Below are 50,660 nucleotides of genomic sequence, written 5' to 3'. Positions count from 1 at the left end.
ACTTGTAGAGGAAGGAAACCGCATAGACGGCCAGCGCCGCGACGAGGCCGAGGTAGAAGACCACGAGAATCCAGCGGCTGGACAGGATGATGCGTTCGACCAGAAGTTCGAGGGATTTCATCGGGCAGGCTCCATCGGGAATCGTCAGACTATCGACCGCTGATTAGCCAAAGGGCCGCGGACCCGCAAGGCGCCCACGAAAAAGGCGGCGTCCGCAGACGCCGCCTTTTCCAGGATCACTCTGTCCTCATGCCCTGCGGAAGAAGCCTGCGACCAGCGACAGGACCAGAAGGGCCAGGAAGACGAAGAACAGGATCTGCGCGATGCCGGCAGACGCGCCGGCAATGCCGCCGAAGCCGAGCAGGCCGGCGACGAGGGCGATCACGAGAAAGACCACAGCATAATAGAGCATTTTCGAACTCCTTCTTTCCATCGCTGGGACAACGGGGGCGGACGGAAAAGGTTCCCGTGGTTGCGGCCGGCGAAATGCGGCAACCGCCAGCGCGCGCCGGGAACAAATTCACCCCTGCCACGTTGTCGGCTCGCCACGCGACAGCACGACCGCCGCCGCGCGGACCATCTCAAGCAGGAAACGGGCCTTGCGGCCCGCTTCGCGATTATCCAGGTCTGGAGAAGAATGCGCTCAGGAACCGCTCTCGGCCCTTCGCTCGGCTTCGTCGAGCTTTTCGAGAAGATCGAGCAGGCGATCGGGCACCGGTTCGGTCTCGACGGCGTCGTAGAAAGACTTGAGCTTGCGGCCGATCGCGCCGTTGGGGTCGAAAGCGGCCGTGGCGGAGGTTATTCCACCGGCGCGTCTCTTGTCGTTGCTGGGCTCGGTCATGGTCCTGTTTCCATTGCGTGCCGCCCGCTATCTTCCTTTTGCCCAAAAATCCCAATAGCAAGTCAGACTTAGCATGCTACCAATAGGTTTCCGCATGATGAACTCTATCGGAAACGGTTCCGATACGGAACAGATCCAGGGAGAACGAAATGTCACTTTCCACCCGTATCGCACCGCATCTCGCCTATCTGAGGCGGTTTTCCCGGGCCGTAACGGGTTCCCAGACCTCCGGTGACGCCTATGTCGCCGCCACGCTGGAAGCGCTGGTCGCCGATATCTCGCTTTATCCGGAGGGCCGCAGCGACCGAATCGCCCTTTACCGGCTCTATTGCACGCTCTTCGACAGGCTCAACGTGACGCTGCCGGACAATGCCTCGCCTTTCAGCTGGGAGCGACAGGCGGCCGCCAACCTTGCCAACCTGCCGCCGGACGAACGCAAGGCCTTCCTGCTCGTCGCCGTCGAAGGCTTCGACATCGCCGAGGGTGCGGATATCCTGGACGTTTCGCCGGAGCGTTTCGCCGGATTGCTCGACGAAGCCTCGCGCGACATCTCGCAACAGGTCGCGACCGACATCATGATCATCGAGGACGAGCCGCTGATCGCCATGGACATCGAGGACATGGTGAAGGGTCTCGGCCACAACGTGACGGGCATCGCGCGTACCCATTCGGAAGCGGTCGAACTCTATCACCGCACCTCGCCGCGCATGGTGCTGGCCGATATCCAGCTTGCCGACGGCAGCTCGGGCATCGATGCCGTGAACGACATCCTGAAGAACAGCACGATCCCGGTGATCTTCATCACCGCCTTCCCGGAGCGGCTGCTGACGGGCGAAAAGCCGGAGCCGGCCTTCCTCGTCACCAAGCCGTTCAACCCGGACATGGTGAAGGCGCTGATCAGCCAGGCGCTGTTCTTCGACGAACAGGCGCGGCTCGCAAAATCCGCATAAACAGAAAGGCCCGCGCAAGCGGGCCTTTTTTCAGCGGCTCAGCCCGTCGAGGGCGGACGCGACGATGGCATCTATCGAGGCATCGATATCGACGGTCACGACGCCCGCCTCGCAGGACGGATCCTCCAGCGTCGCAAGCTGGCTGTCGAGCAGGCTGACGGGCATGAAGTGCCCTTCCCGCGCGGCCATGCGGGACATCAGCAATTCGCGGCTTCCCTTTAGGAAGACGAATGCGAGCTTGCCGCCGGCGGACGAGCGCAGGCGGTCACGGTAGGCTTTCTTCAAGGCGGAGCAGGAGACGACGACGCTGCCGTTGCCGGCAAGCACGTCCGCCATCGCCCGGCCGACCGTGTCGAGCCAGGGCCAGCGGTCCTCGTCGGTCAAGGCGATACCGTGGGACATCTTGTCCACATTGACGGCGGGATGCAGGCTGTCGCCTTCGATGAAGGCGGCGCCGAGGCTTGCGGCAAGCCCCTCGGCGACCGAGGTCTTGCCGCAACCGGAAACGCCCATGACGACGACCGCGCAGGCGTTGTTCATGGCGTCGGCGCCATCAGGCGACGCGCTGGCGCTTTTCGATGCGGGCGCGGATGGCGTCCACGTCGACGCGGGGCGTCGCGGCGAAGAGCGTCTTGGTATAGCTGTGCTGCGGGTCGTCGAAGACCTGGTCGCGGCTGCCATATTCCACCGCCTCGCCGAAATACATCACCATCACATCGTCGGCGATGTGGCGCACGACCGAAAGGTCGTGGCTGATGAAGACATAGGTCAGGCGGAACTCGTCCTGCAGGTCGGCGAGCAGGTTGAGCACCTGGGCCTGGACCGAAAGGTCGAGCGCCGAGACCGGCTCGTCGAGGACCAGCAGACGCGGGTTCAGCATCAGCGCGCGGGCGATGGCCACGCGCTGGCGCTGGCCGCCGGAGAACATGTGCGGGTAGCGCCCGTAATGCTTCTCCTCCAGCCCCACCTTCTTCAGCATGGCCATGGCGCGGTCGCGCCGTTCGCCGGCCGGGATCTTCGTGTTGATGACCAGCGGTTCCGTGAGGATATCGCCGATCTTCTTGCGCGGATTGAGCGAACCGTAGGGATTCTGGAAGACGATCTGCACCTTGCTGCGCATTTCGGCGGTCAGCGGCTCGCTGGCGATATCGACCTTGCGGCCGTCGATCAGCATTTCGCCCTCGGTGATCGGATCGATCATCGTGACCATGCGGGCAAGGGTGGACTTGCCGCAGCCGCTTTCGCCGACGATGGCAAGCGTCTTGCCTTCCTCGACCTTGAAGCTCACGCCCTTGACGGCGCGAACGGTCTTGGCCGGCTTCATGAGGCTGCCGGGGATGTGGTAGTCGCGCTTGAGGTTTTTTGCTTCGAGAACAGGGGTCATCGCATGGCTCCCGCAAAGATCTCGGCGTCGGTCAGCTTTTCCGTGATCGTCGGCAGACGGCCGCCCGTGGCGTTCTCCGGCAGGGCCGAGAGAAGAGCCTTGGTATAGACACTCTTGGGGGCGGTGAAGAGCGAGAGCACGTCGGCTTCCTCGATCTGGCGGCCCTTGTACTGCACGATGACGCGGTCGGCGGTTTCGGCGACGACGCCCATGTCGTGGGTGATGATGATGAGGCCCATGCCGTGTTCGGCCTGGAGCTTCATCAGGAGGTCGAGGATCTGCTTCTGGATCGTCACGTCGAGCGCGGTGGTCGGCTCGTCTGCGATGAGGAGCTTCGGATTGCAGGCGAGCGCCGTGGCGATCATCACGCGCTGGCACTGGCCGCCCGACATCTGGTGCGGATAGTGGCCGAGGCGCTCTTCCGGGTTCGGGATGCCGACCAACTGGAACAGTTCGATCGCCCGGTCGCGGCGCGCCTTGCGGCCGAGATCCGTGTGGATGCGCAGCACTTCCTCGATCTGGTAGCCGACCGTGAAGCACGGATTGAGGCTGGCGATCGGTTCCTGGAAGATCATGGCGATATCCTTGCCGATGATCCTGCGCCGCTCGCTGTCCGACATCGACCGCATGTCGCGGCCGTTGAAGGTGAGAACGTCGGCCGTCACCTTAGCCGTCCAGGGCAGGAGGCCCATGGCGGCGAGCATGGAAACGGACTTGCCCGAACCGGATTCGCCGACGATGGCGAGGACATCGCCCTCGTCGACCTTGAGGGAAACCCCGTCCACGGCGCGGAAGGGACCGGATGCCGTCTGGAATTCGACGGTGAGGTTTTTGATTTCGAGAAGCGACATCACGACCTCTTCAGCTTGGGATCGAGGGCGTCGCGCAGGCCGTCACCCATGAGGTTGATGGCAAGCACGGTGACGAGGATGGCAAGGCCGGGGAAGGTGACGACCCACCAGGCGCGCTGGATGAATTCGCGCGCTTCGGCAAGCATCGTGCCCCATTCCGGCGTCGGCGGCTGGGCGCCCATGCCGAGGAACCCGAGAGCCGCCGCGTCGAGGATCGCCGCCGAGAAGGCGAGCGTGGCCTGGACGATGAGCGGCGCAAGGCAGTTCGGCAGGATCGTCAGGAACATCAGGCGTAGCGTGCCGGCGCCGGCGACCTGCGAGCCGATGACGTAATCCTTGGACTTTTCCGTCATCACCGCCGCACGCGTCAGGCGCACGAAATGCGGCTGGTTGACGAGCGAGATGGCGATCATGGCGTTGAGCAGCCCCGGCCCCAGCACGGCCACCAGCACGAGGGCGAGCAGCAGCGAGGGGAACGCCAGGATGATATCCATGATGCGCATGATGAAGGTGTCGACCTTGCCGCGGAAATAGCCAGCGACGAGACCGATCAGCACGCCCGAGACCACCGACAGCGTCACGACGACGAGACCGATGAAGAGCGAGAAGCGCGCGCCGTAGATGAGGCGAGAGAGGATGTCGCGGCCGACGGCGTCGGTTCCGAGAAGATAGCTCCAGTTGCCGCCCGCGGAGAAGGCCGGCGGCAGGAGAAGGACCTCGCGGTTCTGGATGCTCGGGTCATGCGGCGCGACGAAGGGTGCGAAGACCGCCAGGACCAGGATCACCAGGAAGACGGCAAGGCCGATGACGGCGCCCTTGTTGCGCGAGAAATAGAACCAGAACTCGGAAAAGCCCGAGGGCGGCGTGGTGTTTTGAACAGCCGTGCTCATGGATCGCCTCCTAGTGCCGGATACGCGGATTGACCCAGCCGTAGAGCAGGTCGACCACGAGGTTGACGATCATGATGACGGCGGCGATCAGCATCAGGCCACCCTGCACCACGGCATAGTCACGCTTGAAGACGCTGTCGACCATCCACTTGCCGATGCCCGGCCAGGAGAAGATCGTCTCGGTGAGGATGGCGCCCGCGAGCAGCACGCCGACCTGAAGGCCGATCGTGGTGATGACGGGGATCATCGCGTTGCGCAGCGCATGGATGCCGACGACGCGGAAGGGCGAGAGGCCCTTGGCGCGGGCGGTGCGGACATAGTCCTCGCCCAGCACTTCCAGCATGGCCGAGCGGGTCTGGCGCGCGATGACGGCGAGCGGGATCGTCGCAAGGACCACCGTCGGCAGAATCAGATAGGTCAGGGCCGACTTGAAGGCCCCGACCTGCCCGGAGATCAGGCTGTCGATCAGCATGAAGCCGGTCACCTGCGGGAAGAAGTACATCAGCGAGATGCGCCCCGAGACCGGCGTCCAGCCGAGGTAGCCGGAGAAGAAGATGATGAGCAGCAGGCCCCACCAGAAGATCGGCATCGAGTAGCCGACGAGCGCGACGCCCATGATCGACTGGTCGAGCCAGGTGCCGCGCTTGACCGCGGCCAGCACGCCGGCCGGAATGCCGAGCAGGACGGCGACGATGATGGCGCAGAGCGAAAGCTCGAGCGTGGCCGGGAAGAGGTTCACGAAGTCATCGAGAACCGGCCGCTTGGTGACGATCGACGAGCCGAAATCGCCCTGGAGCAGGCCGGTCAGATAGTCGAAATACTGGATATACATCGGACGGTCGAGGCCGAGCTGGTGCATGAGCTCGGTGTGCCGTTCCGGCGACATGACGCGCTCGCCCGACATCAGCATGACCGGGTCGCCCGGTAGAAGTCGAATGAAGGAGAACGCGATGATCGATACCCCGATGAACGTGGGTATCAGGACGGTGAGCCGTCCGAAGATGAAGCGCAACATGGGAGCCAATCCCTTCTTTTTGAAAAACCGGCGGCCCGAATGCCTTCGGACCGCCGGCCAATGCACGCTCTTTGCGGCGTGCCTTTCTTGTGCCCGATATTACTCGGCGATGTCTACACCGTCAAAGCGGTGAATGCCCAGCGGGTCCATCTTGAAGCCCGAAACCTTCTTGCTCATCGGAACGACGACGAGCGAGTGGTCGAGGGTGTTCCACGGCGCTTCGCGCTTGAAGATCACCTGGGCCTCTTCATAGAGCTTCGTGCGCTCCGCGATGTCGGCGGTTTCCTTCGCCTTGGTCATCAGGTCGTCGAACTCCTTGTTGCACCACTGCGCGCGGTTGTTGCCGCCGACGGCATCGCAGCCGAGCAGGGTATCAAGGAAGTTGTCCGGGTCGCCGTTGTCGCCCGTCCAGCCGAGGATGGCCGCGCCGTCGCGGTCCTTGGCGGAGGAGAGCTTCAGGTACTCGGCCCATTCGTAGGAGACGATCTCGGCTTCGACGCCGATCTTGGCGAGGTCGGCCTGCATGAGTTCGGCCGCACGGCGGGCGTTCAGCATGTAGGGACGGGCGACCGGCATGGCCCAGATCTTCATCTTGAGACCGGCGGCGCCGGCTTCCTCGAGCATCTTCTTGGCCGCTTCCGGATCGTACTTGTCGTCTTCGACGGCGTTGTTGTACGACCACATGGTCGGCGGGATCGGGTTCTTGGCGACCGTTGCCGCGCCCTGGAAGACGGCGTCGACGATGGCCTGGCGGTTGACCGCCATGTTGAGCGCCTTGCGGACCTCGACCTTGTCGAACGGCGGAACCAGCGTGTTATAGGCGAGGTAGGCGACGTTCAGGCCTTCCTGCTCCAGAACCGTCAGGTTCTCGTCCTTCTTCAGCTCGGCAACGTCGGCGGCGTTCGGATAGGCCATGATGTGGCATTCGCCGGCCTTCAGCTTCTGCGCGCGGACGGCGGCATCCGTGGTGATGGCGAACACGAGGTCGTCGATCGGCTGCTTGCCGGCCCAGTAGTCCGGGTTCGCCTTGTAGCGGATCGCGGCATCCGTCTGGTAGGCGACGAAGGTGAAGGGACCCGTGCCCAGCGGCTGCTGGTTCAGGAGTTCCATCTTGCCGTCAGCCTGCAGCTTGTCGGCATATTCCTTGGAGATGATCGAGGCGAAGTCCATGCCGAGATTGGCGATGAACGGCGCTTCCGGGCGCTTCAGCACGAACTTGACCGTCAGGTCGTCGACCTTCTCGATCTTCTCGATAAGGTCAGGGAAGCCCATGCCCGCGAAATATTCCCAGGACGCGCCGGCGACATACTTGTTCCACGGATTGTCAGTCTTGTACTGGCGCTCGAACGAGAAGATGACGTCGTCGGCGTTCAGATCGCGGGTCGGGGTGAAGAAGTCCGTCGTCTGGAACTTCACGCCCTTGCGCAGCTTGAAGGTGTATTCCTTGCCGTCGGCAGAAACTTCCCAGCTCTCGGCCAGGCCCGGCTCGACTTCCGTGCCGCCGTGCTTGAACTCGACGAGGCGGTTGTAGACGGTGCGCGACGTGGCGTCGAAGGTCTGGCCGCCCGTGTAGAGGCCGGGGTCGAACCCTTCCGGCGAGGCTTCAGAGCAATAGACCAGCGTCTTCGACCAGGCGGCCGTTGCCATCATCGAGGCAAGCGCCGTCGCTGCGAGGAGAGTAGTCAGCTTTTTCATCGTGTGAGCTTCCCAGGTTTGCTTTTTTCTCTTGCTTGCGGTCACGGGCGCGTGTCCAGCCCCGTCCGTGCGCGGATGGAACGACATTTGCCGCAGGATTGCAATAAGTGCGCGAACAAATTTGTCCAAACGGAAAAATCCACGCAACACTATTCTCCACAGCATTGGGAATGCCGGTAAAATTGCTTCAAACCGGCGCGCCAGACAGCCGCGTCCCTTGGGCCGGGACAGTGGAAAAACGATAACCGCGTTTAACATTCCCTTTTCTTATCAGTATGTTACAGATACGCCCATCGAAAGACACCCATACCCTTGCGAAATTGCCCCGTAAAACCCTTTGCCTCCTTGGATTGCGGCGCTAGATTGTATTGCGTGGAATCTAGGGGGTAGGCGCCACGTGACTACACTGAACGGACATTTCCGAAGATACGGTTTCGAAGGCGATCTTGAGAAAGCCCTCAATCGCGTCGATTTCTTCCGTATCTTCCACACGATGGCGCTACGCTACGGCTTCGAGCATTTCGGCGTGCTTCAACTGGCGAACGAGCACGAGCCGAGCACGCTTGCCGGCCGCCTGATGCTGCACGACCTGCCGGCGGGCCTCGCCGAAACCTACGACAAGCGCCATCGCCTCAACGACAGCGCCCTCTTCAAGAGCTTCTACCGATCGACGATCTCCACCGTCTGGCGCACCGGCGACCGCCTGCAGAACGGCGCGGCGCAAGGCGCCGACTTTCTCGAGCAGGTCGGCTTCGACATGGCGCTCGCCGTTCCGGTGCACGCGGTCAACGGCACGCGCTATATCGTGCTCTTCCTCGGCGACGGCACGGATATCGGTAGCACCGAGCATTTCAAGGTCTGCTACGAGGCCAATTGCGCCTTCGACTATTTCCACCGCCAGGTCCCCGCCAACAAGGCGGGCATGGGGCTGACGCCGCGCGAAACGGAAATCCTGCGCTGGATCTCCTACGGCAAGACGGCGAGCGAGATCGCGCTCATCGTTTCCGTATCCGAGCATACCGTGAACTCGCATACGGCGACGATCCTCAAGAAACTCGACGTGGTCAACCGCACGCAGATGGTCGCCAAGGCCATACGCGAGCAGATCATCCAGTAACGCGCAAAACAGGTCCGTGCGTTGCGGATAGGTAGAGTTAGGGACTTGTTAACAGGCGCGGGCTGGATGACAGTAAGCGCGGCTTTCGAGGCTGACGCCTCTCCGATACAGCAGGTTTACCGGCTACCATGACAGCAACAGTGCATATCCTGCTCGTCGACGACGACCCCACCGAAAACATCATCCTCGGCGCACTGATGCGCAAGGTCGCAAGCTATGCGATCACGCTTCATTATGTGGAGACCGTGGACGACGCGCTCGGCTTCATCCGCGCGTCCGGCCCGCCGCTCGACATGATCCTGATGGATAACCGGCTCCAGCCGCAGGCGGATTTCCGGGAAACCGTGCCGGAGCTGCGCCGTGCCGGCTATATCGGGCCGATCGGCGTGATCTCCTCGTCGATCAGCGACGCCTATTTCCAGAAGATCGACGATTACGGCGTCGACTTCCGCATCGACAAGGCGGAACTGGACCCGACGGCCATCGAATTCATCCTGCGGGAATATGTCGGGCGCGACGTCGGCGCCGGCATCTGAGGCAGCCGGCGTCATTCCAGGAAAAAGCTGGCGTCAAGCCGCCATCACCAAGGGAAAAGCCGGCGTCAAGCCGCCGGCTGGCGGGCCACGGCGTTTTCCAGGCCAAGCAGCATGCCGATCTGCGGACGCGCCTTGACGAGATCGTCGATCGTATATTGCTGCAACACCTCGAAGAAGGCGTTCAGCGCCTTGCGCAGCGCGGCGTTCAAACCACAGCTATCGACGAGCGGGCATTCAATCTCGCCCGCCTCGAAACATTCCGCCATCGCGAAGGAATCTTCCGTCACCCGCACCACGTCGAACAGCGTGATCTCCGTCGCCGACCTGGGCAGGCGCACGCCGCCGTTGCGGCCGCGTACGGTCTCGATGATCCCGGCCCTGGTGAGCGGCTGGAGAATCTTGAACAGGAACAGTTCCGAAACGCCGTAGGCCCGCGCGATTTCCGGAATGCGGCTGAGCTTCTCCCCGTTCGCCGCGCAGTACATCAACATGCGCACGGCATAGTTGGTTTGCTTCGTCAGACGCATGGGAAACTCCGAATCCGGTTTTGAAGTGACATCACATATAGGGCAGATCGCGGTTTAGAACAATTCCAAAAAGCGGAAAATCACATTCATGTTATGCGAGTGGTCGCATGATTGACTGCGGGGGGCAAGGCGCTAAAGAAGACTTTAGCAGTAAAGAATAAATTCCCCCCAGGAGGACCCGATGCGACTGCTCCAGACTTCCCTCGCCGCCCTTGCCCTTTCGACCGCCGGCCTTGCCCTGGCCGCCCCCGCGCATGCGGACGGCGAAGTCAACATCTACTCCTATCGCCAGCCGGACCTGATCAAGCCGCTGCTCGATGAATTCACCAAGGAAACCGGCATCACCACCAATGTGCTCTTCCTCGACAAGGGCCTCGTCGAGCGCATCCAGGCGGAAGGCGCGAACTCGCCGGCCGACGTCATCCTGACGGTCGACATCGCCCGCCTGACGGAAGCCAAGGAAGGCGGCGTCACGCAGCAGGTCAAGAGCGACGTCATCAACAAGGACATCCCGGCCGCCTACCGCGATCCCGATGGCGACTGGTTCGGCCTCACCACCCGCTCGCGCGTCGTCTATGCCTCGAAAGACCGCGTCGCGCAGAACGAGATCACCTATGAGGAGCTTGCTGACCCGAAGTGGAAGGGCAAGATCTGCACCCGTGACGGCCAGCACTCCTACAATATTGGCCTGATCGCCTCGATGATCGCCCACCACGGCGAAGCCGAGGCCGAGAAGTGGCTGACGGGCCTGAAGAACAACCTCGCCCGCAAGCCCGACGGCGGCGACCGCGACCAGGCCAAGGCGATCCTCGCCGGCGAATGCGACCTGGCGCTCGGCAATTCCTACTATGTCGGTCTCATGATGACCAACGAGAAGGAGCCCGAGCAGAAGGAATGGGCGGCGGCCATCAAGGTGCTCTTCCCGAACACCAACGACCGCGGCTCGCATGTCAACGTTTCCGGCATGGCGCTCGCCAAAAACGCCCCGAACAAGGAAAACGCGCTGAAGCTGATGGAATTCCTGTCGGAAGGCACCGCGCAGAAGATCTATGCCGAGCAGGTCTACGAGTACCCGGTCCTGCCTGGCGCCGAGCCGTCCGAAGTCGTGAAGTCCTTCGGCACGCTGAAGCCGGATCCGCTGCCGCTGGTCGATATCGCCGCCAACCGCAAGAAGGCTTCCGAGCTGGTCGACAAGGTCGGCTACAACGACGGCCCCGCGCAGTAAGCCCCGGCTTTTCGGGACGAGACAGGAAACGGCGGCCCTCGGCCGCCGTTTTCGTTTCTATTGCAGCTCCGGGTCCGACTGGCCGGAGACGATCCGGGCGTAGTCGACGATATCCTTCTTGCGCTGCGGGGTGCCGGGGTGGGTGGAGAGGATATCGGCATCCGAGGTGTCGCCGAGCTTTTCCTCGATGAGCGTGAAGAACCGGGCGATGGCGGCAGGATCGTAGCCGGCCCTGGCCATCAGCTCGACCGAGCGCCGGTCCGCCTCCGTCTCCGCCTCGCGCGAATAGGACAGCGCCAGAAGGCCGCCGCCCTGCACCAGCACGTCCTCGACTGCCGAGCCGACGTCACCGGCGATCAGCATGATGAGGCCGGTCATGCCGGCGGCCCGGTAGAATTGCCGCAGGCTATGATCCAGTTCGACATGGCCGATCTCGTGCGCCAGCACGCCGATGATCATCTCCGTATCGCCGCCCGCCATCTCGACGAGCTGGTCGGTGACGACGAGCGAGCCGTCCGGCAAGGCGAAGGCATTGGGACCGATGATGCCGCCATCGCGGAAATTGAGGGTGTAGGCCGCGGCTCCGCGCGGCGACAAGGCGGCGATCCGCGCAAAGCCGTCGGCGATCTCCTTGCGGCGGGCATCGGGCAACGTGCTCGGCGAGAAGGCCGTCTTGTCGAGCGCCTGCAGCGTGCCCTCCCCCATCAGCTCCGGCACGATCGGCGGCGTCGTCCAGACGGCGACCTCCACCAGCGCCGGAACGCCCCAGCGATAGACCGCGCCGCCGAGCGCAAAGGCGACAAGCACGATGACGACGAGGCGCAGGCGGAACTGCTCCAGCCAGTGCACGAGGCCGGCGCCGCCCCTGCCCCGCGCCGCAAGGTAGCGATCGATGCCGTCATTGTCCCAGGTCTCGAAGATCGAGCCGTCCGGGAAGGTCACCCGGCGGGGGATGGATCCGACGCGGCCCGAAACCTCCACCCAGGAAAGCCCCGCCCCGGCCAGCGGCTTGTCGCCCCCGGCCGGCACCGCGGCGATTTCTCCGCCCCGCTCCACGAGCCGGGCTTCCACCGAGCGGCTGGAGCCGGGAGGATGCCATTCCCCGCCGGCGATGGCGGCATTGTCAGAAGCCAAAGTCGAACCCTTCGAAGTCCATGAATTCCGCGCCGACCGCCGAGCCTTGCTCCTCAATCCTGCTGAACAGCTCGCCGACGTCGCCGGCAAAGGTAACGCCTGTATGCTGCCACGTATAGCGGGCCATGCGCACCGCAGCCCAGGGCCGCATGAGGCCGAAGGTGAAGATCGTCACCAGTACGTTGGAAATGGCGATCCAGGTGTAGCGGCTGCGCGAGACGTCGCTCAGCAGCCGGTGCCGGCCGTCAAAGAGCGTCGTGGACCAGGTGGCGTTGCGTACGCCCGCCCGGTAGAACAGGCCGGCAATGCCGAAGGTCGCGAAGATAACGATGTAGCCGATGACCATGCTGGCGATCAGCGGGATCTGCTCCTCGGGCGTCAGCGAACCGGGCGTCTCGATCATCGGCACGATGCGCGAGAAGTTGGCCATGACGAGAAGCGCGATGACGCCGAGGCCGACGAGCGCGATGAGGAAGGAAACGAGCCAGGATTTATAGAGCGCCCCGAGCCTGGGATCGGTCTCGAATGTCCTGCCGCCATAGCGCAGGTTCTGACCGAGATAGCGCGCCGCCCAGCGGCTGGCGAGCGGCGTCAGGATGCCGAGCGTGACGACGGAAAGCAGGCCGCCGAGGATGAAGGCCTTGAAGGCACCGCCCGGGCCGCCGACGAAATCGAAGCGCACATTGCGATAGCTCGTCACGCGGGCGCTGAAGCGCAGGCCCTTTGCCACCAGCCACGGCAGGGCGATGAGGATGGCGATGGTCGGCAGCAGCGCCAGCACCGGCACGACCGCCGCGACGACGTTGAGCACGACGAAAGCGACGAGAACGATGAGGCGGCCGATGAGGATCTGCAATCCTCGCGCATGATACTCGAAGGACCGGCCGAGCAGCACGGTATTGCCGTAGAAATACCGGTTGCGGCGCACCTTCGCCCAGGCCGAATAGATGCCGAGCGTGACGATCGTCAGCAGCACGTTGACGATCCAGATGCCGAAATATTCCGATGCCTTGCCGGTAAACTCGATACGGTGGAAGCCACCCGCCTGTCCTGCGGGTTGCGGCGATCCTTCCAATGACATGTCTGCCCCCTTCAAAACTTGAACACGGGGGTAACGGGCCGCGCCTGCGACCTATTCTTCGCACGGCACAAAAAACCGCAATGCAAAAAGGGCTTCCGTGAGGAAGCCCTTTTCACAATCAATCCAAATGGATCACTTCATCGTCGGGATGGAGAACTCCGCGCCATCCTTGATGCCGGACGGCCAACGGCTCGTCACGGTCTTGGTGCGGGTCCAGAACTTGATGGAGTCGATGCCGTGCTGGTTGAGGTCGCCGAAGGCCGAGGCCTTCCAGCCGCCGAAGGAGTGATAGGCGAGCGGAACCGGGATCGGAACGTTGACGCCGACCATGCCGATGTTGATGCGGCTGGCGAAGTCGCGGGCCGCGTCGCCGTCACGGGTGAAGATCGCGACGCCGTTGCCGTATTCGTGCTTCATCGGCAGGTCGAGGGCTTCCTCGTAGTTCTTGGCGCGAACGACGGAGAGGACCGGGCCGAAGATCTCGGTCTTGTAGATATCCATGTCCGGCGTGACGTTGTCGAACAGGCAGCCACCGACGAAGTAGCCATCCTCATAGCCCTGCAGCTTGAAGCCGCGGCCGTCGACGACGAGGTTCGCGCCTTCTTCCACGCCCTTGTCGATGAGGCTGAGGATGCGGGCCTGGGCTTCCTTGGTGACAACCGGGCCCATGTCGGCCTTCTCGTCCGTGTACGGGCCGATGCGCAGGCTCTCGATCATCGGCGTCAGCTTTTCGATCAGGCGGTTCGCCGTCTCTTCGCCAACCGGAACAGCGACGGAGATCGCCATGCAGCGCTCGCCGGCCGAGCCGTAGCCGGCACCCATCAGGGCATTGCAGGCCTGGTCGAGGTCGGCGTCGGGCATGATGATCATGTGGTTCTTGGCGCCGCCGAAGCACTGGGCGCGCTTGCCGTTGGCGGCGGCCGTGCCATAGACGTAGCGGGCGATCGGCGTGGAGCCGACGAAGGAAACGGCGGCGACATCCGGATGCGCCAGGATGCCGTCGACGGCACCCTTGTCGCCGTTGACGACGTTGAGGATGCCCGCCGGCAGACCGGCCTCGATCATCAGTTCGGCAAGGCGGATCGGGAGCGACGGATCGCGCTCGGAAGGCTTGAGGATGAAGGCGTTGCCGCAGGCGATGGCCGGGGCGAACATCCACATCGGAATCATGCCCGGGAAGTTGAACGGCGTGATGCCCGCGCCGATGCCGACCGGCTGGCGGATCGAGTACATGTCGATGCCCGGGCCGGCACCTTCGGTGAACTCGCTCTTGGAGAGATGCGGGATGCCGATGACGAATTCGCAGACTTCGAGGCCACGGATGACGTCACCCTTGGAGTCTTCCACCGTCTTGCCGTGTTCACGCGAGACCAGCACGGCGAGTTCGTCCATGTGCTTGTTCAGAAGCTCGACGAACTTCATGAAGACGCGGGCGCGGCGCTGCGGGTTGGTGGCGGCCCACTTCGGCTGGGCAGACTTGGCGCTGTCGATGGCAGCCTGCAGATCGGCATCGTTGGCGAGCGCGACCTGCGCCTGAACTTCGCCCGTCGCCGGGTTGTAGACATTCGCGGTGCGGCCGCTGGAGCCGGGAACCTGCTTGCCGTGAATGAAATGGCCGATCTGGTACATTGGGGGAGTCCTCCGTGGTTATGCGGGGATCATCGCACTACAATTTGCACAACACAATCGCCTCCTGTAAGGAACCGTTGTGCAAAAATTAAAGCCGGAGGCATCCATGAACTGGGACGACGCGCGCATGTTCCTCGCCGTGGCCCGCACCGGCCAGATTCTCGCCGCCTCCCGCCGCCTCGGCGTCAACCACGCCACGCTGAGCCGCCGCGTCAGCGCGCTGGAAGAGGCGCTGAAGACCCGCCTCCTCATCCGCCGCACCAACGGCTGCGATCTCACCGCCGAGGGCGAAGCCTTTTTGCGGGCGGCCGAAAGGATGGAGACGGAAATGCTGGCGGTGCAGGCCAGCATCGGCCGCATCGATACAGCCGTCGCCGGCACCGTGCGCGTCGGCGCGCCGGACGGCTTCGGCGTCTCCTTCCTCGCCCCGCGCCTCGGCCGGCTGACGGCGCGACACCCGGAGCTGAAGATCCAGCTCGTGCCCGTGCCGCGCTCCTTCTCGCTCTCCCAGCGCGAGGCCGATATCGCCATCACGCTGGAGAGGCCGGAACAGGGCCGCCTCGTCTCCTCGAAACTCACGGATTACACGCTGGGCCTCTATGCTTCGCGTGACTATCTTGCGGAAAACGGCACACCGGAAACCGTCGAGGACCTGAAGGCGCACCGGCGCGTCGGCTATGTGGAAGACCTGATTTTCACGGCCTCGCTCAATTTCACCGGCGAGATCATGCGAAGCTGGGACGCCGGTTTCGAAATCTCCAGCGCCACCGGCCAGACGGAGGCGGTGCGCTCGGGCGCGGGCGTCGGCATCCTGCACGATTACATCGCCCGCCAATATCCCGAACTTGTCCGCCTGCTGCCGGAAACCTCGATCCGCCGCGCCTACTGGACGACCTGGCACGAAAGCGCACGCGACCTGACGCGCGTGCGCACCGTCGCCGAATTCGTGCAGGAACTCGTACGCCAGGAACACGGGATCTTTCTGTGAGGCGTCGCTGAATTGCGCTAGACTGGCCTTCCTGTGGTCGGAGGATGGCGATGGATCATATCCGCAAGTTCGTGCCGGATTCGGCGGAAGGCGGCATCGTCGCCTCGAGCGTCTATTCAGGCGGCAAGCGCATCGCCGATATCCCCATCGAGGACGCCGGCGCATGGGCGACGCGGGAAGGCCATGTCGTCTGGATCGGGCTTCTGGAACCGAGCCGCGAGCTTCTGCTGCGCGTCCAGGCGCAATTCAACCTGCACGATCTTGCGATCGAGGACGCCGAGCATCCGCACCAGCGCCCCAAGCTGGAGCAATATGGCGAGGCGCTGTTCATCGTCGCGCGCACCGCACAGTTGATCGACCGCCGCGTCACCTTCGGAGAAACGCATCTTTTCGTCGGCAAGGGCTATATCGTCAGCGTGCGGCATGGCCCCTCCACCTCCTACGCCACGGTGCGCGAGCATTGGGAGAGCTGTCCGCATTCGCTGGCCAAGGGCGAGGACGTCGTCCTCTATGCCATCCTCGATTTCATCGTCGACAACTACATGCCGGTGCTGGAGCAGCTCGAATACGAGGTAGAGGAAATCGAGGACAAGGTTCTCGTCAAGCCGATGACGGCGGCGGATATCGAACGGCTCTACATGATGCGGCGCGACCTCCTGCGGCTACGCAATGCCGCGCTGCCGCTGGTGGAGGTCTGCCGGCGGCTGACGAGCGCCGACCTTCCGCAGATACAGCCCGCCATGCATCCGCTGTTCCGCGACGTCTCCGACCACATCCGCACGGTGCAGGAAAAGATCGACAGCCTGCGCGAAGTGCTGGCCTTCGCCTTCGAGGCGAGCCTGCTGGTCGGCCAGAGCCAGGAAACGGCGATCTCCAAGAAGCTGGCCTCATGGGCGGCGATCCTCGCCGTGCCGACCGCGCTTGCCGGCATCTACGGCATGAATTTCAGCGACATGCCCGAACTCAGGATGCATTACGGCTACCCGATGGTGCTGTCCACCATCGCCGCGACCTGCGCATTCCTCTACTGGAGGTTCCGCAAGAACGGCTGGCTCTGATACGGCCAAGACATATGCAAGGGGGAAGGAAGACTTCCCCTCTCCCGGTAAGTCCTCGTGACTATTAGACTGACTGGGAGAGGGGAATGGTACGGTTGAGTGGGGTCGAACCACCGACCTCAGGTGCCACAAACCTGCGCTCTAACCAACTGAGCTACAACCGCACAGGACGCTTTCGGCGTCGTTGGTGCGTCACATACGGGCAGCCGCACCATTTTTCAAGCTCTTTTTGCGTCGCCCACAAACGAAAATGGCCGGACGATCCGCCCGGCCATTCTAACATAGCGCCTATATTCGCGCTATCGGCGACTTAGACGGTCTTGAAGGACTTCATGGCCTTCTCGGAGGCGGACTTGACCGGAGCCGTGACCTTCTCGGCGACCTTCTTGGAGGTTTCCTGAAGGGTCTTGGCCTGCTCGACGGCGACTTCGGCCTGCTTGCGCAGGAAAGCGGTCTGCAGTTCGAAGAGTTCGGCAACCGACTTCACGCCGAGCAGGGCTTCCATATGCGAAAGCGAGTTCTCGGCATTGGTGCGGAGGGCTTCGATGGCCTTGAGGCCGAGTTCGACGGAGCCGGCCTGCGCGCTTTCGAGCGTCGCTTCAACGGTCTTCGTTGCGTCTTCGGCAGCTTCCTTCATCTTGGCATAGGCTTCCTTGGTCTGGGTTGCGCCCTTTTCGGCGAACTCGCGGAAGCTTTCGGAAAGCTTGGACGGGTCGATGGATGCGATCGAGAATACGTCGTCGGTCTTCTTGGTAGCCATTGCATGCGCTCCTTGGTTTGGCCCTCTCAAGAGGCGCCGGGTTCTTGGATGGGCTGTATATAGTCGATCTTCTTTCGCATTGCAACAATTTTGTGCGATGCACAATAAATGCCGGGAGGCGTTAACCCTTCCGCCCGAAAGCCCGGGGCTGCAAGGCCCGGACGCTGGACCCTCCGCCTATGCGCCGCTATTAATAAAGCGTTAATCGAAAGCCGGGGCGCCGGAAGCCAGACACAGGCCTGAACATGTCCGCAAAGCAGTATCCCTTCATCGACGTCGCCGTGCACGAGCGGGTAAGCCAGCCCTTCGCGAGGGGCGAGGCCGTCGTGCTGTTTTCGAAGGACATGGCGCGCGTGCTCTGGTCGAACGGCCGGGGCGCGGCCCTCTTCGGCCAGGACAATATCTACGACTTCCTCGACGCCGGCCCGGACCGCGCCGACGTCGCCTTCCGTCAGCTTGCCGCAACGGCCCGCCAGGCGCAGGCCCCGGGCGAGCGCCGCAGCTTCCTCATGCGCATCGGCAGCGGCTTCCGCAGCGTGCCGGTGAACGCCACCGTCGAGAACGTCACCATCCGTCCCGGCGAGGAGGCGATCCTCTTCAGCGCACCCGTCACCGCCGCCCGGCACAGCGCGGAGGACGCCGCTGCGGCCATGCTTGCCGGCTTCGACGATCCGGACACGCATATGGCCGTGCTCGACGGCGACGGCACTGTGATTGCGGCCTCGGAGAGCTTCGACAGCCTTGCCATCACCGCGCAGACGCGCCGCTCGCTCGTCGAGGCCGCCGGCCGCAGCGCCGAGCACCTCGTCAAACGCCCCGTCGCTACGGGACGTGGGCACCTGCCCGCCGCCATCGGCCGCATTTCCGATGATCCGGCCCTGCACCTGCTCTTTGCCGTCGAGACCATCCTTGGGCATCTCGATCCGCAGGAGGACGAGGTAGAGGAAGCCATTGCCGACACGCCGGCCGCCAGCCACGAGGTTGCGGAAGACACCGCGGATGTGACGGATGCCCCGGAGCCGGCGGCGGCACAAAGCGAACAGACCGTGGAGAAGGAGGCCGTCAGCCTTGCGGCGTCAGCGCCCGAGGAAGCGGTTGCCGAGCCCGAGCCGGCGATCGTCGCAGCCGATGAACCGCTGCCCGGCACCACACCCGAGCCGGCACCTGAAATTACCGGTGAGACGCCCGGGCAGGAGGCTGCCGCAGAAAGCGGAGCCGACGAGGATGCGGAGGCTGCCGTCCAACCCGGCTTCGCCTTCAATCCGCAGGGCCGCCCGATCCGCTTCGTCTGGAAGATTGATGCGGAGGGCTGCTTCAGCGAGATTTCCGACGAATTTTCCGCCGCCGTCGGCCCGCATGCCGCCGCGATCTCCGGCGAACGCTTCACCGATGTCGCCCGCCGCTTCGATCTCGACCCGGACGGCCGGATCGGCGACCTCCTGCGCCGACGCGATACCTGGTCCGGCAAGACGATCCTCTGGCCGGTCGAAGGCACGAACCTTGTCGTTCCGGTCGATCTCGCCGCCCTGCCCACCTATTCGCGCAGTCGCGAATTCGACGGTTTCCGCGGCTTCGGCATCGTGCGCATCGCCGATGCGGTCGCCGATCCGCATGCGCGCGGGCTGACGCTCACCGAGACGGACGAGGCGTTCGTCGAGGGAGTGCTGGCCGAAGAAACCGGCGCGTTGCTGGAGAGCACGGCGAACGAAACGCCAGACGCAGCGGAAGACATCCCGGCAGATGCCGGCACCCCCCCTGATGCAACGCAGGAAGATGTTCCCTCCGCGCCGGATACGCCCGACGAAGCGGCGGGAGCCCCATCCGTCGACGCGACGGCAACACCCGATGACGAACTGGACGCCTTCCGCGGCGAACGGCCGGCGCTGCGTCTCGTCGAGACCCCTTCCCGCCGGCACTCCGACAAGGTCGTGCAACTCGAAGCGCGTCGCAATCGCGGCGGGCTGTTCGATGGCCTTTCCACCGGCGAGCAGGCGGCCTTCCGTGAGATCGCCCGCCAGCTCGGCGAGACTTTCGGCAAGCGCAAGCCGGAGGATCGTCCGCAGGATGCAGCGACGAACGTGCCCGCCGAGACTGCAAGCACCGATGAGACAGACTGGGAGATCGTCACGGACCAGCCGGTGGAGGAACCCGTCGCCAGCATCGCGGAAACGGAAATGCCCGGCCTCGAAATCGGCCCCCATGCCGACGACCTGCTGCACGAGGAACATGCGGACGAGCGCGCGGGCTTCACCCCCTCGCGCCGGCAAATGGACTACGGCCTCACCGCCGCCGTGGTCGATGCCCTGCCCGTCGCGCTGCTCGTCCATGTCGGCGACCGGCTGATCCATGCCAATCCGGAATTCTTCCGCCTGACCGGTTATGGCAGCATGGAGGACCTCGAAGCCTCGGGTGGCCTGGACATCCTGCTTGCCGGCCCGGACGAGGATGCGCAGGACGGCGACGGCACCATGGCGCTGCGCCATGCCGACGGCGAGAGCACGAGCGCCGTTCGCGCGCGCCTGCAATCGATCCGCTGGGAAGACGGCACCGCCCTCATGCTGGCGCTGACGCCAGTTCAGGAGAAGCCGGCGCTGTCGCTGGTGGAAACGCCCGCCGCCCCCGCCGAAACCGAGGAACGCACCGCCGACCAGGCCGCCATTTCCGCGCTGCGCATCGAGGTCAGCGAATTGCGCTCCGTCCTCGAGACGGCGACGGATGGCGTGGTCGTCGTCGGCCAGGACGGCGATATCCGCTCGATGAACCGCTCGGCGAGCGCCCTCTTCAACTATGACGAGGACGAGACGCGCGGCCGGCCCTTCGCCATGCTCTTCGCCCACGAAAGCCAGAAGGCGGTGCTGGACTATCTCGCCGGCCTTTCCGGCCACGGGGTCGCGAGCGTGCTCAACGACGGGCGCGAGGTCATCGGCCGCGAGGCGGCCGGCGGCTTCATCCCGCTCTTCATGACCATGGGGCGTCTCTCGTCCTCCTCCGGCTATTGCGCCGTCATCCGCGACATCACACAGTGGAAGCGCACGGAAGAGGAGCTGCGCAACGCCAAGCGCGCCGCCGAGACCGCCAACGCCCACAAGAGCGATTTCCTCGCCCGCGTCAGCCACGAGATCCGCACGCCGCTCAACGCCATCATCGGCTTTTCCGACATGATGGCGACGGAGCGCTTCGGGCCGATCGGTCATCCGCGCTATATCGAGTATGCCAACGACATCGGCCGCTCCGGCCGCCATGTGCTCGACATCGTCAACGACCTCCTGGACATCTCCAAGATCGAGGCGGGGGAAATGGACCTCGAGTTCACGGCGGTCGGCCTCAACGAGACGATCGCGGAAGCCGTCTCGCTGGTGCAGCCGCAAGCGAACGCCCAGCGCGTCATCATCCGCACCTCGCTTGCGGCCAACGTGCCGCAGATCGTGGCGGACCTGCGCTCGATCAAGCAGATCGCGCTCAACATCCTGTCTAACGCCATCCGCTTCACGCCGTCCGGCGGGCAGATCGTCGTCTCCACCGCTTACGAGGCGAACGGCAGCGTCGTGCTGCGCATCCGCGACACCGGCGTCGGCATGACGCGCAGCGAGCTGGAACAGGCCATGAAGCCATTCCGGCAGGTGACGACGGGGGCGCGCAAGCGCGGCGACGGTACCGGCCTCGGCCTACCGCTGACCAAGGCGATGGTCGACGCCAACCGGGCGAATTTCGCGATCAGCTCTACGCCGAACGAGGGCACGCTGGTCGAAGTGATCTTTCCCTCGCCCCGCGTGTTGGCAGATTGAGGCGATTGGGCTAGAGCAAGTCCAGCAAAAGTGCGCAGCGGTTTTGCGTCCGGAATTGCGCAAAATCGCGCCAGACCGGCTGAAACGCCCGGTCCCGCCCTCACGCGGGATTGCCGTATCGTCGAGGTAACGCCTTGCAGATCCTGTCCGAAAGCGCGCCGGTGCGCGTCCAGCGCCGTTCCGGTGCAGCCCGCCATCCGCTCCTTTCCGCTTCCGCGGTGCTCGCGGCGGCCATCGTGCTGATGCCGGCCATCGCCATCGTCGTCATCGCGGCGACGGGCGGCACCGACAACTGGCCGCACCTCATCAGCAACGTCATTCCGCGCGCGACGCTGCGCACGCTGATCCTGCTGGCCGGAGTCGGCACGATCACGGCCACGGTCGGCGTCGTCACGGCCTGGCTGGTGGCGAGCTGCGAATTTCCCGGACGGCGCGTGCTTTCCGGCCTGCTCGTCCTGCCGCTCGCCATTCCCGCCTATCTCGGCGCCTATGCCTTCGCGGAGTTCTTCTCGTTCACCGGCCCGGTGCAGACAGGCCTGCGCGCGCTCTTCGGCTTCCAGACAAGCCGAGACTACTGGTTCCCGGAGGTGCGCACCACCGGCGGGGCGATGCTGGTGCTGTCGAGCGTGCTCTATCCCTATATCTATCTTGCCGCCCGCTCGATGTTCCTGATGCAGGGGCGCGCGGCGGCCGACGTCGCGCGCACATTGGGCGCGGGGCCACTGAAGGTTTTCGCGAAGATCCAGATCCCCATGGCGCGACCGGCGATCATGGTGGGGCTGACGCTCGTCGCCATGGAGACGCTGAACGATATCGGTGCGGTCGAATATCTCGGCGTACAGACGCTCACCTTCTCGATCTTCGATACCTGGCTCAACCGCGGCAGCCTTGCCGGCGCAGCGCAGATCGCCTGCATCATGCTGGTCTTCGTCATCTGCCTGATGGTGGTGGAGCGCGCCGCGCGCCGCCGGCAGCGCTTCGCCAGCCAGAAGACCACGGCCGCCGTACACGATTCCGTGCGCCTCACACTCACTGGCTGGAAGAGATGGGCGGCGGGCCTTGCCTGCCTGCTGCCCCCGGTCATCGGCTTTGCCATTCCCGTCTTCGTGCTCGGCGGCTATGCCGCGCGCCGTCTGGAGCAATTCGCCTCGGCGCGGCTTCTCTCCGCCCTTTGGCACAGCATCCTCGTCTCCGGCTCAACGGCGCTGATCGCCGTCCTTCTCGCCTTCCTGCTCGCCTATGCCGCGCGCACCACGCGCTCGCGGGTGAATGCCGCCGCCGGCCGCTTCGCCTCCTTCGGCTACGGCGTGCCCGGCACGGTGCTCGCCATGGGCGTGCTGATCCCGCTCGCCAATTTCGACAATGCGGTGGATGCGTTCCTGCGCGCGCATTTCGGCGTCTCGACGGGCCTTGTGCTCTCCGGCACCGGCTTCGCCATCATCTATGCCTGCACCGTACGGTTCCTGACGATGGCCGAAGGCACGATCGACGCCGGCTTCCACAAGCTCTCGCCGCATCTCGACATGGCGGCTCGCACGCTGGGGCGCACCAGCAGCCAGACGCTCTGGAGCGTGCTCCTGCCCATGATGCGGCCGGCGACGCTGACGGCGGCGCTGCTCGTCTTCATCGAGACGATGAAGGAGCTGTCGGCGACGATCATGCTCAGGCCGTTCAACTTCAACACGTTGGCGACGCTGGTCTACGAGGACGCCTCGCGGGCGAAGGTGGAGGATGCGGGCGTGCCCGCCATGATCATCGTCGCGGTCGGCCTCATTCCCGTCTTCCTCGTCTCGCGCTCGCTCGACAGGCACCACGGATAAAAAAGGGGCGGCAAAAGCCGCCCCGATAGGTGAATGCTGCCCAACAAAAGCGACGGTGAACGGCCTCATGCCGTCGGGATCGGGTGCGCTCAAGCTGGCGCGACCTTGCACCCTCGCGGCTTAACAAATCCTTACCTGGCCAGACCCGCCGCAAAGGTTTCGTTCATAACTTCATCAGCCTGGTTAACGGGCCGGAGCCGAAAGCGTTAACGCAGCCGCCTCTACGATTGCAGCACCGCCAGACCGGCGAAAAGCTCCAGCGCCTCCGGGTTGGCAAGCGCCTCCTTGTTCTTGACGGGGCGGCCGTGCACCACCTCGCGCACGGCAAGCTCGACGATCTTGCCGGACTTGGTGCGCGGGATATCGGCAACCTCCACGATCTTCGCCGGCACATGGCGCGGCGAGGCGCCGGTGCGGATCTTCGTCCGTATGGTCTTTTCCAGCGCCTCATCCAGCACCTTGCCGGGCGCAAGGCGCACGAACAGCACGACGCGCACGTCGTCGTCCCAGTCCTGCCCGATACACAGTGCCTCGGCAACCTCCTCGAGATGCTCGACCTGATTGTAGATCTCCGCCGTGCCGATGCGCACGCCGCCGGGGTTCAGCGTCGCGTCCGAGCGGCCATGGATGACGATGCCGTCATGGCTCGTCCATTCGGCGAAGTCACCATGGCACCAGATATTGTCGAACCGTTCGAAATAGGCGGCGCGGTATTTCGCGCCGTCCGGATCATTCCAGAACATCACCGGCATGGAGGGGAAGGCCTTCGTGCAGACCAGTTCGCCCTTCTCGCCGCGCACCGGGCGACCGTCCTCGTCCCAGACGTCCATGGCAAGGCCAAGGCCCGGCCCCTGGATCTCGCCGCGCCAGACGGGCCTCAGCGGAACGCCGAGCACGAAGCACGAGACGATATCCGTGCCGCCGGAGATCGAGGCAAGCTGCACATCCGGCTTGATGCCCTCATAAACGAAGGAGAAGCCCTCCGGCGAGAGCGGCGAGCCGGTGGACGTCATGAGCCGCAAGCTGGAGAGGTCATGCGTTGTGCGCGGCGTGAAGCCACCCTTGCGCACGGCGTCGATATATTTGGCCGAGGTGCCGAAGACGGCGAACCTTTCCGCCTGCGCGTAGTCGAACAGCACGTTGCCGTCGGGGTGGAAGGGCGAACCGTCGAAGAGGCAGAGCGTCGCGCCGACGGCAAGGCCGGAGACCAGCCAGTTCCACATCATCCAGCCGCAGGTGGTGAAGTAGAACAGCCGCTCACCCTCGACGAGGCCGCAATGCAGGTTATGCTCCTTGAGGTGTTGCAACAGCGTGCCGCCCGCCGAATGCACGATGCATTTGGGAACGCCCGTCGTGCCCGAGGAGAAGAGGATATAGAGCGGATGGCGGAACGGGAGTTGCGCGAAGGCCAGCGCCCTCGCCTTATGGCCGGCCAGCAGCGTATCGAGCGTGCGGCCATCCGGCAGGGCCGCGGCAAGAGCCTCCGCATCGCCCGCATAATGCACGACGACAACAGGCGCGCCGAGCTTGCCGGCGACCGCCTTCACCTTGGCCGAAACGTCCTGGAGCTTGCCGGCATACCAATAGGCGTCGCAGGTGATGAAAAGCTTCGGCTCGATCTGGCCGAAGCGGTCGAGCACGCCCTGCTCGCCGAAATCGGGCGAACACGAGGACCAGATGGCGCCGAGCGAGGCGGCGGCCAGCATGCAGGCGATGGTTTCCGGCATGTTCGGCATCATGGCGGCGACGCGATCGCCTTCCCCGATGCCCATGGAGGAGAAAGCCTGCTGAAGCTTCGAAACGCGGGCGCGCAGATCGTCCCAGGACCAGCGATAGGACACCTTGTCCTCGCCGCGGAAGACAATGGCGTCTTCGCTACCGGTCTTCCTGAGAAGGTTTTCCGCGAAATTCAGCCGCCCTTCGGGGAAGAAGCGGGCCTCCAGCATGCGCTCGCCGTTCTCGAGTGCCACCGCGCCCTTTTCGCCGATGGCGCCGCATTCGTCCCACACCATGGTCCAGAAGCCGGCGCGATCTTCGACGGACCAGGCATGCAGATCGTCATAGCCGGCAAACGCGCGCCCGGCTCTCCGACCCGCGGCCTTCATGAACAGGGCCATCGGGCTTTTTTCAAGGATTTCCGCCGAAGGCGTCCACAGGGGCATTTCTGACGTCATGCTTTCCTCCACTCCATGGCATTCCTATAGCATGTTGCGCCGCACTATAAAGCGGCGAACGCCGGATCGCGCCCTTGCCGAACGCGATTCCGCCATGGCGGCATTTGATTTCTTCCGCACGAGCGCCTATCCCCGTTCTGCTTGAGATATGACTGCCGTCGGCAGAGGACCTGCGCCGAATGACTCTTTCCCGTTTCCTCCGATCGAAGCACTTGGTACGGGCAATCCTCGTCGTCCTCGTCGTCGTCGCGGCCGTGCGCATCGCCTTCCCCTTCCTCGCGCAGACGGAGGCCGTGGAACGCGGCATCGAGCAGACGCTGGAGGACTGGACGGGCGCGGAGGTGCATATCGGCGAGGACGCCGAATTCGCCTTCTGGCCCTATCCGCGCGTGACGCTCCGCAATGTCCGCATCCTCGGCGGCACGGCAGGAGAGGTTGCCTCCGCCGAAACCATCTCGGCCACCTTCGATCTTCTCGGCGCGGCGCGCGGCAAGCCGGCCTTCAGCGATTTCGAGCTTGTCCGACCGGCCATCCATGTCGGCTGGAACGCCGACGGCGTCTTCAACTGGCGGCACAGCGGCTGGCTGATGCAGGCGATCGACGCGACCGCGAAGGCGCCGGAGGGCCAGGCTACGGCAACGCTCACCGACGAGCGCATCGGCACGATCTCGCTTCGCGACGGGGTGCTCGACATCACGCGTGCAAACGGCAGCGTCCACCACATCACCGACATCAACGGCAGCGTCACATGGCCGGCGCTGCGCCAGCGGCTCGATCTCTCGCTTTCCGGCGTCGTCAACGGCGAAATGACCCGCTGGACCTTCGGCTGCGACCAGCCTCTCCTGCTCCTGGCCGGGCGTGACGCGGCCGTGCGCAGCAACCTTGCCGCCGATCCCGCGACCCTCGGCTTCGAGGGCACCGCCAATCTCTCGGACAGGGCCTTCGTCTCCGGCACGGCACAGCTTTCCACGCCCTCGCTCAGCCGCCTGCTCGCCTGGCAGGGCAAGGACATTCCGGCGGTCGGCACCGTCGGGCAGGTCAGCCTGGACGCGACCGTGGCGACGTCCGGTTATGCCGCAAAGCTGGAGAACGTGAAGCTGGCGCTCGACAACGCGCAGGCGAGCGGCGTGCTCGACATCGCCATGCCGCCCGGTGGCGTGCCCCGGGTCGGCGGAACGCTCGCCTTCGACCGGATCGACCTGCGCGCCTTCCTGACGGCCTTTTCGCCGCTGCCGGGCACCGACCCGAACGCGCCGACCATCGACACCGCCTTCATCCATCAGTTCGGCATGGACCTTCGCCTCTCGGCCAAGGCAGCGGAATTCGCCCCCTTCTCCCTGCGGGACCTAGCCGCGGGCATGCGCATCGAGAACGGCCGCGCAACCTTCGACATCGGCGACAGCACCCTTCTCGACGGCCGCCTGACCGGACGCATCGCACTTGCGGAAAACGGTTTCCGCGGCGGTGGCCAGTTGCAGATGTCGCTGGACAATGTGGATATCGGCGGCATCGTCGGGGCGCTCGCCCTGCCCGGCCCCCTGCCGTCGGGCATCGGTTCGGCGGATTTCGAGCTTTCGACGGCCCGCCCGCTCTGGGCGACGACGGTTTCCGACATGTCCGGCCGGTTCAGGCTGCGCATGGGCAGCGGCACGCTCACCCATTTCAACGCGCGGGCCTTTGCCGAGCGCGCGGCGAAGAACGCGTTCTTCAATGTCTCGGAAACCGCAGACGGCACCTTCGACTTCGTGCGCGCCGATGTGGAAGCGCGGCTCGATCGGGGGCTTGCGGAACTCACGAAAGCGGAAATCGAAGGCAGCGAGAAACTGCTGACGCTTTCGGGCATGATCCCCTATCGCACCGGCAGCGTGGCGCTGGTGGGCACGCTCGCCGACCGCATGCCGGCCGGCACCGCCACGGCGGCCAACCCGCCCCTCAGCTTCTTCGTCGGCGGCTCCTGGCCCGAGCCGGTCATCTCGCCGTCCTCGATCCTGACGGGGCAGCCGCCCCGCCAGTAATTACAACTCAACGGCCCGCGAAGGCCGCCTGCTCGTCACGCAGGCGCTGCACCTCGCGGCGCTTGGTCATGATCGAGGCGATGACGACGCCGATGGCGACGAGGCCGATGAGCAGCGTGCAGGCCGCGTTGATTTCCGGCGTCACGCCGAGCCGCACCTGGCTGTAGATCTTCATGGGCAGGGTCGTCGCGCCCGGGCCGGAGGTGAAGCTCGCGATGACGAGGTCGTCGAGCGAGAGCGTCAGGGCCAGCATCCAGCCGGACAGCACGGCCGGCGCGATGATCGGCAGCGTCACCTCGAAGAAAGTCTTCACGGGCGTTGCGCCGAGGTCCAGCGCCGCCTCCTCGACAGAGCGGTCGAAGGAGAGCAGGCGCGACTGCACCACCACCGTCACGAAGCACATCGAGAAGGTGATATGCGCGAGCGTCACCGTCACAAAGCCGCGGTCGAAACCGATAGCGACGAAGAGCAGCAGCAGCGACAGGCCGGTAATGACCTCCGGCATGACGAGCGGCGCATAGACCATGCCGGAGAAAAGCAGCCGGCCGCGGAAGCGCGTGTAGCGGGTAAGCGCCAGCGCCGCCATGGTGCCGAGCGCGGTCGCCACGGTTGCGGAAAGCAGCGCCACGCGGATCGTCACCCAGGCGGCGTCCATGAGGCCCTGGTTGTTGAAGAGCGAGACGTACCATTTCGTCGAGAAGCCGGCCCAGACCGTCACGAGCTTGGACTCGTTGAAGGAGAAGACGACCAGCAGCACGATCGGCAGGTAGAGGAACGCGAAGCCGAGAACGACCGAGACGATGTTGAAACGGGACCAGGTGTTCATGGGCTTACCTTCCCTGCTCTTCGGCCTTGGCCTGCGCATTCTGGAAGAACACGATGGGCACGACCAGAATGAGGAGCAGGATGGTCGCGACGGCGGCCGACACCGGCCAGTCGCGGTTGGCGTTGAATTCGTTCCACAGCGTCTTGCCGATCATCAGCGTCTGCGATCCGCCGAGAAGGTCGGGAATGACGAACTCGCCGACCGCCGGGATGAAGACGAGCATGCAGCCCGCCACGACCCCGGGAATGGAGAGCGGGAAGGTGATCTTCCAGAACGCCGAAATCTGCGGGCAGCCGAGGTCCTGCGCGGCCTCTATCAGCGTGTTGTCCATCTTCTCCAGCGCCGAATAGAGCGGCAATACCATGAAGGGCAGGTAGGAATAGACGATGCCGATATAGATCGCCCAGTTGGTGTTCATGATGATCAGCGGCTCGTCGATGAGACCGATGCCGATGAGGAACTGGTTGAGCAGGCCTTCCGGCTTGAGGATCGCGATCCATGCGTAGACGCGGATGAGGAAGCTCGTCCAGAATGGCAGGATGACGAGCATCAGCAGCGTCGGGCGCAGCGTGCGCGGCGCCTGCGCCATGCCATAGGCGATGGGATAGCCGATCAGCAGCGTTATCAGCGTGGAAACGCCGGCAATCCATAGGCTCGACAGATAGGCGTTGAGATAGAGCGCGTCTTCGGTCAGCCAGATGAAATTGTCGAAATGCAATTGGCCGAGCTTTGCCCACAGGCCGGAAAGGCCATCCGCCAGCAAAAATACCGGCTCATAGGGCGGCTGGGCGATGGCGGTGGTCGACAGCGAGATGCGGAAGACGATGAAGAAGGGGATGAGGAAGAAGAACAGCAGCCAGGCATAGGGGATGATGATGACAAGGCGGCTGAAGATGGCGGAGCCGAGCTTGTTCATCGGTCAATCCTTCAGAACGACGCCGGCCGTCTCGCCGAAGGAGACCCAGACCTTTTCGTCATAGGCGATCGGGTTCTCCACCTCGCGCTGCGCGTTCAGCATCGAGGCCTTGACGACCTTGCCGCTGTCGAGCTTGACGTAGAAGACCGTCATGTCGCCGAGATAGCCGATATCCCATATTTCGCCCTGGGCCGCGTTGACAGTGGCATCCGTCGGCGCATTGCGCGAGACCTTCAGCTTTTCCGGGCGGATCGCGAAGCCCGCCGCGCCGCCCGCCGCCGGAGCGTCGGCCGCCGCGGTGCGGATGGTGAAGCCGTCATTGGCGGCAAGCTCGATCCTGCCGTTGCCGCTTGCCGAGATCTTGCCATCGAGGATGTTCACATCGCCGATGAAATCGGCCACGAAGCGGGAATTCGGCGCCTCGTAGATTTCCGCCGGGGTCGCGACCTGGATGACCTTGCCGTGGCTCATCACAGCAATACGGTCTGCCATGGTCATCGCCTCCTCCTGGTCGTGCGTGACGACGACGAAGGTGAGGCCGAGATCCTGCTGCAGGTCCATCAGCTCGAACTGGGTCTCCTCGCGCAGCTTCTTGTCGAGCGCGCCGAGCGGCTCGTCGAGCAGCAGCACCTTGGGGCGCTTGGCGAGCGAGCGGGCGAGCGCCACACGCTGGCGCTGGCCGCCGGAAAGCTGGTGCGGCTTGCGTTTGGCGAATTTCTCGAGCTTCACCAGCTTCAGCATCTGGGCGACGCGCTCGGCGATCTCGTTCTTCGGCATGCCGTCCTGCCTGAGGCCGAAGCCGATATTGCTCTCCACCGTCATGTGCGGGAAGAGCGCGTAGGACTGGAACATCATGTTGACCGGCCGCTTGTAGGGCGGGATGCCGGCAATGTCCTGGCCGTCGAGGATGATCTCGCCGGAGGTCGGCCGCTCGAAGCCGGCGAGCATGCGCAGGAGCGTGGACTTGCCGCAGCCCGACGCGCCGAGCAGGGCGAAGAACTCGCGGTGATAGATGTTGAGGGTAAGGTCGTCGACGGCGGTGAAATCGCCGAACCGCTTCGTGACGTTCCGGAAGGTGATGAACGGTTTTGCGTCCGGATCCGTCCACGGCGCAAAGGAGCGACGGATATTGCCGAGAGATTTCATTGCCTGTCCCCAACTCTCTTTTTCTGGCAGTCAAATTGAAATTGCCCGGAAGAAGCTTCCGGGCAATTCGGGTCGGACCGGTTACTGGCCGGTCACGATCTTGGTCCAGGTCCGGGTGAACAGGCGCTGGGTTTTCGCGTCCAGCGTCGTGTTGGTGAAGAGCTTCTTCAGCGTCGCCTCATCCGGATAGATCGTCGTGTCCTTGATGATCTCTTCCGGCATCACCGCCTGCGCGGCCTTGTTGCCGTTGGCGTAGTGGATGTAGGTCGAGGCCTTGGCGATCACTTCCGGACGCATGATGTAGTCGAGGAAGGCGTGGGCCTCATCGACATGCGGCGCGTCTGAGGGGATCGCCATCTGGTCGAACCACATCTGCGTGCCTTCCTTCGGGATGAAGTAGCCGACCTCAACGCCGTTGCCGGCCTCTTCCGCGCGGTCGCGGCCCTGGAAGATATCGCCGGACCAGCCGATGGCGATGCAGATATCGCCGTTGGCAAGGCCGTTGATGAATTCCGACGAGTGGAACTTGCGCACGAAGGGCCGGATCTTCAGCAGGGCTTCCTCGGCCTTGGCGATATCCGCCGGATCGTGGCTGTCCGGGTTGAGACCAAGGTAGGCGAGCGTGACCGGGATGATGTCGGTCGGCGAATCCAGCATGTTGATGCCGCAATCCTTGAGCTTCTCGGCATTGGCCGGATCGAAGATCACGCTCCAGCTATCGATCTGGTCCGTGCCGAGCGCTTCCTTGATCTTCGCCTTGTTGAAGCCGATGCCGATCGTGCCCCACATGTAGTTGATCGAATATTCGTTGCCGGGATCGAACGGCTGCATGCGCTCGCTCACCATGTCCCACATGTTCTTGAGGTTCGGCAGCTTGGACTTGTCGAGCTTCTGGTAGACGCCCGCCGCGATCTGACGCTGCAGGAAGGTATTGGTGGGCACGACGACATCATAGCCGGTGCCGCCGGCCAGCAGCTTCGTTTCCAGGATCTCGTTCGAATCGTAGACGTCGTAGACGACCTTGATGCCCGTTTCCTTGGTGAAGTCGTCGATGATCGACGAGTCGATATAATCCGACCAGTTGTAGACGTTGACGACTTTTTCCTGCGCGAGCGCACCGCCCGCCACAAACATCGCAGCCATTGCCGCCGTCGCCAAAAGAGTGCGTCTTTTCATTGATTTTTCTCCCAGTTTCCTTCGCAGGCCTCTGCGTTCGCATGAAGAACCGCCGCCGATTATGGTTGTTTTTTAAGAGGCGACAAGCGGCATTCGACGTAAACGGAGGCTGATTTTTTTATATCACATTGTTCCCATTCCTATCATATTTGAAGCCCTATCGCGGACGGAAAGCAAGCGGAAATTTACTGGAAGTCGAAAAGGCTGAGGCCGGCGACCATTTCATCGAGGCCAAGCGGCCGCGTAACGGGCGGCTCCGCCCGCGCCAGGCAGCCCTGCCGTTCGCAGAGCCGGCAAGCCGTTCCGACGGCGACCGCCGCGTCCCGCCGTACCGCCTCACCGTAAACCGTCTCCTCCGCATGGGCGGCGTCGCAGCCGACCAGCAGTGCGGTGCGCCGCACCCGCTCGGCAAAGACGCCCTGCGGACCTTCCAGCGTGCGCGAGACCGTCAGGAAGGCGGCACCGTCGGGCATTTCCACCCGGTCGACGAGGATTTGGCCCGGCTGGGAAAAGGCGGAATGCACGCCGAGCTTGGGACAGCCGCCGCCGAACCGCGCCTGCGGAAAGCCCTGCCCGCCCGCCCGCCGGAAACGGTTGCCGGCATTGTCTATCTCCAGCAGGAAGAAGGGCACGCCCGCCTTGCCGGGGCGCTGAAGCATCGTCAGCCGGCTCGCCGCCTGCTCGAAGGAGACGGAAAAGCGGGCGCGCAGCACATCGATATCACAGCGCGCGCGCTGCGCCGTCGAATGGAAGGCCTCGTAGGGCATCATCAGAGCGTGGGCGGCGTAACGCGCCAGCTCGAAGCGGGCGATGCGCTTCGCCTCGGCGGTCGACAAAGCGAGCAGGTCGAGTTCCGCGAAAATCTCATCCTGCAAGGCGAGCTGCACCGTCTCCATGGCGATCTCGCGCACCTGATCGAAGGGCGACAGGCGCTCCGACAGGAAGAGGCGCATGGAGTGCCGGTCGAAACGGCGGCGCAGGTTCGGCATGGTATGAACGGGCAACAGGCGCACGACGACGCCGTGCTCCTTGCGCAGCCAGCCCTTGAGGGCGCTCGCCAGATCGTCGCCCGGCGCGAGCGCGGCATGGAAACGCTCGGCCGCCTCATCGATGGCGGCGAAATAGTTGGGCCGGCCTTCCAGTTTGTCGCGCACCTCGTCCATCGGCAGCAAGGCACCCGAGAGCGTCGTGGCATGCCCCTCCCGGGCGAGGAGGTCGGCAAGATCGGTGAGGCGCGCGGCCTGCTCGCGGTAGGCGCGGTAGAGCTTGAGGATACCGCTCGCCACATTGGGCGCGGCATCGGCGATCTCCACCAGCTCGTGATCGCCCGGCAGCTCGCCGGCAAGCAGCGGATCGGCGAAGACCTCGCGGAGCTGGCGCGCATTGCCGGCGCTCTCACCCTGCAGCTCGTCGAGATCGACCTTGTAGACGGAGGCAAGGCGCAGGAGGAGCTGCACGGTCAGCGGCCGCTGGTTACGCTCGATGAGATTCAGATAGGACGGCGAGATGGAAAGCCCCTCGGCCATCGCCGTCTGCGTGAGGCCGAGGGTATTGCGGATGCGCCGGACCTTCGGGCCGGCAAAGATCTTGTTCTCTGCCATATGTCAAATCCTTTACACGGCCAGGCCGCCGGTCAATTTTACAGATTTTACTTTTTTACAGACCGCTCCTGTCAAAGACAAGACATCATTACCCGATTACAGCGCTGATTTTCCGGTTTTCTCTCGCGCTATTGTGCGGCGCGATGTAAATACTGTCACATGAAATCGGGGCAGCGAGAGAGCCAGCATCCGATCCAGAGACACCGCATTGGAGGATATTATGACCGACTTTTACAATCTCGTCCCGAGCGCGCCGAAGGGCCGTTTCGACGGTATCGAGCGCCCCTACACGGCCGAGACGGTCGAGAAGCTGCGCGGCTCGGTCCAGATCCGCCACACGCTGGCCGAGAACGGCGCGAACCGCCTGTGGAAGCTCATCCACGAGGAGGATTTCGTCAACGCACTCGGCGCGCTCTCGGGCAACCAGGCCATGCAGATGGTCCGCGCCGGCCTGAAGGCGATCTATCTCTCCGGCTGGCAGGTTGCCGCCGACGCCAATACGGCCTCGGCCATGTATCCCGACCAGTCGCTCTATCCGGCAAACGCCGCTCCCGAGCTTGCCAAGCGCATCAACCGCACGCTGCAGCGCGCCGACCAGATCGAGACGGCGGAAGGCAACGGCCTTTCGGTCGACACCTGGTTCGCACCCATCGTCGCCGATGCGGAAGCCGGCTTCGGCGGCCCGCTCAACGCCTTCGAGATCATGAAGGCCTTCATCGAGGCGGGCGCCGCCGGCGTCCACTTCGAAGACCAGCTCGCATCGGAAAAGAAGTGCGGCCATCTCGGCGGCAAGGTTCTGATCCCGACCGCCGCCCATATCCGCAACCTCGATGCCGCGCGCCTTGCCGCCGACGTCATGGGCGTGCCGACGCTGATCGTCGCCCGCACGGACGCCGAGGCCGCCAAGCTCCTGACCTCCGATATCGACGAGCGCGACCAGCCCTTCGTCGACAAGGACAAGGGCCGCACGGTCGAGGGCTTCTACCAGGTCAAGAACGGCATCGAGCCGTGCATCGCCCGCGCCATCTCCTATGCGCCGCATTGCGACCTGATCTGGATGGAGACCGGCAAGCCGGACCTAGAACAGGCCCGCAAGTTCGCCGAGGCCGTGCACAAGGCCCATCCCGGCAAGCTGCTCGCCTACAATTGCTCGCCGTCGTTCAACTGGAAGAAGAACCTCGACGACGCGACGATCGCCAAGTTCCAGCGCGAGCTGGGTGCGATGGGCTACAAATTCCAGTTCATCACGCTCGCCGGCTTCCACCAGCTCAATTTCGGCATGTTCGAGCTGGCGCGCGGCTACAAGGAGCGCCAGATGGCCGCCTATTCGGAGCTGCAGGAAGCGGAATTCGCCGCCGAGATCAACGGCTACACCGCGACCAAGCACCAGCGTGAAGTCGGCACCGGCTATTTCGACGCCGTCTCCATGGCGATCACCGGCGGCCAGTCTTCCACGACCGCCATGCATGAATCGACCGAGCACGAGCAGTTCCGCCCGGCCGCCGAATAACCCGATCCGTCACCTTTCAAGAACCCCATAGAGCCGCATTTCCTGCGACGGCAGGCGTACCGCCTGCCTGCAAAATGCTCAGAAGAGGAGAAATGCCATGACAGTCCAGACCCGCGTCAAGGAACGAGCCGAAGAGCAGGCTTCCGCCATGACCCCCGACCAGCAGGCCATGATCCGCATGGTCGCCAACGACCTGCACCGCCTCAACCAGTCCGTCATGAAGGCGGTCGAGGCCGGCGTCTCGGTGGAACTCGTCCGCTCCGCCCGCCATCACGGCGGAGAGGGCAACTGGGGCGACCTGCTGATCCCGGTCATCGTGACGCAGGGTCGCGGCTGATCAAGGCATAGTCCAGTCAAGGAAAATCCCCGGCGTTCCCTGCGCCGGGGATTTTTCGTTCGGCGGATTTTCCGCGCGTCAGCCTTCCACCTTGATGACGTTCGACCGGAACATGCGCGTGAAGAACGTGCGGTCCGAGAGGTTGGCCAGCACAGCCGCGATGACGGCCGTCGCGGCCACGGCGAAGACGACCCGCGCGACAAGCACGCTGTAGATGTCCGCGCCGAGAGCGAGCACGATCAGCGTGTCCTCGATCACGCTATGCGCGAAGCCCATGAAGACGCAGGACAGGAAGATCTGCCGCGGCGACACCGCGCCCGATTGCGCCTCGCGGATCAGCAGGCCCGCGCCATAGGAGATGCCGAGGAACAGGCCGACGGCGGTGAGATGCTCCGCCTCGCCCCGGATGCCGGCCAGCCGCAGCACCGGCGACAGGGCTTTCATCAGGAGGGCCAGCACGCCCGTCACCTTGAGGATTTCGAGGCCCCAGGACAGGACGACGAGGATGACGAGCATCCAGAGCATGGTTTCCGCAAGGCCCCGTAGATACTCCAGCCAGTCGGGCGTCGCGCTGATCGGGATCCAGGCGGGAGCGACCGGCGCGGACAGCCAGCCCGTGGCCGAAAAGACCTGGTGCAGCAGGAAGGCGAAAAGCAGGCCGCCGGCAAAGCGCAGCGCGGTCGAGACGACAATGCCCGGGCCCGCCTGCTGGATGATCTTCTGCTCGATGGGCAGGGCGTGCCCGAACAGGATGAGCGCCGAGAAGATCGTGACGTCCGCCACGCTGAGCGAAGAGACGGGAACGAGCGTGAAGAGGAGCGGCACGGCGCCCCAGATCCCGATGAGCATGCCCGTCAGCCAGGCCAGCCCCAGCTCCGGGGGAAGCCCGACGAGATTCATGACCGGCGCGAAAACAGGCGTCATAGCCTTGATCACGCCCATGCGCGCCAAAAACTCCGTCGCCAGCGCGATAGGGACGGTGATGCGGACAAGCACCCAGTAGACATCGAGGGTTTCCTTGGTCTTCTGCAGGGCTGTGGCGAAGAACGGCATCTGAGGCTCCTTCCGTTGGCTGGATTTTCCTAACCCGGGCCGCTTCGCAGTTTCGGTCAAAGATTGCAGGATGGTGCAATTTTATTGCAAAGATGGCGAAGGCGCCTATGCTGCCGGCATGGATCGGATCGACCGGAAACTGCTGAACCTCCTGCAGCGCGATGCATCGCGCACCAATGTCGACATGGCGGACGAGGTTGGACTGTCACCCTCCAGTTGCCTGCGCCGCACGCAACGGCTGCGCAAGTCGGGCGTGATCGACCGCATCGTCGCGATCCTGAACCCGGCCAGGGCCGGCCGCATGATCAAGGCCATCGTCACGGTGGAGTTGAAGCTGCATGGCGAGCAGCATATGCGCCGCTTCCTGGACGTCGCCGTCGCGGAGGATGCCGTCGCGCAGGCCTATGCCGTCACGGGCGAGACGGACGTCATCCTGATGCTGCGCCTGCACGACATGGAGGAATATGTCGCCCTCTGCGACAGGCTGTTCAGCGACGAGCACAATGTCGCGCGGTTCTTCACCATGGTGGTCATCCGCACGGCGAAGGAGGAGACCGCGATCCGGCTGTGACCGGGATATCGCCGGTCACGCAAAACCCCCGGCGCGTTTTCCGCGCACCGGGGGCTGTCGTTTCATCGCAGACGCGGAAATCAGGCCGCGCGGTTAAGGCCCTGGTCGTCCGCTTCGAGGCGGAACTGTTCGACCAGCATCATCAGCGTATCGGCGTCGCCCGCGAGCTTGCGGCTAGCGGCCGTCGTCAGGTCCACCATCGAGGCGTTCTGCTGGGTCATCTGGTCCATCTGGTTGACGGAGCCATTGACCTCCTGCAGCGCCGCCGCCTGGTCGCGGCTCGCCGTCGCCATCATGTCCACATGCTGGCTGACGGTGACGATCTGCTCGCTGATCGAAGCGAGCACAGCGCCCGTCTCCTGCACCAGATGCGAACCGGCGCTGACCTCGTTCGTCGATTTCTCGATGAGGCCCTTGATCTCCTTTGCCGCCTGCGCCGAGCGTTGGGCAAGCTCGCGCACCTCCTGCGCCACCACCGCGAAGCCCTTGCCGGCGTCGCCGGCACGGGCTGCCTCGATGCCGGCATTGAGGGCGAGCAGGTTCGTCTGGAAGGCGATATCGTCGATCACCTCGATGATCTGCTCGATCTGGCGCGAAGCTCCCTCGATGCGGCCCATGGCGGCAATCGCGTTGTTGACGACCGCGGCGGAACTGTCGGCGCTGCGCTTCGTCGTGCCGACGACCACATTCGCCTCGTGCGCCCGCTCGGCGGAGGAGCGAACCGTGACCGTGATCTGCTCGACGGCGGCGGCGGTCTCCTCCAGCGAGGAGGCCTGTGCCTCGGTACGCTTGGAAAGCGCATCGGCCGATTGCAACATATCCGAGCCGCTGCGCTGGATCGACATCGCATTGGTGCGGATCTGGCCGAGCGTGTCGTGCAGGCGCTCCAGCGAGACGTTGAAGTCCCGGCGAAGCTGTTCTAGGCGGCCGGTGAAGGGCGTGTCGATCTGGCGCGACAGGTCGCCCTGCGCAAGACGGCCAAGACCGGCGGCGAGCGCGTTTACGGCGAAGTCGATGTCGCGGTCGAGGGACTGCTTCTCGGCGTCGTTGCGGGCGCGCTCGGCTTCCGCCGCCGCGCGCTGCTGTTCGCTTTCCTCCTCGATGCGGATCTTCGACAGGGCATTTTCCTTGAAGACACCGAGGGCGCGGGCCATGTCGCCGATCTCATCGGCGCGGCCTTCGCCGGAAATACCGGTGTCGAGGAAGCCGTCCGCCAGCCGGCGCATCGCGCCGGTGATCTGGCCGATCGGCCCCTTCAGCGTCAGCACGAGGGCGATGCCGGCGAGGACGGCGATGGCCGCACCCGCGACGGTCGCGAGAACAGAGACCTGGTTGGCCTTCTCGCGCTCGGTGCCGGCGCTGGTCTTCTGCTCCTCGGCGAACTGGCTGAGCAGGTTCCAGATCGTATCGATCGACTGACCGGCGGCCTCGAACTGGGCGGCGCGCTCGGTGCTGATCTTCACGAGCTCGGCGCTGTCGGCCTCGATGCGCTCCAGCAGCTTCGGCAGCGTCTCGTCCACGGCGGCGAAGAACGGCTGGTCGCTGGCCGCGCCGCGCAGACCGTTCATGTCGATGCGCATGATGGCGAGATTGCCGGTGAGCTTGACGCGGTTCTCCGGCGAGGTCTCGCCGAGGAAGCGCGCGGCGGCGACCTCGATATCGTCGATGGAGGAGACGAGCTTGCGCGTGGAGCCGAGAACGGCCTCCGACTTGATGATCGGCGTGTCGAGTTCGTTGAAGATGCGGGTCGCCTCGCGCATCTTCGCGGCGGCGGCGCCCTGAAGCTGGATGGTAACCTGACGGAAGCGGTTCACACGGCGGGCGATTTCCGGCACGGTGACGCTCGCCGGATCGGTCGACTTGAGCAGCGCGCCGAGTTCGTCGATCGTGTTGCGGATGGTGATCAGCACGACCGTCTGGTTCTTCGGCAGGATCATCGAGATCGAGCGCTCGGTCTTGCTGAAGAGCGGGTAGCGCTCGCGGACAACCTTCAACTGCTCCTCGGGCGTCGCGCCCCGGCTGAATTCGGAGAGGAAATCGCCGAAGAACTTGCTGGCATTGGTCAGGCGCTCGGCCTCGCGCAGCATGATCTTCGCGGCGTTCTCGTTCTGGCGCACCGAGCGCTGGAGCTTCGTCGCCTCGTCGAGAATCTTCACCTGCTCGCTGGAGAGCGTGTTGAGGTTCTTCGTCATGGTCTCGTGCAGGCCGACTTCGTTCACATAGAGCGTCCAGAGACCGTCCATGCGCGCCTGGATATCCTTGGTCTGCGCTTCGGCATCGACCAGCTTGGACCGGTCGGCATCAGGCGCCAGGCTATCCATCGTGGCCCGCAGAACCTCGCCCTGCGCCGTCAGGCGCTCGTGGACGGCATCGCGATTGGCCTCCGTCGTATCCTGCAGGAAGCGGTTCATGCCCGCATAGACATCCTTGAAGCCGCTCAGCGACTGGAGGACGCTGTTGGAAATCTCCATGCGGCCCTGCAGCAGACCGGACGCATAAAGCCCGGTGAAGCCGACGGCGCAAATGCTGAGAACGAACGGCAGGATGAAGACCAGAACCTTGGTCTGGATCTTGAACCGGGCGAGAATCTTATCGATGAACATGGCGGGACATCCGTTGTCGGCGTGCTCCACCCCTGCCCTTTGCGGGCCTCCCCAGGATTCGGACGCCGGATTACCGACTTTCATGCGGCTGCAATGCCGCGCATCCGGGGGAGCAATCATTGCCAGCCGCACGCCATCCTTCGGGACGACGCGGCATCCGGAACCCTATCGGGCGATATTCGGCGGCAATCTTTAAAATTCCATCACCGCTTAAACCGATTTATGACTATCGGCGGCGTCAGGACGCGAGAAAGGCGAGAAGCGCGGCGAGGCTGGCGGCGAGCGCGCAATTGACGCTTATGGCGAACAAGCGGCGGCGGCTTTCCTCGACGGCGGCGATGGCTATGGCGCGGGCAGGGCGGTTTCCTTGAGGCATGCGGCGATACTCCGTTACGCGAAACAGGTAACCCGGATGATCCGGCCAGCCGGCCCACATCATGTTGCTCCCCTCCCCGCAGGGACGGAAAACGCCGACATGTCCCGAGCATCCGCCGCAAGATGTTAAAGGACGGTAAAGGCCGGGGCGAATCTCAGGCTTCCTGCCCCGCCGCGTGGCCAGAGGCCCAGGCCCACTGGAAATTGTAGCCACCGAGCCAGCCTGTCACATCCACCGCCTCGCCGATGAAATAGAGGCCCGGCACGGCCTTAGCCGCCATGCTGCGGGAATCGAGCGCGCCCGTGTCGACGCCGCCGAGGGTGACTTCCGCCGTGCGATATCCTTCCGAGCCGGGCGGGCGCAGGCGCCAGGCCTTGAGACGCTGGAGCAGCGCGTCGATGCGCTTGCCGGGCTGTTCGGCCAGCGGCCCGTCGATGCCCAGTTCCGTGACGAAGAGCTGCGCGAGCTTCCTCGGCATATGCTCGGCCAGTACCGTCTGCACGGCCTGTCGCCCGTTCTGTCGCCGCGCGGCGGCGATCACGGCCGTAAAATCGACATCGGGGCAGATGGCGAGAGCGATCTCCTCGCCTTCTCGCCAATAGGACGAAATCTGCAGGATGGCAGGGCCGCTGAGGCCGCGATGGGTGAACAGCGCAGCCTCACGGAATTCCGTCTTGCCGTGGCGGGCGATCACCTCGACGGCAACGCCCGGCAGGCCCTCATGGGCGGCAAGCGTCGCCGGATCCAGCATCAGGGGAACGAGGCCGGCGCGGGTTTCCAGAACAGGCAGGCCAAACTGCTCGGCGATGCGGTAGGCAAAGCCGGTCGCGCCCATTTTCGGGATCGACTTGCCGCCGGTCGCGATTACCAGCGATGCGGCCTCGACCGTCCCGTTTTCCGTGACGATCCGGAAGGATGCACCGTCATGCTCGACGGCGGAGATGGGCATCGAAAGACGCAGTTCCGCGCCAACGGCCTTCATCTCGGCCAGCAGCATGGCGACGATGTCCTTCGCCGAATTGTCGCAGAAGAGCTGGCCCAGCGTCTTCTCGTGCCAGGGGATGCGGTGGCGCTCGACAAGATCGAGGAAGTCGCGCGGCGTATAGCGCGCGAGCGCCGACTTGCAGAAATGCGGATTGGCCGAGAGGAAGTTCTTCGGCCCGGCATGGATGTTGGTGAAGTTGCAGCGGCCGCCGCCCGAGATGCGGATCTTCTCGCCGGGCGCGCGGGCAAGGTCGAGCACGAGCACGCGCCGTCCGCGCCGCCCCGCCTCGATGGCGCACATCATGCCCGCCGCGCCCGCTCCGATGATGACGACGTCCCGCCGTTCCGCCACGTACTCGATCCCCGTTTTGCCTTCCATTCGGCCATAACGGGTGAAAGTCAACTGCCACGCCGCACGTAAATTCCCGGAAAAATCGCGCTTTCTACCCCCCGGGGGGAGCTAGCAAAGGCTAAAACACCAGCTATGATGGTACATCGTCAACCAAACCCGGTGCCTCATGCCGTCCAAAAAGAAAGTCGTTACTCCCACCATCGAAAAGGCCGCACGCTCCACGAAAATCCCTCCCGCCATCAGCGTGCCGCGCGGGGTAAAGACCTGGAAGGACGCCGCAGACTGGCTTCGCGCCCGCGGCATCGAGGACATAGAATGCATCACGCCCGACCTCGCCGGAGTGCCGCGCGGGAAAATGATGCCGTCTTCGAAATTCACCTCGAACACGTCGCTGGCGCTGCCCTCCGCGCTCTACCGCCACACGATTTCCGGCGATTACCCGGAAGAGACCGGCAATTTCCGCTACGAGCCGCGCGACAGCGACCTCAAGCTCGTGCCGGATCTTTCCACGCTCTCCGTCGTGCCGTGGGAAACCGATCCGACCGCGCAGGTCATCTGCGACATCGTCGGCTCGACCGGCGAGAACGTGCCCTATACCCCGCGCAACGTGCTGAAGAACGTCGTGAAGATGTATAGCGACCGCGGCTGGAAGCCGGTCGTCGCGCCCGAGATCGAATTCTATCTCGTCGCCGTCAATGACGACCCGGACTATCCGCTGCACCCGCCGAAGGGCCGCTCCGGCCGCGCCATCCAGGGCGGACAGGGCTATTCCATCGCCGGCATCAACGAGTTCGACGAGCTGATCGACGACATCTACCACTTCTCCGAACGGCAGGGTCTCGAGATCGATACCCTGATCCACGAGGAGGGACCGGCGCAGCTCGAGATCAACCTGCGCCACGGCGATCCCATCGAGCTTGCCGACCAGGTGTTCCTGTTCAAGCGCACGATCCGCGAGGCGGCGCTGAAGCACGGCATCTACGCCACCTTCATGGCCAAGCCCATGCAGGGACAGGCGGGCTCCGCCATGCATATCCACCAGTCGGTGGTGGAGATCGGGACCGGAAAGAACGTCTTCTCCAATCCGGATGGATCGGCATCGAAGGAATTCTTCCACTTCATCGGCGGCATGCAGGCCTATGTACCGAAGACGCTCGTGATGATGGCGCCCTATGTGAACTCCTACCGCCGCCTGACGCCCGACATGTCCGCCCCGGTGAACAACGCCTGGGGCTACGACAACCGCACGACGGCCTTCCGCGTGCCGGTGTCGGACGCCGCGGCGCGGCGTGTCGAGAACCGCCTGCCCGGCTCGGACGCCAATCCGTATCTGGCGCTCGCGGCCTCACTCGGCTGCGGCCTGCTCGGCATCATGAACCAGATCGAGCCGACCGCGCCGACGGAGGACACCGCCAACGAGGGATCGATCGACCTGCCGCGCGGCCTGCTGGAAGCCGTGTCGCTGCTCGAATCCGATCCCACGCTGGCCGACGTGCTGAGCCCGGAGTTCATCGGCCTTTATGCCGGCGTCAAGCGGGGCGAGTTCGAGACCTTCATGCAGGTGATCAGCCCCTGGGAACGCGAGTTCCTGCTGCTCAACGTCTGAGCGGCCGGCGGTCCGGGCCGCCTGAAGAGACCAGACCCTGAGAGCGGCGGCGCCCCGGCGCGCCGCTGCACCCTCTTGAACATGAGTGTGTGCAATGCCCTGGCAAAGCCCGATTTCCCCCGGCGTCTCCTGGTATGAGGCAAGCGTCGGCGAGCGCCCCGAATATGCGGCCCTCGACGGCTCCGTCGAGACCGACGTCGCCATCGTCGGCGGCGGCTTCACCGGCCTGCAGGCCGCCTACAATCTTGCGAGGAAAGGCGTGCGCGTCACGCTCATCGAGGCGCATCGCTTCGGCGACGGCGCATCGGGCCGCAACGGCGGCCAGCTTGGCACCGGCCAGCGCGCCGAGGCGGAGGAGATGGAAGCCGAGTTCGGCTTCGAGCGCGCCAAGGCCCTCTTCGACATGGCCGAGGACGCCAAGCGCCACATCCACGACTTCGCCAGCTCTCAGAACCTCGATATCGATTATGTGCCCGGCCAGCTCAATGTCAGCCACAAGGCGAGCTTCGAGAAGGATTTTCGCGATCACGTCGAAATCGCCGCGACGCGCTATAACTACCCGCACATGACCTACATGGACCGCGCCGAGACAGAGGAGCGCGTCGGCTCCAAGCGCTTCTTCTTCGGCCTGCGCGACACCGGCACCGGCCATATCCACCCGATGAAACTGCTGGTCGGCGTCGCCCGCGCCGCGAAAGAAGCGGGCGCCAGCCTGCATGAGAAGACCCCCGCCCTGAAGATCGAGCGGGCCGGCGGCAAGGCGGTGATCACCACCGCCAGGGGCACCATCCGCGCCGACAAGGCGCTGATCGCCTGCAACGCCTATATCGGCGACCTGGAACCGAAGACGGCGGCTCATGTCATGCCGATCCGCTCCTTCATCGGCGCGACCGTACCGCTCGACAAGTTCCCCTCGGTCATTCCCGGCGGCGAAGCCATCGCCGACACGCGGTTCGTCGTGCGCTATTTCCGCAAGACCCGCGACGGCCGGCTGCTCTTCGGCGGGCGCGAGGCCTATTCCGAAAATCTCGACGACATGACACCGCCCATCCGCCGGCAGATCGAGGAAGTCTATCCGGAACTGAAGGGCATCGAGCTTACCCACGCCTGGGGCGGCTCCGTCGGCATCACCATGCCGCGCAAGCCCTATGTGCGCGAGGTCCTGCCCGGCATCACAACGATCGGCGGCTATTCCGGCCACGGCGTCATGCTGTCGAATTATTGCGGCAAGCTCTACGCGGACGAGGTGACCGGCGGCAGCAGTCAGCTCGACCTGTTGAAGGCCCTGAAAATCCCGGCCTTCCCGGGTGGTGCGCGCTTGCGCTCGCCGCTCCTCTTCCTCGCCATGACATGGTATGCGATGCGCGACCGGCTCTGACCGACACGGAAAAACCGATTTTGTTGCGTTGCATGCTGGTGTTTTTAAATCGATTAGATTATAACACCCGGCAACAGAACGAGATCGAGATATCCGATGAGCAGCCAGATCATTCCCGTTGAGCCTTTCGACTATGTCGTCTTCGGCGGAACCGGCGACCTTGCGGAACGCAAGCTCCTTCCGGCCCTCTACCACCGGCAGCTCGCCGGCCAGCTTTCGGACCCGACGCGCATCATCGGCGCGTCGCGCACCGCCTTCACGGACGAGGAATACCGCAAGTTCGCGGTCGATGCGCTGAAGGAACACCTGAAGGCAGAGGAATTCGACGACGCGCAGGTCAAGACCTTCTGCGACCGGCTGTTCTATGTGGCGGTCGACGCCAAGTCCGACCAGGGCTGGGACAAGCTGAAGGAATTGCTGGACGAGGGCAAGGACCGCGTGCGCGCCTTCTATCTCGCCGTGGCCCCCGCCATCTTCGGCGACATCTCGGAGAAGATCCGCGATCACAAGATGATCACCAAGCAGACGCGCATCGTCGTCGAAAAGCCGATCGGCCGCGATCTTGCCTCCGCCAATGAGCTGAACAACACGATCGGCAAGGTCTTCCACGAAGAGCAGATCTTCCGCATCGACCACTATCTCGGCAAGGAGACGGTGCAGAACCTGATGGCGCTTCGCTTCGCCAACGCGCTCTACGAGCCGCTGTGGAACTCCGCCCATATCGACCATGTGCAGATCACGGTCGCCGAATCGGTCGGCCTCGAAAGCCGCGCCGGCTACTACGACAAGGCGGGCGCGCTGCGCGACATGGTGCAGAACCATATCCTCCAGCTGCTCTGCCTCGTGGCGATGGAAGTGCCCTCCTCCATGGACGCCGAGGCCGTGCGCGACGAGAAGCTGAAGGTGCTGCGCGCCCTGAAGCCCATCGACCAGTACAATGTCGAGCGCCTCACCGTGCGCGGCCAGTATCGCGCCGGCGCCTCTGCGGGCGGCCCGGTCAAGGGTTACCTGGAAGAGCTGGAAGGCGGCGTTTCCAACACGGAGACCTTCGTCGCCGTCAAGGCCGAGATCGGCAACTGGCGCTGGGCGGGCGTGCCCTTCTACATCCGCACGGGCAAGCGCCTTGCCGCGCGCATGTCGGAGATCGTCATCACCTTCAAGCCGATCCCGCATTCGATCTTCGATCCCTCGGCGGGCCGCATCGAAGCCAACCAGCTCATCATCCGCCTGCAGCCGGACGAGGGCGTCAAGCAGTCGCTGATGATCAAGGACCCCGGTCCAGGCGGTATGCGCCTGCGCAACGTCTCGCTCGACATGAGCTTTGCCGAGGCCTTCGACGCGCGTAATGCCGATGCCTACGAGCGCCTTTTGCTCGACGTCATCCGCAACAACCAGACGCTCTTCATGCGCCGCGACGAAGTGGAAGCCGCATGGCGCTGGGTCGACCCGATCCTGAAAGCCTGGGAAGCGACAGGCCAGCAGGCGCAGGGCTACACCGCCGGCACCTGGGGCCCGAGCCAGGCCATCGCCCTCATCGAGCGCGACGGCCGCACCTGGCACGAAACGTAAGGAAGGCCGATGAGCGCTGAAATGCACGAATTCAAGGATGGCGCGGCATTGGCCGAAGGGCTGGCGGACAAGGTTGCCGCCACGCTGACGGACGCCATCGCCGCGCGCGGCCGCGCGACCATCGCGGTCTCGGGCGGCTCCACGCCCAAGGCCTTCTTCAAGGCGCTCTCCGGCCGCGATATCGACTGGTCCAAGGTTACGGTGACGCTCGTCGACGAGCGCTTCGTGTCGGCGGACAATCCCCGCTCGAACCACCTGCTCGTCGCCGATAACCTGCTGCAGGACAAGGCGAAGGCCGCACACTTCCTGCCGCTCTACCGGGACGCGGGCAGCGCGGAAGAGGCGGCGAAGATCGCCTCCGCCGACGCCGCAAGCCTCGGCCATCCCTTCGACGTCGCAATCCTCGGCATGGGAACGGACGGCCACACCGCCTCGTTCTTCCCCCGCGGCAGCCGGCTCGCCGAAGCGATCTCGGCCGAAACACCGCGCGGCGTGATCACCATGGAAGCGGAGGGCGCGGGCGAAACCCGCCTCACCTTCACCTTCGCCAGCCTTCAGGATGCCCGCCTTCTGGTGCTGCATATCGAGGGGCAGGGCAAGAAGGACGTTCTGGCCGCCGCTGAGGCGGACGGACCGGAGGAGGACATGCCGATCCGCGCCATTCTGCGGCGCGCGGCAACGCCGCTCGACATCTACTGGGCACCCTAGCGCGCCCGGCCGGCTGAAGCCGAATACGACTGGCGCCGCAGGACGCCGCTACCCGCGGATGGCGCAGCTTTCCCGCTCGTCCTGCCGTGCAAACACGCAATCGAGGAAGTCAGGATAACTCCCATGTCCGCCGACAAGCGCATCGAAGCCATCACCGCCCGCATCGTCGAACGTTCGAAGCCGCATCGCCAGCCCTATCTGGAACGCGTGCGCGCCGCCGCCTCCAAGGGCGTGCACCGCGCCGTGCTCTCCTGCGGCAACCTCGCGCACGGCTTTGCCGTCTGTTCCCCCGCCGAGAAGGACGCGCTCGCCGGCGACCGCGTCCCGAACCTCGGCATCATCACCTCCTATAACGACATGCTATCGGCCCACCAGCCGTTCGAGACCTATCCCGCCCTCATTCGCGAGGCGGCACGGGAAGCGGGCGGCGTGGCGCAGGTGGCCGGCGGCGTGCCCGCCATGTGCGACGGCGTCACCCAGGGCCAGCCGGGTATGGAACTCTCGCTCTTCTCGCGTGACCTGATCGCCATGGCGGCCGGCGTCGGCCTGTCGCACAACATGTTCGACTCGGTCGTCTATCTCGGCGTCTGCGACAAGATCGTGCCGGGCCTCACCATCGCCGCGCTGACCTTCGGGCACCTGCCCGCCGTCTTCATCCCCGCGGGTCCCATGACCTCCGGCCTGCCGAACGACGAGAAGACCCGCGTGCGCCAGCTCTATGCCGAAGGCAAGGCCGGCCGCGCCGAGCTGCTGGAGGCCGAGTCCAAGTCCTATCACGGCCCCGGCACCTGCACGTTCTACGGCACCGCGAACTCCAACCAGATGCTGATGGAGATCATGGGCTTCCACATGCCCGGCGCCTCCTTCATCAATCCCGGCACGCCGCTGCGTGACGCGCTGACCAGGGAAGCCGCCAGGCGGGCGCTCGCCATTACCGCGCAGGGCAACGAATTCACGCCGGCCGGCGAGATGATCGACGAGCGCTCCATCGTCAACGGCGTCGTGGGCCTCCACGCCACCGGCGGCTCGACCAATCACACGCTGCACCTTCTCGCCATGGCGCGCGCCGCCGGCATCGTACTGACATGGAAGGACATTTCCGACCTTTCCGACGTCGTACCGCTGCTTGCCCGCGTCTATCCGAACGGCCTTGCCGACGTGAACCATTTCCACGCGGCCGGCGGCATGGGCTTCCTCATCCAGGAACTGCTGAAGACCGGCATGCTGCATGACGATGTGCGCACCGTTTACGGCCAGGGCCTTCAGGCCTACGCCATCGATCCCCGCCTCGGCGAGAACGGCACGGTGCACCGCGAACCCGCGCCGAAGGTCAGCCACGACCCGAAGGTTCTCGCCAGTATCGAGACCCCCTTCCAGCCGACCGGCGGCCTCAAGATGCTGACCGGCAATATCGGCAGCGCCGTCATCAAGATATCCGCCGTCAAGCCGGAGCGCCACGTCATCGAAGCGCCGGCAAAGGTCTTCCACGACCAGCAGGAACTCAACGTCGCCTTCAAGAACGGGGAGCTGACGGGTGATTTCATCGCCGTCGTGCGCTTCCAGGGCCCCAAGTCGAACGGCATGCCGGAACTGCACAAGCTGACCACCGTGCTCGGCATCCTGCAGGATCGCGGCCAGAAGGTCGCCCTTCTTACGGACGGCCGCATGTCCGGCGCTTCCGGCAAGGTGCCGGCCGCGATCCACGTCACGCCCGAGGCGGTGGACAACGGCCCCATCGGCCGCATCCGTAACGGCGACATGATCCGCCTCGACGCCACGCACGGCACAATCGAGGTTCTGGTCGACGCCGCGGAATTCGCCGCCCGCCCGCAGGCGGCGGCTGACCTTTCCGGCAACGAATTCGGCATGGGCCGCGAACTCTTCGCCCCCTTCCGCGCGATTGCAGGACCGGCGGATCACGGGGCGAGCGTGCTGTTCGCGTAAGCGGGCGAATGGCCCCTCATCCCGCTGCCGCGACCTTCTCCCCGCAAGCGGGGCGAAGGGACATTGCCGCACGGTTTTCCTTCAATCGCAGGGAAAGCATCGCCACGATTTCCTTCTCCCCGCCTGCGGGGAGAAGGTCGCGGCAGCGGGATGAGGGGCTCCCCCCTAACTATCAGCTATAGATATCCAGCGTCCGGCCCTGATGATTCCGGTGCGTCGAGTAGACGAAGATGCGCTGGAGGTCCTTGTCGGACAGAAGCCGCAGGAAGCGGGCCTCGACCACGTCGTTGGGATAGACGCGCTGTGTCAGGCAGCCGATCATCGGGATGCGGGCGCTGACGATATCGAGATAGAAGTTGCGCGGAAGCTGGAACTTCGAGGTCATGGTGAGGACCGCGCCGCTGCGCGACAGCTTGATGATCACCCCGCGCCGCGAGACGAGGTTGACGATGCCGCCGGTCTCGGTGAACTCGATGCGGGCCTCGTTGCAGGTGTCCTCCATCGGGAAACTCTTCTCCCGATCGTACATGAAGGACTCTTCCTTGTTCAGGTAACTGCCCCGCGACGCCTGATCCTGAAAACGCATATGCCCGATGCCCCCCGGCATGATCAATTCCGGGAAAAAGACTAGGCATGAACGCTTAACATCGGGTTGAGCGGCAGGGCAAAATCCTGCCGCCCAGGGGACAAATCAGACGGCCCGATAGCTCTTGCCGGCAGCGTCGAAGAGATGCAGCTTGGTCCTGTCCGCCGTGAAGCGCACCTTCTCGCCGCGCTTGACATTGAGGATGCCGGGAATCTTGGCGATGATCGGCTCGCCCTGAACGAGGCCGTCGATATAGAGCAGCGTCACCTCGCCCAGCGCCTCGACGATGGAGACGGTGCCTTCGAAGAGGAAATCGTCGCCGGTCGTGATCTCCAGGTCCTCCGGCCGCACGCCGAAGCTTGCCGTCTTGCCGATCTCCGACGCCGCCGTCGCGATGCCGACGCCGCAGGTGCGCCCACCGGTCAGCTCCAGTGCGGTCGTCTCGCCGGCCGCGGTGATCTTCGCCGGGATGATGTTCATGGCCGGCGAGCCGATGAAGCGGGCGACGAAGAGGTTCGCCGGGCGCTCGTAGAGTTCCAGCGGCGGGCCGACCTGCTCGATATGGCCGGCCGAGAGCACGACGATACGGTCGGCGAGCGTCATCGCCTCCACCTGGTCATGCGTCACGTAGATCATCGTCGTGTCGGCCATCTGCTCGTTAAGCTTGGCGATCTCGATGCGGGTGGCGACGCGCAGGGCGGCGTCGAGGTTCGACAGCGGCTCGTCGAAGAGGAAGACTTTCGGATTGCGGCAGATGGCACGGCCGATGGCGACGCGCTGGCGCTGGCCGCCAGACAGCGCCTTGGGCAGGCGGTCGAGATACTTTGTGAGCTGAAGGATATCGGCGGCCGAACGCACGCGGCGGTCGATCTCCTCCTTGCTTTCCCCCGCGATCCGCATGCCGAACGCCATGTTGTCGTAGACGGTCATGTGCGGGTAGAGCGCGTAGGACTGGAAGACCATGGCGATGCCGCGCTTGGAGGGCGGCACGTCGTTGACGCGCTCGCCGTCGATCGTCATGTCGCCGCCGGTGATCTCCTCCAGGCCCGCGATCATGCGCAGCAGCGTCGACTTCCCGCAGCCGGACGGGCCGACGAAGACGATGAACTCGCCCTGCTTGATATCGAGATCGATGCCGTGGATCACGTCCACCGAACCGTAGGACTTGCGGATATCCTTGAGAACCAGCCCTGTCATTTCCATACTCCCCTTAAGTCCGTTATACGAAGCGGGCGAAGAACCCGCTCCAGGCCGGAAGTTCGATATTTTCCTCATGCATCACGCTGTCGAAGCCATGCCCTTCCAGCGCTTCCAACGTGCCGGCCGGCAGGTCGGCAAGGCGCGCGACGGGACTCATGTTGAAGGCGCAGAAGACCTTCTCGTTACCATGCGTGCGCACGAAGGACAGCACCGCGCCCTCGGCGACATGAAATTCGATCTCGCCCTTCACCAGGGCCACATGCTCCTTGCGGAAGGCGAGGAAGCGGCGATAGTGCGCCAGAACCGATGCCTCGTCACCCTCCTGCACGTTGACGGCCCGTTCCAGATGGGCGGCCGGCACCGGCAGCCAGGGCTTGCCGAGGCTGAAGCCGCCGGATTGCTGGCGACCGTCCCAGACCATCGGCGTGCGGCAACCGTCGCGCCCTTTGAAATCCGGCCAGAACTGGATGCCGTAGGGATCCTGAAGATCCTCGTAGGCGAGCTCGGCTTCCGGCAAGGCCAGCTCCTCGCCCTGATAGATGCAGACGGAGCCGCGCAGTGACATGAGGAGGCTAGCCAGCAGCTTGGCATGCGCATCGTGGTCGGTGACGGCAGTGCCCCAGCGGCTGACATGGCGCATGACGTCATGGTTGGAGAAGGCCCAGCAGACCCATCCTTCGGGCGCGGCCTTTTCCAGCGCGTGCTGCGTCTCGGCAACGAAGGCCGGCGTCAGCGGATCGGGC

Annotated in this window: 44 protein-coding genes and 1 tRNA gene (2 of these 45 running past the window's edge); 17 read left to right on the top strand and 28 right to left on the bottom strand. The window is 64.4% G+C overall.

Annotated elements, in window-relative coordinates:
* The 3 genes from MOE34_RS02215 to MOE34_RS02205 form a co-directional block, all read right to left on the bottom strand.
* Positions 1-121: the 5' portion of a TIGR00645 family protein gene (locus MOE34_RS02215; protein ID WP_242220527.1), read on the bottom strand. 380 nt of this gene lie to the left of the window's left edge; 121 of the gene's 501 nt are visible here — the first part of the coding sequence; the start codon lies at positions 119-121; its stop codon lies beyond the left edge, outside the window.
* Between the two features lie 126 nt (positions 122-247).
* Positions 248-412 carry a DUF1328 domain-containing protein gene (locus MOE34_RS02210; RefSeq protein ID WP_242220526.1) on the bottom strand — a complete coding sequence of 55 codons (165 nt, stop codon included), beginning with the start codon at positions 410-412 and terminating at the stop codon, positions 248-250.
* 231 nt (positions 413-643) lie between these two features.
* On the bottom strand, positions 644-841 hold the full coding sequence (locus MOE34_RS02205) for a NepR family anti-sigma factor (protein WP_242220523.1): 198 nt from the start codon (positions 839-841) through the stop codon (positions 644-646).
* 149 nt (positions 842-990) lie between these two features.
* Between MOE34_RS02205 and MOE34_RS02200 the strand changes: the two genes are divergently transcribed.
* Positions 991-1,791 (top strand): response regulator, encoded by an 801-nt coding sequence (locus tag MOE34_RS02200; RefSeq protein WP_242220521.1) that lies wholly within the window; start codon positions 991-993, stop codon positions 1,789-1,791.
* Positions 1,792-1,821: 30 nt separating this feature from the next.
* Here MOE34_RS02200 and MOE34_RS02195 read toward each other — a convergent pair whose 3' ends face one another.
* The 6 genes from MOE34_RS02195 to MOE34_RS02170 all read right to left on the bottom strand — a co-directional run bounded on the left by MOE34_RS02195 (position 1,822) and on the right by MOE34_RS02170 (position 7,626).
* Positions 1,822-2,331 (bottom strand): gluconokinase, encoded by a 510-nt coding sequence (locus tag MOE34_RS02195; protein WP_242220519.1) that lies wholly within the window; start codon positions 2,329-2,331, stop codon positions 1,822-1,824.
* A 13-nt stretch (positions 2,332-2,344) separates the two neighbouring features.
* The gene (locus MOE34_RS02190) at positions 2,345-3,175 is read right to left on the bottom strand and encodes a dipeptide ABC transporter ATP-binding protein (RefSeq protein WP_242220517.1); all 831 of its coding nucleotides are present in this window, start codon (positions 3,173-3,175) and stop codon (positions 2,345-2,347) included.
* A complete protein-coding gene (locus MOE34_RS02185) occupies positions 3,172-4,026 on the bottom strand; it encodes an ABC transporter ATP-binding protein (RefSeq protein ID WP_242220514.1) in 855 nt (284 codons plus the stop codon). The genes MOE34_RS02190 and MOE34_RS02185 overlap by 4 nt, the downstream gene beginning before the upstream one ends.
* Positions 4,026-4,916 (bottom strand): ABC transporter permease subunit, encoded by an 891-nt coding sequence (locus tag MOE34_RS02180; protein WP_242220430.1) that lies wholly within the window; start codon positions 4,914-4,916, stop codon positions 4,026-4,028. Before MOE34_RS02180 ends, MOE34_RS02185 begins: the two co-directional genes overlap by 1 nt.
* Before the next feature lie 10 nt (positions 4,917-4,926).
* On the bottom strand, positions 4,927-5,931 hold the full coding sequence (locus MOE34_RS02175; protein WP_242220429.1) for an ABC transporter permease subunit: 1,005 nt from the start codon (positions 5,929-5,931) through the stop codon (positions 4,927-4,929).
* Between the two features lie 99 nt (positions 5,932-6,030).
* The gene (locus MOE34_RS02170; protein WP_242220427.1) at positions 6,031-7,626 is read right to left on the bottom strand and encodes an ABC transporter substrate-binding protein; all 1,596 of its coding nucleotides are present in this window, start codon (positions 7,624-7,626) and stop codon (positions 6,031-6,033) included.
* Positions 7,627-8,023: 397 nt separating this feature from the next.
* Here MOE34_RS02170 and MOE34_RS02165 point away from each other — a divergent pair, with 397 nt between their 5' ends.
* Positions 8,024-8,743, top strand: coding sequence for a helix-turn-helix transcriptional regulator (locus MOE34_RS02165; protein WP_242220425.1), 720 nt, complete (start codon positions 8,024-8,026; stop codon positions 8,741-8,743).
* A 128-nt stretch (positions 8,744-8,871) separates the two neighbouring features.
* On the top strand, positions 8,872-9,279 hold the full coding sequence (locus MOE34_RS02160; RefSeq protein WP_242220418.1) for a response regulator: 408 nt from the start codon (positions 8,872-8,874) through the stop codon (positions 9,277-9,279).
* Positions 9,280-9,344: 65 nt separating this feature from the next.
* Here the strand turns inward: MOE34_RS02160 and rirA are convergent, their stop codons facing one another.
* Positions 9,345-9,806 (bottom strand): iron-responsive transcriptional regulator RirA, encoded by a 462-nt coding sequence (gene rirA, locus MOE34_RS02155; RefSeq protein WP_242220417.1) that lies wholly within the window; start codon positions 9,804-9,806, stop codon positions 9,345-9,347.
* Positions 9,807-9,987: 181 nt separating this feature from the next.
* Between rirA and MOE34_RS02150 the strand changes: the two genes are divergently transcribed.
* Complete coding sequence (locus MOE34_RS02150; protein WP_242220416.1) at positions 9,988-11,031, top strand: Fe(3+) ABC transporter substrate-binding protein; 1,044 nt, start codon at positions 9,988-9,990, stop codon at positions 11,029-11,031.
* A 57-nt stretch (positions 11,032-11,088) separates the two neighbouring features.
* On the opposite strand, the gene MOE34_RS02145 is transcribed toward MOE34_RS02150, so the two are convergent.
* The 3 genes from MOE34_RS02145 to MOE34_RS02135 all read right to left on the bottom strand — a co-directional run bounded on the left by MOE34_RS02145 (position 11,089) and on the right by MOE34_RS02135 (position 14,875).
* Positions 11,089-12,165: a M48 family metallopeptidase gene (locus MOE34_RS02145; protein WP_242220415.1), complete on the bottom strand. Its 1,077-nt coding sequence runs from the start codon at positions 12,163-12,165 to the stop codon at positions 11,089-11,091.
* Positions 12,155-13,246: a YjgN family protein gene (locus tag MOE34_RS02140; protein WP_242220413.1), complete on the bottom strand. Its 1,092-nt coding sequence runs from the start codon at positions 13,244-13,246 to the stop codon at positions 12,155-12,157. The genes MOE34_RS02145 and MOE34_RS02140 overlap by 11 nt, the downstream gene beginning before the upstream one ends.
* Before the next feature lie 132 nt (positions 13,247-13,378).
* Positions 13,379-14,875, bottom strand: a complete 1,497-nt coding sequence (locus MOE34_RS02135) for a CoA-acylating methylmalonate-semialdehyde dehydrogenase (protein WP_242220412.1) — start codon at positions 14,873-14,875, stop codon at positions 13,379-13,381.
* Between the two features lie 106 nt (positions 14,876-14,981).
* On the opposite strand from MOE34_RS02135, the gene MOE34_RS02130 reads away from it, so the two are divergent.
* Entirely contained in the window at positions 14,982-15,863 is an 882-nt protein-coding gene (locus tag MOE34_RS02130) for a LysR family transcriptional regulator (RefSeq protein ID WP_242220410.1), read from the top strand.
* 50 nt (positions 15,864-15,913) lie between these two features.
* Positions 15,914-16,921 carry a magnesium and cobalt transport protein CorA gene (locus MOE34_RS02125; RefSeq protein WP_242220408.1) on the top strand — a complete coding sequence of 336 codons (1,008 nt, stop codon included), beginning with the start codon at positions 15,914-15,916 and terminating at the stop codon, positions 16,919-16,921.
* Positions 16,922-17,008: 87 nt separating this feature from the next.
* On the opposite strand, the gene MOE34_RS02120 is transcribed toward MOE34_RS02125, so the two are convergent.
* Both MOE34_RS02120 and MOE34_RS02115 read right to left on the bottom strand, forming a co-directional pair.
* Positions 17,009-17,085, bottom strand: a tRNA-His gene (locus MOE34_RS02120).
* A 146-nt stretch (positions 17,086-17,231) separates the two neighbouring features.
* The gene (locus MOE34_RS02115) at positions 17,232-17,681 is read right to left on the bottom strand and encodes a phasin (protein WP_242220406.1); all 450 of its coding nucleotides are present in this window, start codon (positions 17,679-17,681) and stop codon (positions 17,232-17,234) included.
* A 245-nt stretch (positions 17,682-17,926) separates the two neighbouring features.
* Between MOE34_RS02115 and MOE34_RS02110 the strand changes: the two genes are divergently transcribed.
* Positions 17,927-21,466 carry an ATP-binding protein gene (locus MOE34_RS02110; RefSeq protein ID WP_242220404.1) on the top strand — a complete coding sequence of 1,180 codons (3,540 nt, stop codon included), beginning with the start codon at positions 17,927-17,929 and terminating at the stop codon, positions 21,464-21,466.
* 242 nt (positions 21,467-21,708) lie between these two features.
* Positions 21,709-23,286, top strand: a complete 1,578-nt coding sequence (locus MOE34_RS02105; RefSeq protein ID WP_242223701.1) for an ABC transporter permease — start codon at positions 21,709-21,711, stop codon at positions 23,284-23,286.
* A 221-nt stretch (positions 23,287-23,507) separates the two neighbouring features.
* Here MOE34_RS02105 and MOE34_RS02100 read toward each other — a convergent pair whose 3' ends face one another.
* On the bottom strand, positions 23,508-25,460 hold the full coding sequence (locus MOE34_RS02100; RefSeq protein WP_242220402.1) for an acetoacetate--CoA ligase: 1,953 nt from the start codon (positions 25,458-25,460) through the stop codon (positions 23,508-23,510).
* Between the two features lie 179 nt (positions 25,461-25,639).
* On the opposite strand from MOE34_RS02100, the gene MOE34_RS02095 reads away from it, so the two are divergent.
* Entirely contained in the window at positions 25,640-27,475 is a 1,836-nt protein-coding gene (locus MOE34_RS02095; RefSeq protein ID WP_242220399.1) for an AsmA family protein, read from the top strand.
* 7 nt (positions 27,476-27,482) lie between these two features.
* Here the strand turns inward: MOE34_RS02095 and MOE34_RS02090 are convergent, their stop codons facing one another.
* The 5 genes from MOE34_RS02090 to MOE34_RS02070 form a co-directional block, all read right to left on the bottom strand.
* Complete coding sequence (locus MOE34_RS02090; RefSeq protein WP_242220397.1) at positions 27,483-28,301, bottom strand: ABC transporter permease subunit; 819 nt, start codon at positions 28,299-28,301, stop codon at positions 27,483-27,485.
* Between the two features lie 4 nt (positions 28,302-28,305).
* On the bottom strand, positions 28,306-29,217 hold the full coding sequence (locus MOE34_RS02085) for an ABC transporter permease subunit (RefSeq protein WP_242220395.1): 912 nt from the start codon (positions 29,215-29,217) through the stop codon (positions 28,306-28,308).
* Between the two features lie 3 nt (positions 29,218-29,220).
* Positions 29,221-30,363, bottom strand: a complete 1,143-nt coding sequence (locus MOE34_RS02080; protein ID WP_242220393.1) for an ABC transporter ATP-binding protein — start codon at positions 30,361-30,363, stop codon at positions 29,221-29,223.
* Positions 30,364-30,444: 81 nt separating this feature from the next.
* On the bottom strand, positions 30,445-31,539 hold the full coding sequence (locus MOE34_RS02075; protein WP_431522403.1) for a polyamine ABC transporter substrate-binding protein: 1,095 nt from the start codon (positions 31,537-31,539) through the stop codon (positions 30,445-30,447).
* 185 nt (positions 31,540-31,724) lie between these two features.
* Entirely contained in the window at positions 31,725-33,140 is a 1,416-nt protein-coding gene (locus MOE34_RS02070; RefSeq protein WP_242220390.1) for a helix-turn-helix domain-containing protein, read from the bottom strand.
* 220 nt (positions 33,141-33,360) lie between these two features.
* Between MOE34_RS02070 and aceA the strand changes: the two genes are divergently transcribed.
* Positions 33,361-34,650: an isocitrate lyase gene (gene aceA / locus MOE34_RS02065; RefSeq protein ID WP_117368275.1), complete on the top strand. Its 1,290-nt coding sequence runs from the start codon at positions 33,361-33,363 to the stop codon at positions 34,648-34,650.
* A gap of 97 nt (positions 34,651-34,747) precedes the next feature.
* Positions 34,748-34,987, top strand: a complete 240-nt coding sequence (locus MOE34_RS02060) for an SMc00767 family acetate metabolism repressor (protein ID WP_023516665.1) — start codon at positions 34,748-34,750, stop codon at positions 34,985-34,987.
* A 78-nt stretch (positions 34,988-35,065) separates the two neighbouring features.
* Here MOE34_RS02060 and MOE34_RS02055 read toward each other — a convergent pair whose 3' ends face one another.
* Positions 35,066-36,040: a nucleoside recognition domain-containing protein gene (locus MOE34_RS02055; RefSeq protein WP_242220388.1), complete on the bottom strand. Its 975-nt coding sequence runs from the start codon at positions 36,038-36,040 to the stop codon at positions 35,066-35,068.
* Positions 36,041-36,158: 118 nt separating this feature from the next.
* Between MOE34_RS02055 and MOE34_RS02050 the strand changes: the two genes are divergently transcribed.
* Positions 36,159-36,611, top strand: coding sequence for an Lrp/AsnC family transcriptional regulator (locus MOE34_RS02050; RefSeq protein ID WP_242223698.1), 453 nt, complete (start codon positions 36,159-36,161; stop codon positions 36,609-36,611).
* A gap of 80 nt (positions 36,612-36,691) precedes the next feature.
* Here the strand turns inward: MOE34_RS02050 and MOE34_RS02045 are convergent, their stop codons facing one another.
* The 3 genes from MOE34_RS02045 to MOE34_RS02035 all read right to left on the bottom strand — a co-directional run bounded on the left by MOE34_RS02045 (position 36,692) and on the right by MOE34_RS02035 (position 40,926).
* Positions 36,692-39,214, bottom strand: coding sequence for a methyl-accepting chemotaxis protein (locus MOE34_RS02045; protein ID WP_242220386.1), 2,523 nt, complete (start codon positions 39,212-39,214; stop codon positions 36,692-36,694).
* A gap of 238 nt (positions 39,215-39,452) precedes the next feature.
* Positions 39,453-39,653 carry a hypothetical protein gene (locus MOE34_RS02040; RefSeq protein ID WP_242220384.1) on the bottom strand — a complete coding sequence of 67 codons (201 nt, stop codon included), beginning with the start codon at positions 39,651-39,653 and terminating at the stop codon, positions 39,453-39,455.
* Between the two features lie 91 nt (positions 39,654-39,744).
* A complete protein-coding gene (locus MOE34_RS02035) occupies positions 39,745-40,926 on the bottom strand; it encodes an NAD(P)/FAD-dependent oxidoreductase (protein WP_242220382.1) in 1,182 nt (393 codons plus the stop codon).
* Between the two features lie 166 nt (positions 40,927-41,092).
* Here MOE34_RS02035 and MOE34_RS02030 point away from each other — a divergent pair, with 166 nt between their 5' ends.
* The 5 genes from MOE34_RS02030 to edd all read left to right on the top strand — a co-directional run bounded on the left by MOE34_RS02030 (position 41,093) and on the right by edd (position 48,131).
* A complete protein-coding gene (locus MOE34_RS02030; RefSeq protein WP_242220380.1) occupies positions 41,093-42,532 on the top strand; it encodes a glutamine synthetase family protein in 1,440 nt (479 codons plus the stop codon).
* A 94-nt stretch (positions 42,533-42,626) separates the two neighbouring features.
* Positions 42,627-43,910 carry an NAD(P)/FAD-dependent oxidoreductase gene (locus tag MOE34_RS02025; RefSeq protein WP_242220378.1) on the top strand — a complete coding sequence of 428 codons (1,284 nt, stop codon included), beginning with the start codon at positions 42,627-42,629 and terminating at the stop codon, positions 43,908-43,910.
* 96 nt (positions 43,911-44,006) lie between these two features.
* Positions 44,007-45,479, top strand: a complete 1,473-nt coding sequence (gene zwf / locus MOE34_RS02020) for a glucose-6-phosphate dehydrogenase (protein ID WP_242220376.1) — start codon at positions 44,007-44,009, stop codon at positions 45,477-45,479.
* A 9-nt stretch (positions 45,480-45,488) separates the two neighbouring features.
* Positions 45,489-46,187 carry a 6-phosphogluconolactonase gene (gene pgl / locus MOE34_RS02015; RefSeq protein ID WP_242220374.1) on the top strand — a complete coding sequence of 233 codons (699 nt, stop codon included), beginning with the start codon at positions 45,489-45,491 and terminating at the stop codon, positions 46,185-46,187.
* A 123-nt stretch (positions 46,188-46,310) separates the two neighbouring features.
* The gene (edd, locus tag MOE34_RS02010; RefSeq protein ID WP_242220372.1) at positions 46,311-48,131 is read left to right on the top strand and encodes a phosphogluconate dehydratase; all 1,821 of its coding nucleotides are present in this window, start codon (positions 46,311-46,313) and stop codon (positions 48,129-48,131) included.
* Between the two features lie 172 nt (positions 48,132-48,303).
* Here the strand turns inward: edd and MOE34_RS02005 are convergent, their stop codons facing one another.
* From MOE34_RS02005 to MOE34_RS01995, 3 genes are all read right to left on the bottom strand, one after another.
* Entirely contained in the window at positions 48,304-48,717 is a 414-nt protein-coding gene (locus tag MOE34_RS02005; RefSeq protein WP_242223696.1) for a hypothetical protein, read from the bottom strand.
* 105 nt (positions 48,718-48,822) lie between these two features.
* Positions 48,823-49,914 carry an ABC transporter ATP-binding protein gene (locus tag MOE34_RS02000; RefSeq protein ID WP_242220370.1) on the bottom strand — a complete coding sequence of 364 codons (1,092 nt, stop codon included), beginning with the start codon at positions 49,912-49,914 and terminating at the stop codon, positions 48,823-48,825.
* 22 nt (positions 49,915-49,936) lie between these two features.
* Positions 49,937-50,660, bottom strand: the end of a protein-coding gene (locus MOE34_RS01995; protein WP_242220368.1) for an alpha-glucosidase family protein. The gene runs 929 nt beyond the window's last position; 724 of the gene's 1,653 nt are visible here — the last part of the coding sequence; its start codon lies beyond the right edge, outside the window; its stop codon occupies positions 49,937-49,939.

The sequence above is a fragment of the Shinella zoogloeoides genome, assembly GCF_022682305.1.
Taxonomy (GTDB): domain Bacteria; phylum Pseudomonadota; class Alphaproteobacteria; order Rhizobiales; family Rhizobiaceae; genus Shinella; species Shinella zoogloeoides_B.
This window is presented reverse-complemented; position numbering and strand designations above follow the sequence as displayed.

Excerpts from the sequence above, each read along its gene's own strand:
- MOE34_RS02210 (WP_242220526.1), bottom strand. The coding sequence starts at position 412 with ATGCTCTATTATGCTGTGGTCTTTCTCGTGATCGCCCTCGTCGCCGGC.
- MOE34_RS02205 (WP_242220523.1), bottom strand. The coding sequence starts at position 841 with ATGACCGAGCCCAGCAACGACAAGAGACGCGCCGGTGGAATAACCTCC.
- MOE34_RS02200 (WP_242220521.1), top strand. The coding sequence starts at position 991 with ATGTCACTTTCCACCCGTATCGCACCGCATCTCGCCTATCTGAGGCGG.
- MOE34_RS02195 (WP_242220519.1), bottom strand. The coding sequence starts at position 2,331 with ATGAACAACGCCTGCGCGGTCGTCGTCATGGGCGTTTCCGGTTGCGGC.
- MOE34_RS02190 (WP_242220517.1), bottom strand. The coding sequence starts at position 3,175 with ATGACCCCTGTTCTCGAAGCAAAAAACCTCAAGCGCGACTACCACATC.
- MOE34_RS02185 (WP_242220514.1), bottom strand. The coding sequence starts at position 4,026 with ATGTCGCTTCTCGAAATCAAAAACCTCACCGTCGAATTCCAGACGGCA.
- MOE34_RS02180 (WP_242220430.1), bottom strand. The coding sequence starts at position 4,916 with ATGAGCACGGCTGTTCAAAACACCACGCCGCCCTCGGGCTTTTCCGAG.
- MOE34_RS02175 (WP_242220429.1), bottom strand. The coding sequence starts at position 5,931 with ATGTTGCGCTTCATCTTCGGACGGCTCACCGTCCTGATACCCACGTTC.
- MOE34_RS02170 (WP_242220427.1), bottom strand. The coding sequence starts at position 7,626 with ATGAAAAAGCTGACTACTCTCCTCGCAGCGACGGCGCTTGCCTCGATG.
- MOE34_RS02160 (WP_242220418.1), top strand. The coding sequence starts at position 8,872 with ATGACAGCAACAGTGCATATCCTGCTCGTCGACGACGACCCCACCGAA.
- rirA (WP_242220417.1), bottom strand. The coding sequence starts at position 9,806 with ATGCGTCTGACGAAGCAAACCAACTATGCCGTGCGCATGTTGATGTAC.
- MOE34_RS02150 (WP_242220416.1), top strand. The coding sequence starts at position 9,988 with ATGCGACTGCTCCAGACTTCCCTCGCCGCCCTTGCCCTTTCGACCGCC.
- MOE34_RS02140 (WP_242220413.1), bottom strand. The coding sequence starts at position 13,246 with ATGTCATTGGAAGGATCGCCGCAACCCGCAGGACAGGCGGGTGGCTTC.
- MOE34_RS02135 (WP_242220412.1), bottom strand. The coding sequence starts at position 14,875 with ATGTACCAGATCGGCCATTTCATTCACGGCAAGCAGGTTCCCGGCTCC.
- MOE34_RS02130 (WP_242220410.1), top strand. The coding sequence starts at position 14,982 with ATGAACTGGGACGACGCGCGCATGTTCCTCGCCGTGGCCCGCACCGGC.
- MOE34_RS02125 (WP_242220408.1), top strand. The coding sequence starts at position 15,914 with ATGGATCATATCCGCAAGTTCGTGCCGGATTCGGCGGAAGGCGGCATC.
- MOE34_RS02115 (WP_242220406.1), bottom strand. The coding sequence starts at position 17,681 with ATGGCTACCAAGAAGACCGACGACGTATTCTCGATCGCATCCATCGAC.
- MOE34_RS02110 (WP_242220404.1), top strand. The coding sequence starts at position 17,927 with ATGTCCGCAAAGCAGTATCCCTTCATCGACGTCGCCGTGCACGAGCGG.
- MOE34_RS02105 (WP_242223701.1), top strand. The coding sequence starts at position 21,709 with ATGCCGGCCATCGCCATCGTCGTCATCGCGGCGACGGGCGGCACCGAC.
- MOE34_RS02100 (WP_242220402.1), bottom strand. The coding sequence starts at position 25,460 with ATGACGTCAGAAATGCCCCTGTGGACGCCTTCGGCGGAAATCCTTGAA.
- MOE34_RS02095 (WP_242220399.1), top strand. The coding sequence starts at position 25,640 with ATGACTCTTTCCCGTTTCCTCCGATCGAAGCACTTGGTACGGGCAATC.
- MOE34_RS02090 (WP_242220397.1), bottom strand. The coding sequence starts at position 28,301 with ATGAACACCTGGTCCCGTTTCAACATCGTCTCGGTCGTTCTCGGCTTC.
- MOE34_RS02085 (WP_242220395.1), bottom strand. The coding sequence starts at position 29,217 with ATGAACAAGCTCGGCTCCGCCATCTTCAGCCGCCTTGTCATCATCATC.
- MOE34_RS02080 (WP_242220393.1), bottom strand. The coding sequence starts at position 30,363 with ATGAAATCTCTCGGCAATATCCGTCGCTCCTTTGCGCCGTGGACGGAT.
- MOE34_RS02075 (WP_431522403.1), bottom strand. The coding sequence starts at position 31,539 with ATGAAAAGACGCACTCTTTTGGCGACGGCGGCAATGGCTGCGATGTTT.
- MOE34_RS02070 (WP_242220390.1), bottom strand. The coding sequence starts at position 33,140 with ATGGCAGAGAACAAGATCTTTGCCGGCCCGAAGGTCCGGCGCATCCGC.
- aceA (WP_117368275.1), top strand. The coding sequence starts at position 33,361 with ATGACCGACTTTTACAATCTCGTCCCGAGCGCGCCGAAGGGCCGTTTC.
- MOE34_RS02060 (WP_023516665.1), top strand. The coding sequence starts at position 34,748 with ATGACAGTCCAGACCCGCGTCAAGGAACGAGCCGAAGAGCAGGCTTCC.
- MOE34_RS02055 (WP_242220388.1), bottom strand. The coding sequence starts at position 36,040 with ATGCCGTTCTTCGCCACAGCCCTGCAGAAGACCAAGGAAACCCTCGAT.
- MOE34_RS02050 (WP_242223698.1), top strand. The coding sequence starts at position 36,159 with ATGGATCGGATCGACCGGAAACTGCTGAACCTCCTGCAGCGCGATGCA.
- MOE34_RS02045 (WP_242220386.1), bottom strand. The coding sequence starts at position 39,214 with ATGTTCATCGATAAGATTCTCGCCCGGTTCAAGATCCAGACCAAGGTT.
- MOE34_RS02040 (WP_242220384.1), bottom strand. The coding sequence starts at position 39,653 with ATGATGTGGGCCGGCTGGCCGGATCATCCGGGTTACCTGTTTCGCGTA.
- MOE34_RS02030 (WP_242220380.1), top strand. The coding sequence starts at position 41,093 with ATGCCGTCCAAAAAGAAAGTCGTTACTCCCACCATCGAAAAGGCCGCA.
- MOE34_RS02025 (WP_242220378.1), top strand. The coding sequence starts at position 42,627 with ATGCCCTGGCAAAGCCCGATTTCCCCCGGCGTCTCCTGGTATGAGGCA.
- zwf (WP_242220376.1), top strand. The coding sequence starts at position 44,007 with ATGAGCAGCCAGATCATTCCCGTTGAGCCTTTCGACTATGTCGTCTTC.
- pgl (WP_242220374.1), top strand. The coding sequence starts at position 45,489 with ATGAGCGCTGAAATGCACGAATTCAAGGATGGCGCGGCATTGGCCGAA.
- edd (WP_242220372.1), top strand. The coding sequence starts at position 46,311 with ATGTCCGCCGACAAGCGCATCGAAGCCATCACCGCCCGCATCGTCGAA.
- MOE34_RS02005 (WP_242223696.1), bottom strand. The coding sequence starts at position 48,717 with ATGCGTTTTCAGGATCAGGCGTCGCGGGGCAGTTACCTGAACAAGGAA.
- MOE34_RS02000 (WP_242220370.1), bottom strand. The coding sequence starts at position 49,914 with ATGACAGGGCTGGTTCTCAAGGATATCCGCAAGTCCTACGGTTCGGTG.